The sequence below is a fragment of the Snodgrassella sp. W8124 genome, assembly GCF_016100875.1.
Classification (GTDB): Bacteria; Pseudomonadota; Gammaproteobacteria; order Burkholderiales; family Neisseriaceae; genus Snodgrassella; species Snodgrassella alvi.
In genome coordinates, this window is sequence record NZ_JACFRP010000001.1 from 1705721 (window position 1) to 1763391 (window position 57671).

At 42.1% G+C, this 57671-nt stretch carries 43 protein-coding genes and 1 tRNA gene (1 of these 44 cut by a window edge); 13 read left to right on the forward strand and 31 right to left on the reverse strand.

Features of this window, described 5'->3' with window-relative positions; all coding sequences use genetic code 11:
* The 3 genes from H3U73_RS07640 to H3U73_RS07650 form a co-directional block, all read right to left on the reverse strand.
* Window positions 1-735, reverse strand: the 5' portion of a protein-coding gene (locus tag H3U73_RS07640) for a carboxylesterase (protein WP_096766277.1). It extends 87 nt beyond the left edge of the window; only the first 735 of its 822 coding nucleotides appear in the window; the start codon lies at window positions 733-735; its stop codon lies off the left edge, out of view.
* 24 nt (window positions 736-759) lie between these two features.
* Window positions 760-1506, reverse strand: coding sequence for an MtnX-like HAD-IB family phosphatase (locus H3U73_RS07645; protein WP_198190305.1), 747 nt, complete (start codon window positions 1504-1506; stop codon window positions 760-762).
* A gap of 806 nt (window positions 1507-2312) precedes the next feature.
* Complete coding sequence (locus H3U73_RS07650) at window positions 2313-3530, reverse strand: LysM peptidoglycan-binding domain-containing protein (protein WP_084550149.1); 1218 nt, start codon at window positions 3528-3530, stop codon at window positions 2313-2315.
* Between the two features lie 161 nt (window positions 3531-3691).
* On the opposite strand from H3U73_RS07650, the gene def reads away from it, so the two are divergent.
* The 7 genes from def to metF all read left to right on the forward strand — a co-directional run bounded on the left by def (window position 3692) and on the right by metF (window position 11383).
* On the forward strand, window positions 3692-4195 hold the full coding sequence (def, locus tag H3U73_RS07655) for a peptide deformylase (protein WP_025329805.1): 504 nt from the start codon (window positions 3692-3694) through the stop codon (window positions 4193-4195).
* Window positions 4196-4265: 70 nt separating this feature from the next.
* Complete coding sequence (gene fmt / locus H3U73_RS07660) at window positions 4266-5207, forward strand: methionyl-tRNA formyltransferase (RefSeq protein WP_198190306.1); 942 nt, start codon at window positions 4266-4268, stop codon at window positions 5205-5207.
* Window positions 5204-6457 (forward strand): 16S rRNA (cytosine(967)-C(5))-methyltransferase RsmB, encoded by a 1254-nt coding sequence (gene rsmB / locus H3U73_RS07665; protein WP_198190307.1) that lies wholly within the window; start codon window positions 5204-5206, stop codon window positions 6455-6457. Before fmt ends, rsmB begins: the two co-directional genes overlap by 4 nt.
* Window positions 6423-7019: a DUF4390 domain-containing protein gene (locus tag H3U73_RS07670; RefSeq protein ID WP_025329802.1), complete on the forward strand. Its 597-nt coding sequence runs from the start codon at window positions 6423-6425 to the stop codon at window positions 7017-7019. The genes rsmB and H3U73_RS07670 overlap by 35 nt, the downstream gene beginning before the upstream one ends.
* 5 nt (window positions 7020-7024) lie before the next feature.
* A complete protein-coding gene (locus H3U73_RS07675) occupies window positions 7025-9127 on the forward strand; it encodes a PAS domain-containing sensor histidine kinase (RefSeq protein ID WP_084550136.1) in 2103 nt (700 codons plus the stop codon).
* Window positions 9114-10385: a sigma-54 dependent transcriptional regulator gene (locus H3U73_RS07680; RefSeq protein ID WP_025329800.1), complete on the forward strand. Its 1272-nt coding sequence runs from the start codon at window positions 9114-9116 to the stop codon at window positions 10383-10385. Before H3U73_RS07675 ends, H3U73_RS07680 begins: the two co-directional genes overlap by 14 nt.
* A 164-nt stretch (window positions 10386-10549) precedes the next feature.
* Complete coding sequence (gene metF, locus H3U73_RS07685; RefSeq protein ID WP_025329799.1) at window positions 10550-11383, forward strand: methylenetetrahydrofolate reductase [NAD(P)H]; 834 nt, start codon at window positions 10550-10552, stop codon at window positions 11381-11383.
* A gap of 163 nt (window positions 11384-11546) precedes the next feature.
* Here metF and H3U73_RS07690 read toward each other — a convergent pair whose 3' ends face one another.
* From H3U73_RS07690 to H3U73_RS07700, 3 genes are all read right to left on the reverse strand, one after another.
* Window positions 11547-12275: an amino acid ABC transporter ATP-binding protein gene (locus H3U73_RS07690; protein ID WP_025329798.1), complete on the reverse strand. Its 729-nt coding sequence runs from the start codon at window positions 12273-12275 to the stop codon at window positions 11547-11549.
* A gap of 37 nt (window positions 12276-12312) precedes the next feature.
* A complete protein-coding gene (gene rsmA / locus H3U73_RS07695) occupies window positions 12313-13098 on the reverse strand; it encodes a 16S rRNA (adenine(1518)-N(6)/adenine(1519)-N(6))-dimethyltransferase RsmA (protein ID WP_084550134.1) in 786 nt (261 codons plus the stop codon).
* Between the two features lie 107 nt (window positions 13099-13205).
* Entirely contained in the window at window positions 13206-13943 is a 738-nt protein-coding gene (locus H3U73_RS07700) for a peptidoglycan DD-metalloendopeptidase family protein (protein ID WP_084550132.1), read from the reverse strand.
* 207 nt (window positions 13944-14150) lie between these two features.
* Here H3U73_RS07700 and H3U73_RS07705 point away from each other — a divergent pair, with 207 nt between their 5' ends.
* Window positions 14151-14609 (forward strand): FxsA family protein, encoded by a 459-nt coding sequence (locus H3U73_RS07705; protein WP_025329795.1) that lies wholly within the window; start codon window positions 14151-14153, stop codon window positions 14607-14609.
* Between the two features lie 70 nt (window positions 14610-14679).
* On the opposite strand, the gene lysS is transcribed toward H3U73_RS07705, so the two are convergent.
* Window positions 14680-16203 (reverse strand): lysine--tRNA ligase, encoded by a 1524-nt coding sequence (gene lysS, locus H3U73_RS07710; protein WP_084550130.1) that lies wholly within the window; start codon window positions 16201-16203, stop codon window positions 14680-14682.
* Between the two features lie 636 nt (window positions 16204-16839).
* On the opposite strand from lysS, the gene pgl reads away from it, so the two are divergent.
* The gene (gene pgl, locus H3U73_RS07715) at window positions 16840-17538 is read left to right on the forward strand and encodes a 6-phosphogluconolactonase (protein ID WP_051506363.1); all 699 of its coding nucleotides are present in this window, start codon (window positions 16840-16842) and stop codon (window positions 17536-17538) included.
* A gap of 45 nt (window positions 17539-17583) precedes the next feature.
* Here pgl and H3U73_RS07720 read toward each other — a convergent pair whose 3' ends face one another.
* The 7 genes from H3U73_RS07720 to phoB form a co-directional block, all read right to left on the reverse strand.
* A complete protein-coding gene (locus tag H3U73_RS07720; protein WP_084550128.1) occupies window positions 17584-20064 on the reverse strand; it encodes an autotransporter outer membrane beta-barrel domain-containing protein in 2481 nt (826 codons plus the stop codon).
* A gap of 486 nt (window positions 20065-20550) precedes the next feature.
* On the reverse strand, window positions 20551-24279 hold the full coding sequence (locus H3U73_RS07725) for an autotransporter outer membrane beta-barrel domain-containing protein (protein WP_198190308.1): 3729 nt from the start codon (window positions 24277-24279) through the stop codon (window positions 20551-20553).
* A 138-nt stretch (window positions 24280-24417) separates the two neighbouring features.
* A complete protein-coding gene (locus H3U73_RS07730; RefSeq protein ID WP_084550124.1) occupies window positions 24418-24594 on the reverse strand; it encodes an ESPR domain-containing protein in 177 nt (58 codons plus the stop codon).
* A gap of 1756 nt (window positions 24595-26350) precedes the next feature.
* A complete protein-coding gene (locus tag H3U73_RS07735; protein ID WP_084549691.1) occupies window positions 26351-26629 on the reverse strand; it encodes a DUF3761 domain-containing protein in 279 nt (92 codons plus the stop codon).
* Window positions 26630-27773: 1144 nt separating this feature from the next.
* Window positions 27774-27849, reverse strand: a tRNA-Lys gene (locus H3U73_RS07740).
* A gap of 13 nt (window positions 27850-27862) precedes the next feature.
* On the reverse strand, window positions 27863-29221 hold the full coding sequence (gene phoR / locus H3U73_RS07745) for a phosphate regulon sensor histidine kinase PhoR (RefSeq protein WP_084550452.1): 1359 nt from the start codon (window positions 29219-29221) through the stop codon (window positions 27863-27865).
* A 38-nt stretch (window positions 29222-29259) separates the two neighbouring features.
* The gene (phoB, locus tag H3U73_RS07750; protein ID WP_084550449.1) at window positions 29260-29946 is read right to left on the reverse strand and encodes a phosphate regulon transcriptional regulator PhoB; all 687 of its coding nucleotides are present in this window, start codon (window positions 29944-29946) and stop codon (window positions 29260-29262) included.
* Between the two features lie 821 nt (window positions 29947-30767).
* On the opposite strand from phoB, the gene H3U73_RS07755 reads away from it, so the two are divergent.
* Window positions 30768-34358, forward strand: coding sequence for an autotransporter outer membrane beta-barrel domain-containing protein (locus tag H3U73_RS07755; RefSeq protein ID WP_198190309.1), 3591 nt, complete (start codon window positions 30768-30770; stop codon window positions 34356-34358).
* A 1125-nt stretch (window positions 34359-35483) separates the two neighbouring features.
* Here the strand turns inward: H3U73_RS07755 and proB are convergent.
* The 15 genes from proB to H3U73_RS07830 form a co-directional block, all read right to left on the reverse strand.
* Window positions 35484-36617, reverse strand: coding sequence for a glutamate 5-kinase (proB, locus tag H3U73_RS07760; RefSeq protein WP_084550439.1), 1134 nt, complete (start codon window positions 36615-36617; stop codon window positions 35484-35486).
* A gap of 129 nt (window positions 36618-36746) precedes the next feature.
* Entirely contained in the window at window positions 36747-38189 is a 1443-nt protein-coding gene (gene nuoN / locus H3U73_RS07765) for an NADH-quinone oxidoreductase subunit NuoN (RefSeq protein WP_198190310.1), read from the reverse strand.
* A gap of 10 nt (window positions 38190-38199) precedes the next feature.
* Window positions 38200-39693, reverse strand: a complete 1494-nt coding sequence (locus H3U73_RS07770) for an NADH-quinone oxidoreductase subunit M (protein ID WP_084550434.1) — start codon at window positions 39691-39693, stop codon at window positions 38200-38202.
* Window positions 39694-39730: 37 nt separating this feature from the next.
* Window positions 39731-41755 (reverse strand): NADH-quinone oxidoreductase subunit L, encoded by a 2025-nt coding sequence (gene nuoL, locus H3U73_RS07775; RefSeq protein WP_078474498.1) that lies wholly within the window; start codon window positions 41753-41755, stop codon window positions 39731-39733.
* A gap of 26 nt (window positions 41756-41781) precedes the next feature.
* Window positions 41782-42087: an NADH-quinone oxidoreductase subunit NuoK gene (nuoK, locus tag H3U73_RS07780; protein ID WP_025329732.1), complete on the reverse strand. Its 306-nt coding sequence runs from the start codon at window positions 42085-42087 to the stop codon at window positions 41782-41784.
* Window positions 42084-42740: an NADH-quinone oxidoreductase subunit J gene (locus H3U73_RS07785; protein ID WP_084564427.1), complete on the reverse strand. Its 657-nt coding sequence runs from the start codon at window positions 42738-42740 to the stop codon at window positions 42084-42086. Before H3U73_RS07785 ends, nuoK begins: the two co-directional genes overlap by 4 nt.
* Before the next feature lie 9 nt (window positions 42741-42749).
* Entirely contained in the window at window positions 42750-43229 is a 480-nt protein-coding gene (gene nuoI, locus H3U73_RS07790) for an NADH-quinone oxidoreductase subunit NuoI (protein ID WP_025329730.1), read from the reverse strand.
* An 18-nt stretch (window positions 43230-43247) separates the two neighbouring features.
* Window positions 43248-44297 carry an NADH-quinone oxidoreductase subunit NuoH gene (nuoH, locus tag H3U73_RS07795; protein ID WP_025329729.1) on the reverse strand — a complete coding sequence of 350 codons (1050 nt, stop codon included), beginning with the start codon at window positions 44295-44297 and terminating at the stop codon, window positions 43248-43250.
* Window positions 44298-44299: 2 nt separating this feature from the next.
* Complete coding sequence (gene nuoG / locus H3U73_RS07800; RefSeq protein ID WP_198190311.1) at window positions 44300-46552, reverse strand: NADH-quinone oxidoreductase subunit NuoG; 2253 nt, start codon at window positions 46550-46552, stop codon at window positions 44300-44302.
* Between the two features lie 32 nt (window positions 46553-46584).
* On the reverse strand, window positions 46585-47880 hold the full coding sequence (gene nuoF, locus H3U73_RS07805; RefSeq protein ID WP_078474500.1) for an NADH-quinone oxidoreductase subunit NuoF: 1296 nt from the start codon (window positions 47878-47880) through the stop codon (window positions 46585-46587).
* Window positions 47880-48353: an NADH-quinone oxidoreductase subunit NuoE gene (gene nuoE, locus H3U73_RS07810; RefSeq protein ID WP_025329726.1), complete on the reverse strand. Its 474-nt coding sequence runs from the start codon at window positions 48351-48353 to the stop codon at window positions 47880-47882. The genes nuoF and nuoE overlap by 1 nt, the downstream gene beginning before the upstream one ends.
* On the reverse strand, window positions 48353-49606 hold the full coding sequence (locus H3U73_RS07815) for an NADH-quinone oxidoreductase subunit D (RefSeq protein WP_025329725.1): 1254 nt from the start codon (window positions 49604-49606) through the stop codon (window positions 48353-48355). The genes nuoE and H3U73_RS07815 overlap by 1 nt, the downstream gene beginning before the upstream one ends.
* The gene (locus tag H3U73_RS07820) at window positions 49599-50186 is read right to left on the reverse strand and encodes an NADH-quinone oxidoreductase subunit C (protein WP_084550458.1); all 588 of its coding nucleotides are present in this window, start codon (window positions 50184-50186) and stop codon (window positions 49599-49601) included. The genes H3U73_RS07815 and H3U73_RS07820 overlap by 8 nt, the downstream gene beginning before the upstream one ends.
* Window positions 50187-50199: 13 nt before the next feature.
* A complete protein-coding gene (locus H3U73_RS07825) occupies window positions 50200-50679 on the reverse strand; it encodes an NADH-quinone oxidoreductase subunit B family protein (RefSeq protein WP_025329723.1) in 480 nt (159 codons plus the stop codon).
* Complete coding sequence (locus tag H3U73_RS07830; RefSeq protein WP_025329722.1) at window positions 50670-51026, reverse strand: NADH-quinone oxidoreductase subunit A; 357 nt, start codon at window positions 51024-51026, stop codon at window positions 50670-50672. Before H3U73_RS07830 ends, H3U73_RS07825 begins: the two co-directional genes overlap by 10 nt.
* Before the next feature lie 431 nt (window positions 51027-51457).
* Between H3U73_RS07830 and H3U73_RS07835 the strand changes: the two genes are divergently transcribed.
* Complete coding sequence (locus tag H3U73_RS07835) at window positions 51458-51766, forward strand: chorismate mutase (protein ID WP_084550422.1); 309 nt, start codon at window positions 51458-51460, stop codon at window positions 51764-51766.
* A gap of 45 nt (window positions 51767-51811) precedes the next feature.
* Here the strand turns inward: H3U73_RS07835 and murJ are convergent, their stop codons facing one another.
* Window positions 51812-53350 carry a murein biosynthesis integral membrane protein MurJ gene (gene murJ / locus H3U73_RS07840; protein WP_084561948.1) on the reverse strand — a complete coding sequence of 513 codons (1539 nt, stop codon included), beginning with the start codon at window positions 53348-53350 and terminating at the stop codon, window positions 51812-51814.
* Window positions 53351-53597: 247 nt separating this feature from the next.
* On the opposite strand from murJ, the gene asd reads away from it, so the two are divergent.
* On the forward strand, window positions 53598-54713 hold the full coding sequence (gene asd / locus H3U73_RS07845) for an aspartate-semialdehyde dehydrogenase (RefSeq protein ID WP_198190312.1): 1116 nt from the start codon (window positions 53598-53600) through the stop codon (window positions 54711-54713).
* Window positions 54714-54943: 230 nt separating this feature from the next.
* Here the strand turns inward: asd and H3U73_RS07850 are convergent, their stop codons facing one another.
* Window positions 54944-56332 (reverse strand): L-cystine transporter, encoded by a 1389-nt coding sequence (locus tag H3U73_RS07850; protein ID WP_198190313.1) that lies wholly within the window; start codon window positions 56330-56332, stop codon window positions 54944-54946.
* A 395-nt stretch (window positions 56333-56727) separates the two neighbouring features.
* Between H3U73_RS07850 and thrB the strand changes: the two genes are divergently transcribed.
* Window positions 56728-57648: a homoserine kinase gene (thrB, locus tag H3U73_RS07855; RefSeq protein ID WP_084564419.1), complete on the forward strand. Its 921-nt coding sequence runs from the start codon at window positions 56728-56730 to the stop codon at window positions 57646-57648.
* Window positions 57649-57671 lie beyond the last annotated feature (23 nt).

Consider the following 57671-nt stretch of genomic DNA (forward strand, 5'->3'; position numbering starts at 1 on the left):
GCTGTCATCCAGAACGATAAATTTTGTTACTCCGCTGACATATTTTTCTACCAGACGTGCATTAGTTTTGATATTGGCAATATCATCATGACCGGAATGCATAATCAGACAGGGAGCTGTAATCTGCGGCAATTGTCGCCGCACTATTTTGGCCAGTGCCTGCATTTCTGCCAGTGCCGGAAACGGATTACCGGCCAGACCGGCACTGGCACTATCGCCACTGAACATACTGGCAGCAACAGTTGCACGAATACGTTCATCTTTCAGCCCGTACGGTGGTTTCTCTATAAATGAGGTTTTCTGAAATAAATGAAATTTTTTAAAAAACGGTAATAGTACAAAAGATTGTTTTGCCCAGAATGGAATAGACCAGCCATCATAGCTGAATGTTACACCATAGACACCCACACCCTTTACAAGCTCAGGCTGATCGGCCGCCAGTTTCAATGCCAGCAGCGCACCCATCGATAATCCTGCTACAAACAGACAATCGACTTTTTGCTTTAGAAATTGCGCAGCCTCCTGCACACTGGCATACCAATCATGCCAAGTAGTCTGACATAAATCAGCTTCATCACCGCAATGGCCGGCCAACTGCATGGCATAGACAGTAAAACCTGCCTGATGCAGCCCTTTGGCCAGAATACGCATTTCATTGGGTGTACCGGTAAGACCATGTACCAGCAGAACACCGTTGCGATTACCGGGTAAAAAATAGGAAGAGTCTTGAATCATAATTATAAATCAGGTATTAATGCCTTATGCTGGAATCAGGCAGCTATTCTCGGTCGGAGCTTTCAGCAACTCAGGCAAAATGGCAGTAACATCGCTAAAATTCTTGATTGGATAATACGCAATCCGCTGTTGCTGACAAAAATCAATTAATTTATCTTTGGCAAATACCATATCTACTTTATCTGCCACACAAAAATCCGATGTACCATCACCAACATAAAAAATCTTTTGAAAACCAGTCAGTTTCCGGCGGTGCTGACATTTACAATTACCACTGGCTTTAAGGCAGTGATCATTGGCATAAGGAAAATCCAGTGCCCAGTCTTGCTGTTGATTATGCAATAAGCGATTGGCAAAAACCGGTAAAAAGTTCAGATTATACCGCTTAAGGATGGACTGAATGGCATAGTCCAGTCCATCACTGACAATATGTACATTTAAATTTCTGCTTTGTGCAAAGCTGATAAACTCACTAAAAGCAGGATCAATTTTAATTTGTGCCAGCACACTGTCCAACTCAGCCTTACTGGCCTGCATATTAGCAATCTGCTGATGCATGCATTCCCGCGAACCAATAATACCTTCCTGCCACTGCTGCTCAAATAAGGCACATTTCTCATTACCAAAATGATTCAGTAAGGTATCAGTAACATCTTTTTCACTGATGGTTCCGTCAAAGTCACACAATACTGTATACTGACTCAAATCGTTAGCATAAAAAAGTGACTGATGATTTTGCGGGCTTTCCGCAACGGGGAAGAAACAACTCATATTGTTCCATATAAAAAATTACAAATGAAAACAGGCTGGCATTGTAACAAGGAAAATGAAAGATAACGCAAGATGTTTGAATATCTTAGTGTGTAAAGGCTAAACGTAAATAATTTCACTAAATTTTAGCCAATTACCCTAACATGATAATTGGCTAAATATGGCTGATAGATCGGAGATTAAGGGGACTAAATATATATTCTATCAATAGAATAATACCCGTTCACTTTGAACACTAATTTCAGTTTAATATAAAATAAACGAAAATACATGTCAGAAATGTATTTTATACTTTGCTGAAACTCAGATTACCTGTCTGCTACACCAAGCCGCCAAATCTGTCCACAACAGAACTAATCTATACAGATAGCTGATATGTCTAGATATTTTAACCGAATAATTAGTCTATTTTAAAACATTTCTGCCAGAAATTAAACTGACTGGATTTAAGTATCCTTAATGCAATATCAATATCGGAAAGAAGTAAGCTAATAATTGTTATTTTTTCACAATAATTTAAATTATACAGATAATTTATTTAATTCAAATGGCATAGAAGAATCAGATCGGATTCTCAGCAAAGACGATTCAGAAACACATAATTGTTTATCCGATATTTATTATTCTGATAAATATCGGATAATAAGCATAACTGCTATTTTTAGCAGCAGAGAATTTTGATGTCTATGCTTATAGAGAGCAATAGATAAAACTATATAAAATAAAAGTGCGGATATATCCGCACTTTTATTCGATTCATTTCATCAGCAATACATTTTTTACCAATATATTATTCGCTGTTTCAATTAGTGAATTTCTTTGAATGAATTGATCAGGTAAGTTGAGTCCTGTGTAACATCATCCAGATCATGACCCGGGTTCATGACTAAATCTCCTATCTGCACAGCTTGAGATGCGTTAATAATAAGAGCTGAAGACAAATTATCACTTACCCGATAAATCAGTGCCAGACCAACTTCCTCTGCCGGAATACTCAGATATTTAACCACACTGCGTGATTTCTTAGGCTCATTAGATAAATCAGCCTTAAGCTGGCGACTTTTTTTATACAGGCTAACTACGGTACCTTTATCAACTCCGTCATTAGTACCTAAATTCAAAGTAATTGTCTGGTAAGGACCTGCTTCCTGAATACCGTCCATTACAGAAACAATTTTACCTTTAATCTGAGTAGTGGGCGCATGAGGCATCATTTGGAACGGATCATGCTCATCTGTAATTTTTAACAGATAATCACCCTTATTAATTTCTGACGCTGAATTGGTAATAACCATTGGCTGAGCTGTACGCGTAGGAACCTTAATCAGTGATGTCTTACGGGTATAATACTCATCTTCGGGCAAGCTGGCTGCATCCTTTGGACTGCGTTCAGCCAGAGCAGTGTTCTGTCCGGCCAGCGTTGCTGCTTCACCACTAAAACGTACCAGCTGTCCCAGATATTTATGGGTATCAGGATCAGTAATATTCTGTTCTATACGGTAAATCAGATAGCGACCAGGCTCTAACTGACGATCCGCATAGATACGGTCACCTGTAGAATAAATAACCCGGTTATCCGGTCCGGCAATCAGACGTGGTGCCTCTCTGGTTTGTTCTTTACTAATTACTTGCGGATGCTGCATAAACATACGGAAAAAATCGACATCTATGGTACTGATGCCATAACCAGAAGACAGATTACGTATTTGTGGCTGCAGTTTAATGGTTGGAATACCTCCGCTGTTATCAAAACCCAGACGCGGCTGCCCGTTAACATAGCGCAGACTTAAAACCTGTCCCGGATAAATTTTTTGCGGATTCCGAATCTGATCCCGGTTAGAACCCCACAGTTGCGGCCATTGCCAAGGGCTGTAAAGATACTTACCGGATATGCTCCACAAAGTATCACCACTTTTCACTACATATTGTGCCGGTGCATCCGGACGTAATTTTAATTTGGCCATTACCGGTGCAGATATTGCCATACTTAGTGCACACAGCAGAGTTATAATATGTTTATGCATGTAAGGTATCCTTAGGGAGTTTGCTATTTTAAATGATTGTGATATGACATAGTATGGATATTAGTATCAGTTTACCTGAATCCATATCAACAATCTTTAAAAAATCCATATTGCCATCATGTACTCAGGTCAGATTGATTGAACAAGGAATTAAACACATAATGGCCCTCTTAAACATTTTACAATATCCTGATGAGCGTTTACATACTGTTGCGCAACCTGTTACAAAATTTGATGACAGAATTCGCACTCTGGTACAGGATATGGCGGAAACTATGTATCAGGCACGCGGTATCGGACTGGCGGCAACTCAGGTTGATGTGCATGAACGTGTAGTAGTAATGGATCTGTCTGAAGAACGTAATCAGCTGCGTGTATTTATTAATCCGGTTATTACTTACAGAGAAGGTGATACCGAGTACGAAGAAGGCTGTTTATCTGTTCCCGGTATTTACGAGATGGTACACCGCTCTGAGCGCATTACCGTTGAAGCTTATGATGAACATGGTGAAAAATTTACACTGGAAGCAGACGGATTACTGGCCATCTGTATTCAGCATGAACTGGATCACCTAGCCGGCAAGGTATTTGTCGAATATCTGTCGCCACTGAAACAAAACCGTATCAAAACTAAGCTTAAAAAACGCGCACGCGAAAGAATGTAACAAAACCTCCTGTTGTCAGAATTTTTTATTGGCATAGCGATAGCTGTTATGCCTGTTGTGGATTTATTGCATGAAGCCTTCTGTTATTTTCGCCGGAACCCCTGATTTTGCTGCGGCTGCACTCAATGCTATTGTTGCAGCCGGTTTTAACGTACCTCTGGTACTAACCCAGCCAGACCGCCCTAGCGGCCGCGGGTTAAAGTTACAACCCAGCGCAGTCAAAAAAGCAGCACTGACACACGGTCTTACCGTAATGCAGCCAACTACATTAAAAACGGCCGAAATTCAGGCAATATTGGAAAATCAGCAGGCTGATGTCATGGTTGTAGCTGCTTACGGGCTATTACTACCACAGGCAGTGCTTAACATTCCCAGATATGGCTGTCTCAATATTCATGCGTCTCTGTTGCCGCGCTGGCGTGGTGCCGCGCCGATTCAGCGTGCAATTGAAGCCGGCGATCACGAAACCGGGGTATGTATCATGCAAATGGATGCCGGTCTGGATACCGGTTCAGTAATCAGTCGTCATAAATATACGATTAAAACAGACGATACAGCGAGTGAAGTACATGATGCATTAATGCAGCTGGGTGCTGATGCAATTGTTGCTGATTTACAACAAATTAACCAGCTACAGCCAATTCCACAAAGTGAAACAGGCGTTACTTATGCTCATAAATTAAGCAAAGCTGAAGCGCAAATTGACTGGACCCGGCCTGCTGCAGAAATTGTACGAAAAATTCGTGCTTTTAATCCGGTACCCGGAGCATGGACTGTCTGGCAGGATAAACCGCTTAAAATCCGGCGCGCTAAAATAGTTTCATACACAGGCATACCGGGAATGGTTTTACACAGTAATGAACATGAACTGATTGTAGCCTGTGGCAAAGACTCCATCAGTATTGAAGAAATTCAGAAAGCGGGTAGCAAAGCCATGTCTGTAACCGCATTCCAAGCCGGTAATATCTTGCAACAGGGTACATTACTCGCTTCAGCGGAGACTGATGCATGAGTATGGCTCGCGCCCAGCAATTAGCAGCAAATATCATCGGCGAAGTCCTAAACGGATGTAATCTCAATGAAATTCTGATTCAAGTAATACAGCAACATCCTGAACTGTCAGCCTCTGACAGAGCTGCCTTGCAAGATCTTACTCATGGTAGCCTGCGTTATTTAGGTCTGTTGCAACAACTTGTACAGCAAATGACCACAGCTTCACCACCGGCAGATATTCGCCATCTTCTTATCATTGCTTTATACCAATTACATTTTACTCGCAATGCACATCATGCCGTTGTGAATGAAGCTGTGAATCATGCACGCCGATTGCACGGTGGTCGTTACCAGAAACTGGTTAATGCTCTGTTACGGCGCTTTCTACGCGAGCATGAGGACTTATTAGCCAATGCACTTAAACAGGATACAGCCCGTTTCAATCTGCCTGCATGGTGGTTAAACTATCTTAAAAAGCATTATCCTCAGCATTGGCATAATATGGTTACAGCAATGGCTCAGCATCCGCCTATGACATTGCGAGTTAATCGTCGCTATACTGATGCTGAGCAATATCAAACCAAACTGGCCGCAGCCGGTATACCAGCCAGAATTCTCGATACACACAGCATTATGCTGCAACAGGCAGTAGCCGTATCAAAGCTACCGGATTTCGCTTCAGGACATGTGTCTGTACAGGATTTTGGGGCTCAGCAAGCCATTCCTTTGCTCAATCCGCAATCCGGTGAGCGCATTCTGGATGCATGTGCTGCACCGGGTGGTAAAACAGGACATATGCTTGAATGGGCAGACTGCGATGTAACCGCACTGGATATAGATTCGCAGCGTTTTGAGCGCGTACAGGAGAATCTGCAACGCTTGCATCAGCAGGCTCATTTGCATTGTGCCGACGCAAAAGATCTGCACTCATGGTATGATGGCAACACTTTTGATGCCATTCTTGCTGATGTACCCTGTACAGCTTCAGGTGTAGTAAAACGTCATCCTGACATCAAATGGTTACGTCAGTCTCAGGACGGACAAAAAACTGCACTACAGCAGGAAGCTTTACTGGATAATCTGTGGCTTACTTTAAAATCAGGTGGGCGCCTGCTTCTGGCCACCTGTTCGATTTTTACAGAAGAAAACCAGCAACAAGTAACCCGTTTTTTAACCCGACATGCGGATGCCCGCGAGCGTCTCTCACGTATTTTATTACCGAACAGCAGACAAGATGGCTTTTTTTACGCGCTTATCGATAAAATCTAGTCTACTTTTTGCCTGTCTCCTCTGCCTGAGCATTACTGCAGCACTGGCCGAAGGCATAAGCACCACCCGTGCTCAGGCTAATATTACCAGTAATGGTCAGCTTTCCATCAATACACGTTTTAATACCCAGCTGCCCGACCAACTGAAACAGGCTCTGACTCAAGGCGTACCATTAAATTTTGATCTGAACTATCAGTTAACAGCCCCCACGCTCGCTTCTTACCGTAATCGGATTAATAACCTGATTGGCGGTGATAACCTTATACAGTACAAACTCGCTTATCACCCGCTGACTAACCGCTACCGTGTCAGCATGGGTTCCACGTTCTCTACCGAATACAACAGCCTTGATACCGCACTTAGAGCCGTTGGTGCTGTAGCCAACTGGCGCGTCCTGAGCAATGGCACACTCAGTGGTGTCTCTGCGAATGAAGTGCGTGCTGATGTTCGCCTTAGTCTGAGTATCAGCCAGTTACCCAAGCCATTTCAGATTAATGCTCTCACTTCCCATAGCTGGCAATTGGATTCCGGCTGGCATCGTCTAGTCATTAACGCGGACTGACCACAATGAGACGGCTGATTCTGGTCATGGCAGTACTCTGTGTAGTGACCCTGTATGTTCTGGCTGTCGCTACCGGCAACACTAATGTTTTCTCAAAATATTTCTGGTTTGCTTTTGGATTTGCCTCACTACTGGTACTGGCACTGATGCTGATGGCCGGTTCTTATTGGTGGAAATTGCTGCAAAGCCGGCACAGACAGGAGTTCGGTTCCAAAATTGCATTGCGTCTGGCTTCCATGTTTACCCTGGTAGCTGTATTACCCGGTTTATTTCTGTTCGGAGTATCTGCACAGTTTATCTCGCACAGTATTCATTCGTGGTTTGGTAACGATACAGAAGAAGCACTAAACCGCAGTATCAGCCTGAGTAAATCGGCTCTGGATTATGAGCTGGACAACACAGTTCGCCGGGCGGCCAATATTCAGATCGCCCTGATTGCAGCCAATGGTCTGGAACAACCACTAGTACCCGTTCTAGAGAAAAATGGCAAAAGCAGACAGTTCAGTCAGTTAGATATTTATAATTTAAACAATAAACGGCTTGAAGCCGAATATAATCCTCAGCACCTGTCCACTCCTGAACTTAACCCGAATCTGATTCAGCAGTTGCATAATTCAGGCTCTGTCCGTGAGATTGAAAGTATCAATAATATTCTTTATGCACAGGGCTGGCTGCTTTTACCCGGACACAACAGCGATAAAGCCCTGTTTTTCCGCCAGCCAATTCCGGCCAAAGTAGCACGGGATGCAACTCTGATTGAAGCGGCACGGGCAAAATATGGGGAGCTGAGCTTTACTAAACAAAGTCTGCAAACCTTTTTTCTGGCTACATTACTAATGGCTACCCTGCTGTCCATTATTCTGGCTCTGCTGGTGGCGTTATATTTTGCCCGGCAATTTGTTGCCCCTATTCTGTCACTTGCCGATGGTGCCCGTGCAGTGGCCAAAGGTGATCTGGACGTACAACAAACCATTTATCGCAATGATGAGCTGGGAAAATTAACCGGTCTGTTTAATCACATGACAATACAGCTACGGCATTCACGTGAACAACAGGAAGCGGCCAGACATTATCTGGAATATATACTTAATAGCCTGACCACTGGTGTAGTTACCCTCAATCCAGAAGGATGCCTGATTACCTTTAATCAAATGGCGGAGAACATCCTTGGCCAGAATCTGAATCCGATACTCGGGCAAAATATCAGCCAACTTACAGAACAAAGCCCGCAAACAGCAATGCTGGCTGATGTATTTCAACAGATACTGACTACAGAATATCAGAACAAACCGGCGCAAATTACCTATAATCACAAAGATGAGGCTCTGATATTACTAGGGAAGGCCACACCTCTGCCCGAAGACAGCGGTGGCGGTACTGTACTGGTGTTTGATGATGTTACAGCTCTGGTAAGTGCTCAGAAAGAAGCAGCATGGGGTGAGGTTGCCCAGCGGCTGGCACATGAAATCCGTAACCCGCTGACACCAATTCAACTATCTGCCGAACGGCTGGCGTGGAAGCTCAGTGATAAATTAAACGAAGCGGACAGACAAATTTTAAGCCGTGCTACTAATACCATTATCCGTCAGGTAGCAGCAATGAAAGATATGGTTGAAGCATTCCGCAATTATGCCCGTTCACCGGCATTAAAATTCACAAACCTTGATTTAAATGAACTAATACGCGAGGTTTTGGTACTTTATGAAGGTAGTAATTGTACATTTACAGTTAATTTGAGTAAGATAGTAATGAATGTTAACGCTGACAGCGGAGCTTTACGTCAGGTTATTCATAATCTGCTGAAAAATGCAGTAGAGGCAGCTGCAGCATCTGACTCTCCTGAAGTAAGCATACAAACTGAATTAAATAGCGAACATATTCTTTTCTACGTAAGTAATAATGGTAAAACATTTAGTCAGGAGATGTTATTACATGCATTTGACCCTTATGTAACAGACAAACCCGGTGGTACCGGACTGGGATTGCCGGTAGTAAAAAAAATCATTGAAGAACACGGCGGGCGGATCCAAATCAGTAATCAGAAAAACGGACTGGCTTGTGTCAAAATAACCTTACCATTACAGGTGAATAGAAATGCGAAGCAGTGATATTTTAATTGTTGATGATGAAATAGGTATCCGCGATTTATTATCGGAAATCTTGCAGGACGAAGGTTATACCGTCACCACAGCCGAAAATGCCGATACTGCCCGCCAACTACGCCAGCAAACACGCCCTGCGATGGTATTACTGGATATCTGGATGCCTGACTGCGATGGGATTACCTTACTTAAAGAATGGGCAAAATCCGGACAGTTAACTATGCCGGTAGTGATGATGAGCGGCCATGCCAGCATTGACACTGCCATAGAAGCCACAAAAATTGGCGCACTGGATTTTCTGGAAAAACCTATTTCCCTGCAAAAATTACTCAGTACCGTAGACCGTGCTTTAAAATACGGGCAAATGCAGGCTGCTTCCAATCTGACACTGGATAAGCTCGGTCACAGCCCTGCAATTAAAGAATTAAATCAGCAACTGGAACGTATAGCTAAATTCAGTACTCCGGTATTACTAACAGGTGAACTGGGCTCTCCTTTTGAACTGGTAGCACGCTCATTTCATAAAAGCTCAACACCCTGGGTAGAACCGTCCAAAGTAGAACAAATCGTTGATGCTCCTATTGAATTATTACAGAAAGCCACCGGTGGCATACTTTATCTGGGCGATATAGCCCAGTATGGTAAAAGTACCCAGCAAAGTATCGGTTTCATTCTGACTAAAGCAGACCGCTACAACGCTCGCATTATCTGCGTTTGCAGCAGGTCAATTAAAGAAATGATTACTGATCCGTTACAGGATAACAAGCTGCTTAATACCTTGTCATCACTAATTGTTGCTATTCCTCCGTTGCGTTCGCAGCTGGATGATATGGTATTTCTGGTGGAACAAATAACGACCGAACTGGCAGAAAGCCAGAAAATTCCGCCAGTAAAATTCACTACTGCTGCCTTGAATGAATTGCGTCAGTACGACTGGCCGGGTAATCTGGAACAGCTGCGCAGTGTTGTTAAAAGCCTGATGCTCACAGCAGAAAATAACGAAATTGACGTTAATGTTGTCAGTACTATTCTGAATCAGTTCAAACATAACCAGCCTCATGAAACCATGAACGGCTTTAATTTTGATCTGCCTCTGCGTGAACTGAGAGAGGATCTGGAACGACGCTATTTCGAATACCACATAGCTCAGGAAGGACATAATATGAGTAAAGTGGCTCAGAAAGTAGGGCTGGAACGAACTCATCTTTATCGCAAACTTAAACAGCTTGGTATTCAGTTTTCGCGCCGGCAAGCTGAAAAATAAATCAGATAAACAGGATAATAAATTCTCTGCAAATTTTATTATGAATTTTATTCATATTATTTAGCGGATTTTTCAAAGAAAATCTGCAATAAAACATTGATTGAGCATGTCTGAAACGTTATGGTTAGATATCTAACCATAACCTACGGAGAAACTGTTTAATCATGAGTTTTACCCAGTTGAGCTTTGAATTTTTTCCGCCGCGTACTGAAGAGGGACGGCGCAAACTGGCCATCACCCGCAAACAGTTAAGCCAATATCAACCTGAATATTTTTCATGTACTTATGGTGCAGGCGGAACTACACGAGCTGGTACATTGCAAACAATTACCGATATTATGAATGATGGAGTAGCAGCCGCTCCTCATCTGGCCTGTATTGGCGCCAGCCGTGAAGAAATGATCAGCCTGCTCCAAACCTACAAAGACATGGGCATCCGTCATATTGTAGCCTTACGTGGTGACGTTCCGTCAGGCGTGGGCTTCGGACATCAGGGACTGCGCTATGCAAATGAGCTGGTTGCTCTTATCCGCCAGGAGTTTGGTGACTGGTTTCATATTGAAATTGCTGCCTATCCGGAGTTTCACCCTCAATCACGCAGCGCTGAAGATGATATCAATCATTTTGTACGTAAATGTCAGGCTGGTGCCGACTCAGCAATTACCCAATATTTTTTCAATGCAGACAGTTATTTCTGGTTTGTGGACGAAGTACAGGGCAGAGGAATAGATATTCCCATTATTCCCGGCATCATGCCTATTGCCAGCTTTTCCAAATTGGCACGCTTTTCAGAAACCTGTGGCGCAGAGATTCCGCGCTGGTTACGCCTAAAACTTCAGTCTTATGCAGATGATACAGCATCAATTAAAGCACTTGGGCTGGATGTAGTAACTGAAATGTGCGACCATTTGCTTCAGCAGGGAGCACCCAGCCTGCATTTTTATACCCTGAATCAGGCCGGACTTGTATCAACTATCTGTCAGCGATTAGGTTACTAAAACTGAATAATAAATAAAATTAAAATATAAATTTTTTAATACAGTAAAAATGAAATAAGCCCTTATCGTCTTAATGATAAGGGCTGTAAAATCTGATTACTTTTTTATCAGCGAAATTATATGACTGTCTAATTTAAATTAATCACAGCAAAATAATTAATAGCTAATGAGTTAACAACTGATTAAGAAACTGCTGAGCTCTTTCATGTTGCGGACGCTGGAAAAATTCTTCCGGAGTAGCCTCTTCAACAATTTCACCATGATCAATAAATACTACCCGATCAGCTACTTCACGGGCAAAACCCATCTCATGCGTGACCACCATCATTGTCATACCACTAAGCGCCAGATCTTTCATAACTTTCAGCACTTCACCTATCATTTCCGGATCCAGGGCAGAAGTCGGCTCATCAAACAGCATTACTCTTGGTTCCATAGCCAGACCGCGGGCAATCGCAACCCGCTGTTGCTGACCGCCCGACAACTGCTGCGGAAAAGCATCGCACTTATGCGCCAGCCCTACTTTAGCCAGCAGTTCCTTAGCTTTGGCTTCAGCCTGCGCGCGACTTTCTTTTTTCACCTTCATCGGTGACAAAATAATATTTTCCAGAACTGTAAGATGCGGATATAAATTAAAATGCTGAAATACAAAACCAACCTCAGTTCGTACTCGATTTAAATCAGCTTTCGGATCAGCAACATTAATTCCGTCAACCCAGATTTCACCCTGCTGGATTTTTTCCAGCTGATTTACAGTACGAATCAGCGTAGATTTACCGCTGCCAGAAGGACCGCATACCACTACCACCTCCCCCTGACTAACAGTCAGATTCACACCATTAATAACATGCAAATCTTTAAACCATTTATGGACATTCTTAAATTCAATCATGTATTCCCCACATCCTGTAACTGTCTGCATTAATCATTCAGACAGAAGCGCCATTGTGCAACAAATGATTACTTAATGCCACATAAAGCTCTGGCGTAACCCGTTCTGGCCGGCTGCCGGGATCAATACCTACAGCCATCAATGCTGCATCATCTACTGATTCTTTCAGATTATTATGAATAGTTTTACGTCTCTGTTTAAAAGCCTGTTTGACCAATGCAGCAAAATGATTAAAATCCTCAGCAATACCAATGCGACCACACTGCGGAATCATTCGTACCACAGCTGAATCTACCTTTGGTGCAGGTATAAAGGCCTGAGGCGGCACATCAAGTAAATTTTCCATCTCAAAAAAATACTGCAACATGACACTTAAACGCCCGTAATCATTACTGCCTGCTACTGCCACCATACGTTCAACCACTTCTTTTTGCAGCATAAAGTGCATATCTATAATATCATCAGCATACTGACCAAAACGAAATAACAACGGCGTGGAAATATTATACGGCAAGTTACCAACAATCTTTTTTTTGCCGGGTACAGTATTAAAATCAAATTGCAGGACATCGCCCTCATGAATTAATAGCTTTGATGCAAATGGCAGCGTACGTAATCGGGCTACAATATCACGATCAATCTCAATCACATGCAATTTATTGACAGCCATAGCAAGAGGTTCCGTAATTGCGGCCAGACCCGGACCAATTTCAATTACCGTATCCTCAGGCTGAGGGCGAACCGCACGCACAATATCCTGAATAATACTTTTATCCTGCAGGAAATTCTGACCAAAACGTTTGCGGGCACGATGTTCTTTCATAATACTTCCTTCAATTTTGCCCAATTATAAAATAAAACCACCATTCTCAACTTACCAGACCAATCAGTACAACGTACCTGTTAACATCTGCTTTCAGTAGTCTGACGCTAATTTGACAGATAACGTAAAGGATTAACCGCCTTACTATTCACCCGAACCTCAAAATGCAGTTTTACACCAGTGGTTCCGCTATCTCCCATTGTTGCGATTGTCTGTCCGGCCTGAACTTTCTGCCCATTAACAACTTTCAGGGAATCATTGTACGCATAGGCCGTTATCGTACTGTTACTATGCTTAATCAGTACCAGTTTGCCATATCCACGCAGTTCCTCTCCGGCATACTCTACGATACCCGCTGCAGCTGCTTTAACCGGCGTACCACGGCTACCGGCAATATCAATACCCTTTTGCGTCTGACCATTAAATGTACTGATTACTTTGCCCTTCACCGGCCATCGCAAACGAATATCAGGAGCAGCTGTTGTAGTCGTTCCGGTATCCGGTTTAGGTGTAACACGACCAGGCTGTCGTTTTACTCCCGCAGAACCGCCTGATACAGAATTTGGTTTACGTACCCGAATCAACTGCCCCACTTCAATAGCATGAGGATTAGCCAGATGATTCCAGCGAACTAAAGTATTCACATCCTGATTAAATCGCAAACCAATGCGATATAACGTATCTCCGCGCTGTACTCGGTAATAACCATTTTGCGCTCTACCATTCATTACCGGCGCTTTAGCCGGATTATTATTGGCACAGCCGCCCAGCAACAAACAGCCGCCCAGCAACACACTTAAACCGGAACGCCATAATATTCCGCTCAATTTCCATATCTGTATCATTGATTTACCAAAATCTTAACAAGAATCTGTATAGCATAACTTGTTTAGCTAATCTTAGCTTGATATTAACATAGCTTTTCCCGCCTCATTGACTAGTAAGCCCCTCTTTTCAGACAGGCAGAGAAATCCATTTCACAACTGCTATATTGAATTCTTCGATCCTGCAACCATCTGTTAAAAATGTTATAGCTTAAAAGGGTAACTTACATGCGTTACATAGGTTGGGCATTACCGATACTGGCAGTACTGGAAGTCCTTTCCATTATTCTGGTTAGCAATCTGATTGGTGGCGGCTGGACACTGCTTATCATCTTACTGTCAATTGTCTGCGGTATTTTCATGCTGCGTAATATTGGCGTGTCTGGCTTATTTCTTGCAATGGCTACCATTCGTACTGGCAACAATGTATCGCTTTACCAGCTATTATGGCCAGTGCGCTACATATTCGCCTCCATCATGCTTATTAGCCCCGGATTTGTCTCAGATATATTTGCTGCCTTGTTATTACTACCTATTAGCGGCAAGCCTCTGACCGGCACAACCCAATCCTTCTCCCGTTCAACACAACCGGAACAGGGGGACATTATCGAGGGTGAGTACACTGTAGAAACCGATAACGAACAAACAGCTCACTCCGGCACACAATCAAATCTTCCGCATAAATAACCGAATAACAAAACCAAAAGCCGCACAGAATTAATCTGGCGGCTTTTAAATTACAGAAAGACGATTCTCACTACTCTAAACGCATTTGCGGAAACAGAATAACATCACGTATTGTTTGAGCATCTGTCAGCAGCATAATCAGACGATCCATGCCAATACCGCAGCCGCCGGTTGGCGGTAAACCATATTCCATAGCACGAATATAATCTGCATCGTAATGCATTGCTTCATCATCACCAGCATCCAGCTGTGCTACCTGAGCTTTGAAACGCGCAGCCTGATCTTCAGGATCATTTAATTCCGAATAGCCGTTAGCCAGTTCGCGTCCGACCACAAACAACTCGAAACGCTCAGTTAAACCCGGTTTAGTATCCGATGCACGTGCCAGTGGTGATACTTCTACCGGATAATCCACAATAAATGTAGGCTGCCATAATTGCGCTTCCGCGCACTCCTCAAATAAAGCCAGCTGCAAACTGCCCAGACCCTGAGCCATAGGTAAAGCTCCGCCCAGTTTTTTAATTTCAGCCTTCAGCCAGGCCTCATCCGTCAGCTGTTCATCCGTATACTGCGGATTAAAATGTTTAATTGCTTCTACAATAGTCATACGAGCAAACGGCTGGCTTAAATCTACCTCCTTACCGTTATAACTCACCACAGCACTGCCTGTTGCCTCAATAGCAGCAGCACGGATTACCTTTTCTGTCATGTCCATCATGCGCTGGTAATCACCATAAGCCTCATAGAATTCCATCATCGTGAATTCCGGATTATGGCGTGTACTCATGCCCTCATTGCGGAAATTACGGTTAATTTCAAACACACGCTCCAGACCACCCACAACCAGCCGTTTCAGATAAAGCTCAGGTGCCACACGTAAAAATAAATCCATATCCAGAGCATTATGATGCGTAACAAACGGCTTTGCTGTAGCTCCGCCCGGAATCGGATGCATCATCGGTGTTTCCACCTCCAGATAGCGCTCACCTACCATCACATTCCGTATCGCCTGAATAATCCGACTCCGTTTCACAAAAGTGTCACGCGTTTGCTCATTGGTAATTAAATCTACATAGCGCTGGCGATATTTCTGCTCCTGATCAGCTAAACCGTGAAACTTATCAGGTAATGGTCGCAAAGACTTAGTCAGCAACCGCAGACCAGACACCCGTACCGTAAGCTCACCGTGATTGGTTTTCATCAGTTCACCTTCAGCACCCACAATATCACCCAGATCCCAGTGCTTGAATGTATCATGAACTTGCTCACCAACACCCTGATTGTTGATATACAGCTGAATACGGCCGGTCATATCCTGAATGGTCGCGAAGCTGGCTTTACCCATATGACGTTTCAGCATAATACGTCCGGCTACCTTTACTGGAATTGCCTTTTCTGCCAGCGCATCCTTATCAAACTCATCATAAAGCTGATGCAAATCTCCGGCAAAAGCATCCCGCTTAAAATCATTTGGAAAAGCAATTCCCTCAGCACGAATCGCCGTCAGCTTCTCACGGCGGTGTGCCATAATCTGGTTTTCATCCAGTTGTTCTTCTTGCGCGGCAGCTACCGGCGCATTCTGCTGTTCACTCATATGCATCCTCATACTATATGCAATTGTTATCAACTAACAACTGCCCGCCTGACACCATTGAGCATAGTATTAAATTCAGGCAATAAAAAATTAAAAATAACCGCCTATTTTAAGTCAAAACAGCCAGTTTGACATCTAAAACACCTGATTCAGTTACAGCAATCCCATATTGCCATAACAAATTTCTTCAACCAGCAGCAATAACTTAACACCATCCGGCAGCAAAAACTTTAAACATCATCCCAAAGAAATAAATTATTACCAAACTGTAACCAAAGCACATAAACCTGCCCGGGTAAATTAATGATAGCAACATCTCTGATATCAGCTAAACAGAAGAGCAGACTTGAGCATAAATTTATCCGTAGCAATCTATAAACAGCCAATATTGAATATATATTTCTTGATTATTTATTAAAATAGCATAAAAATAACAATAAAATATTAACCGTCAACCTGTGCCATATCCGTTAGCGCATACGAAAATACCAACAGTCTATTATTTGTTTTAACAACAATTACATTGAAATACAACTCATTAACCCATTACCAGCGAATAATAATTTTAATATTAAATTTAACAACCTTATCGCTGTATCACCAATAAAACCCAGATATATCTTTCAGGAGATGAACATGTATCAGTTACATCTTTATGACACACCTATTGCGATGAATACAGCTCTGGCTACAGCTATTATTGCCAACCTGCAAAATGCAATTAATCTGCGCGATTGCGCTTCTCTTGCCGTTTCAGGCGGTCCGAATCCGGTAGAGCTGTTTCAGATACTAAGCAAAGCGCAACTGGCATGGGAGAAAGTTTATATTACTCTCGTGGACGAGCGCTGGGTTGATAAACACCACGAAGACAGCAACGAACGGCTGATTCATACCCATTTACTACAAAATAAAGCTAAAGCAGCACACTTTATCAGCCTAAAAACCGTAGCTGAAAATCCATATGATGGTGTGGATGAAATTCAGGCACGTCTGGAGCAACTATTACCCTTACCCATAGATGTACTGGTATTAGGTATGGGAGACGACGGGCATACTGCATCGCTTTTTCCTCATGCTGAAAATTTATCCAAAGGCCTGGATATGCACTCCGAGAGAATGGTAATAGACATGAAACCCCTGACTGCACCGCATGATCGTATTTCCCTGACTTTACCGGTAATATTAAACAGTAAACATTTATATCTGCAACTTTCCGGCAAAAAACAACAACAGGTACTACAACAGGCACTGGCCGGAATCAATAGTAACGATATGCCAATCAGAGCTGTTCTGCATCAACAGAAACTGCCATTACAGATTTATCTGGCTCAATAAAAAATGCGCCGGGTAAAACCGGCGCATTGACAAAATTCAGCATAATTACCAGGAATAGCGATAATTAAAATTAATGCCAAATTTCTGCTCTGTATGCTGCCCGCTCGCATAATCAAGCTTGAAATCAGCGTGATTATTTGAATTAAAATCCACACCCAGCCCTGCTTCATACAGACCACTGTTACCAGCTCCGGTAATACGCATATTGCTATCATCAACAATAGCATGTCCCAGACTGTTTTTATCATGTAACCAGTAAGCACCTGCATACGGATGCAGATTCACCTTATTCAGTGCCAGAGTAGTTTTAACTGCCGCACCTAACTGACTACGATAAAAAGTCGTACTCTTCGTATAATCATCACCGGATAAACGACCGGCAGTTATACCAGCTTTAGGTGTGATTACCCATTTATCAGAAAGGCTGAAATCTTTACCCGCATCAACACTCAGACTATTACTATGCCATGTAGCCTTATCCATTTTGTTGGCATTAGCTTTCAGATGGCTGTAACGATAAGCCGCATCGGCAAACCAGCCTGCTGTATTATACCAGCCGACATAAACACCAGTAGTAAGTGCTTTCAGATTACCGTCCTTATAATTACCATTAAAATCTACACTAGAATGCCCCTGTCCCACAAAAGCACCCAAATAAGTCTGATTACTGTCATTACCCAGCGGTAACAAATGATCATAACCTAATTGCAAACTATATGATTTTTGCTTAAAACCAGAGGTAGTCAACCCATAGCTTGAGCCAGTACTGTCAAAATGATTATTGGTATAATTACTGTCCAACCACATATTATTAACATGTGACTCATTTTTCAGACTGTTGAAGCGTGCATTTAAAGGTTTTTGCATCTGATATACAAACTGGCTGGCCGCCTGACGCATACTGATAAGTGAATTGGAAAAATCACTGATTTCATGCCGAGGGCCATAATGACCGCCTCCTGCTGATGCGGCACCATTATCATTACTTAGAATCCAGTCATTTCCGTTCTGATGGAAGAAATAGCGATATCTGCCAACATCAACATAATTCTGAACCATAGAGAATGATCCGTCACCACCTTCAGACTCAACCAAAGTTATCTGAATATTCGGTTTTTTGGGCTGTTTACGACTATCTGCCACACTGATTTTATGTTCACCATGAACCTGACCATGAATTTTAATCTTATCAGATTGTCCATCGGCCAGACTGGTATTCATATTAAACAGACTATTGCTACCATTTAAATCGCCATTTATTGTCAGAGTTTTAAATTTACCACCCTGACTGAAAGAAACAACTGAATCATGAATATTCAGCTCATCCAGTACACTATCACCATTGATTGTCCATGAAGAACCATTATTCAGATTAAAAGTTATTTTAGGCGCCCGCTTCGGATCCTGATCAATATAAATACGTCCTGCCAATTGAGAATGATCCGCAGTTAAAGTAAATGGCTGTAATGCAGCAACCTGCTCATCTCCTATAGCATCATCATCCTCAGCATCTTCAACATAATAACGATGATCATTGACACCCAGTAAAGCATTCTGCCCGATTAACTTGCTGTCTTTAATTGTAAATTTATGTTTATCCGCTTCCGTCTGAGTAGTTGCCAGCATAATGCCAATACCTGACTTTATAGTACTATTTTTAACATTTACTTCACTTCCGTTATTCAGATAAAAACCTAAACTGAGCGGATTAGTAAGATTTATTTCTGTGTTGCTAACATTGGCAACAGCATGATTCTCTGAACTCTGATTCACTATATCTATGCCAAAATTAATATATCCATCACCTTGTATTTTCATATTATTGACATTGACGAGTGCATTATTATTATCCGAAACTTCTATAGAAATTGCAGCTGAATAATCACTATCTTTACCTAACTTTATTTCTGAATCATGAATATTCGCTGTGCTGGCAGCTGTACCAGCCCCAGTAGCCGCTATATAATATGCATCAGAATGAGGAGCAGTGATTGTAAAATCAGCCTGTGAATCCAAATTTCCTCCGCTAAGTTCAATTCCTTTAATACCTTCGTCAAATTCTTTTGGCTGCCCCTGCAAGCTAAAATGAACACCCTTAGGCATCACAAACCGTGCATTGCCCGTTTCTGATTCAAAACTGACACCTGTATGGTCTATATCCTCCCGATGATCTCCGTACTTTTTATTATTTAAATACGAGGTATCTATTGTAATTTCAGTATTTGGAGAAAATTCTGCCGTTAATGAATGTGCAGTATTATTTGATTCATGAATCCGGAACATCGACAAGTTATGACCATCTTCTCCGGGAGCTCCGGTAAACAACTCTTTAAATTCACTCTCAGTAGGAATGCCATTATAATATTGATCAGCTGTAATAATAATTTTATTATTTTCCGGATCTGGCACCTTACATCCGTCTATAGCATGACAAGTATTAGCAGCTACACTATAAGCTGACAATGATCCCAGAACAACTAGCAGAATAGTTTTTAACTTTAATGGCGGGTGTATTGATTTCATCATATAAATTAATCTTTTAACACAAATAAAAAATAATATCACAATATTTATAAATTAAGTTAATATTTGTTTATTACAATTAAATTATTTTTTATCATATAATAAATTTAATTACACTCTTGCCTTAAAATTCCATTGTATTAATTTATTCATTTAAATTAATTACATTATCTTATAATTTTATTCAAATAAATCCTGTTTATCTTTTACTTTATTGTTGATAGCAATATACCCCTCATGTTGTGGGTAAATAATCTATTAAATCATACCTTAATAACATTTGATCTAATAATATTTTGCATCGTTTGGCGGTAGTACAGAATCCTTAGTAATCAGCTTATTCAGGTAAAGCCTGTTCATCATAATTATTCAGAGAGTATAGAAGTAATAATTTTTATAAAAAAAAGTCTTTAATTTAAAGTATTAATAAAAAAACAGGATTGAATCATAAACGATCAACCCTGTTTTGATTAAATTATCACAACTTTATTACCAGTTAACCTTTAATCCTACAGAACCATTTACAGGTGATTTCACATGTGAATCTCCGCCATTAGACCATGTATGGCCAATTTCACCATAAGCTTTCACCTTGTCGGTAATATCATAGCTACCACCAATAGCCATTTCAGTATTAGCATGCGAAGCACCGGCATTCAATGTAGTTGATGCTGCCTTTGTTTTAAAGGTAGTGTGATTTGCACCATTTGGTGAGTAGAAGAAATTAACCCGGGCATAAGGATGGAGCACACCTTTATTTACCTGATAATTACCTTCCAGACGACCGCCCAGACGGAATAACCACGCATTATCATGATCCTGTTTAACCGTGGTATTACCACTGATATCAGTATCATTTAAATCCAGCCATTGATGAATAATCTGTGCCTGAGGTTCAAATTTCCAGCTGCTGCTACCAATAGCAAATGGCTGACCGACCTCAATAGAAGCAGTAACACCATGACCTTTTTGCTTACTATTTGAGGTGCCATCAGGTTTGATATCTACATTATGGCGTGCACCCTGTAATACAACATCCATATAGGCACCATTATCTCGGGTGTAATTACCATAAGCACCCAGGAAATAAGATTTAGTACTATTTTTACCAACCTTACCATTAATGCCGCTGGCAAAACCATTTACATCAAGATTTCCATGTAAATAACCTAAGTAGCCACCAATACGCAGACCATTATTGCTCCAGATATCGCTACCAACCTGCAAACCGGAATAGTTACCTTTACTACGGGTATTAGCTGTTCCATTCTGACGAATATCGCTACGATTAGCAATTACTCTGCCCCAGCTCATCCGTTCATCAGGAGTAGGAGTAGCACCAATACGCTTATGCATATCACCGAGCATCAGACTGTCTGCCTGATGTAACTGGGCACTAACTGCACTATATAAAGGTACTTCTCTACGATAAGTTGTTTTTGTACCGGTTTCCTGCATTTTTTCAGAGTAAAGATTCCATTTATTATCTTCACTTTTTTGCAGCCTGTACTCATATGCACCGGCGTCAACATGATCGCGCAGTAATGTGAAAATATCGCCATCAGCAGTACCATCAACGGAGACAATTTCAATGCCATTTGTACCGGCTGTACTTGCACCCAAACCACTAACTTCAGTTAGATCAATGGCTGTCTCACCACTCGCATTTCCACCGATATGTAATTTATCAGCATTATTTTGCTCAGGTGTTACTTCCAGAAGCAGTTTACTACCCTTTTCACCATGATAGTCACCCTGAATGGTCAGACGGTCACCAACATTATCGTTAACCAGATTAATATTACCGGCATTGTTTACATTACCTGAAATAGCAACTTCGTTCTTACCGGAAGAATTGTCAATCTTATCAAGTTGTACTTCCGCCCCAGATCCGATATTCAGGTTTTGTGTATTAAGGTCACCGGTTAGAGTTAGTCTGGCTGATTGTCCAAGATGGATATTTTCCCAGTTAACAATACCAGCATCACCTGCACTATTACTGGTAGAAGAACCGCGAAGATTAGTATTAAGGTAGAGTTGGTCATTACTGCTGTCTTTACCATTATCTATATCATTGCCGCCGTCCAGCATAGTAAGACCAGTAATATCAGCACCATTATTGATAGTGAGAATATCACTACCATGACCCAGATTAATATTACCGGTTACTTTTGCTCCGCTATTAATAGTAACTAAGGAGTTGCTATCGCCATCTTCAATTGCAATACCTGATGCAGCAGAAACATCTGCTCCCTTATTAAGGATAATACTACTGTTTGAAGCTGGTAAACCATTGGTAGAGATGCCTGCACCGGTACCACCCGCCACCTTACCTGACGTTTCTATTGACACAGCACCGCCGGTCATATTTATTGCACTGATACCATCAGTACCGCCAGTAATGCTTCCTCCGGTCTGATTTACTGCTATGCTGTTTTTCTCACCAGAATCCGCCCAGTCAATATTAGTTGCCTGTATACCAGCACCACTAGTACCCGTTACATTACCTCCGGTTGTGATTTTGGTATCACCTTTACCTAAATTTGTCGCAACAATTCCGGTTTCTTTACCTTCAATACTACCTGTTGTCTGAGTAATATTGATTGCATTCGCTGTTTCACCATTGTAAGCAGAAATGCCGGTACCATTTATTCCCGGTCCGTCTGCAATCACTGTACCTGCTGTGTTAATAGTTGTAGATCCGGTACCGGAATTTACAGTACTGATGCCTGCTGCGCCTCCCCGAATTTCACTGCTGTCTTTTTGATTAATATTGATATCAGTTGTATTAGCACCATTTGAAACAATAATTCCGTTACTAGTATTGTATTTGCTACTATTTAAATCGTTAGAATCTTCTAATACTGTTTCAGTACTGGTTGCCTTTACCTTTCCGTTAATTTCAATATTAGTAGCACCTGATCCATAATTATTAACTTCAATACCACTATTAAAACCAGTTATATCTCCATCTTTATCTTTCTGGATAACATTAATCCCCTCAGATGAAGCCAGACTACTATCTGCAATGTTTTTGCCAGCTAATTTCTGACTATTGTACCAATCATCTATGCTTACATTATCTGCGTTTTCATCAACCTCTGAAACAGGAGCTATACCTGAAACCGCCAGAATACCTGCACCGGCATTACCTGTTACCTGACCGGATGTTTCCACTGATACTGCTCCGCCGGTCGTATTTATTGCACTGATACCATCAGTACCGCCAGTAATGCTTCCTCTGGTCTGATTTACTGCTATACCTCTTTTCTCACCAGAATCCGCCCAGTCAATATTAGTTGCCTGTATACCAGCACCACTAGTACCTGTTACATCACCTCCGGTTGTGATTTCGGTATCACCTTTACCTAAATTTGTCGCAGCAATTCCGGTTTCTTTACCTTCAATACTACCTTTTGTCTGAGTAATATTGATTGCATTCGCTGTTTCACCATTGAAAACAGAAATGCCTGTACCATTCTTCTCCGGTCCATCTGCAATCACCGTACCCACTGTGCTAATAGTTGTAGATCCGGTACTAGAATTTACCGCACTGATGCCTGTTGCTGTACCCTGAATTTTACTGCTTTCTTTTAATTGATAAATATTGATATCAGTCGCATTTTCTTGATTTTCAGCAATAATTCCACTACCAGTATTAAATATGTCACCATTCGGATTCATCGGATCTATGGTATCATCAGTATCCACAGGTACTGATCCGGTTCCCGTTCCTTTACCTGTAACATTTCCGCTAATATTGATATTGATAGCATCAATACCCTGATTATTCACCACGATTCCATTAACTGAACCTTCAATATTGCCTGTTTCAGCCTGAGTAATATTAATTGCTTTTGAGTTTTGCCCATTATCTGCATAAATACCCGCCTTAGCTTGTACCGTACCAGCAACATTTATATTGGTAGATCCTTTACCGCTATTAGAAGTTGTAATACCAATATTTTCACCCTTAATAGTACTGCTGCTTGCAGTCTGGTTTACAGTCAAATTGGTAGCATCTTCAGAATTGGTTATTGAAACAGCATCGTCAAATTTTGGCGTATCTGTATCACCTGGTATCATTTCATTACCTGATGAAATGACATCTCCGGAAATATCAACTGTTGTTTCGCCTGTTCCGGAGTTTATTCCCCAAAGACTACCTTTCTGGCCGGTACGCTCGCTTTCAACTCTTATATTTTGACCATCTGCCAAACCAAGAACGTCAAAAACCCCTTCCTGTGAAGTAATTGGATCATCGGAAGGAATACCAATGAATGCAATATCCTTGCCATCAGGTCTGTCCCGATCTGAAATGACAACTTTCTCTGCTGCATTAGTACATATTTGATTTTACTCCGAAGTAGAAACACACTGAGCCTGAGCTACATTTGCAGTTAAAGCCAGTGCACCAATCACTGTTGTGACAACCTTGGCTCCCACTACTTTCCCGCTTTTGCGAGCCAACTCAGAAGTCACAACATAAGCCTGTTCTCTGGCATTCCAAATCAGTTTGTATATTTTATTCATTTGGCAATCAATCTTTAATAAATTAAGTTAAGTTAACGAAACTCAAATATAATGCATTTTAAATTTAACACTTTATTACTTTAGTAATTAATTGTCCTATATAGACAAAATTAGGTATTTTTTTGGTCATAGGTAAAATTATATTGTTTTAAAATATTTATATTTATTAAGTTGTATTTTTATGACAAATGACATTATATTTATCTCATTAAAAATAATTTCACCGAATAAAGAATAAAATAGTGGAAAAATAGAGAGTAAAATGTAATTTACATCATTAATTTATTGAATTCAATAAATTTAATTATAAATTTTGATAAATGAAATTATTTTATTGCTTAGTAGTGTATAACTTTATAAATACTCTTTATTCTTTAATAAAAAAATTTTGAGATTTAATGAGCAGAAAAATAAAATATTGTGTTGAAATAGTTAGAAACGATTTTAATAAATCTAAATATTCTATAATATATAGAATCAACTTAATAATGATTACAAATACTATAATTAAGTATATAAATTTTGACAAAAAAGGACTAATCATCAAACTGACAATTCAAAAATAAATAGTCATTGATAAATTAAGAAAATTATAATAATGAATTTATATTATAAAATATTTAGTTAAATCTTTAATATAATAGATAATTGATGGGTGATAAGCAATTCGAACGCTCGACCAACGAATTAAAAGGTATACATGATCAACTCAATTGATCCAGCCGGAACGATGAAGCAGACGTGGAAAATCAGAATGAAGAGAAAATTCAAGATAAAAGAAATACGTCACCAGATAGATAATTTATTATAGGAAGCAACCTAAAAGACCGAGCTCAGCAAAAAGCGTGAAGTACTTAATATTGTACTCTCTATATCCGCCAGAGCACTGCCAAATACCATCAAGAATGGCATTAAAATAATTTTACAGTTAAAGATCATCAGTATTTATTTGCCTTACATATATAGGAATATCAAACAGATGAACTGCCATTTCACATATACATCATTGTAATTTTATGGTATATGAATTTTATTTATAGGTTTAATCTACATAAAAATGATTTATATGTATAGCATTTTCACTTTGCAGAAAAATGCGTGAATAAGTTATACCCTGTGCGACTACGCACTGCCAGCATAGAGAAGTAATCATTAAAGAAAAGAATCTATATCATATTCCATACATAAATATGGATACGTAAGCAATGCTCCTAAATAAATAGTAAAATAGCCTATTGAGGCGATACAACGCAATGGGAGACCAGCTCACACTTTCTAAAGGAAGCTGTTACAATTCAAACTTAAATCGTCAGCAACGATCTGCCCAAATAGCCAGAAAATTGTATAAGAATTAATATAGAACAGATCCAGAATTATCAGTAAATTAACATCTAAAATCTCTAATATTGAATTTACTATACAGGCGCAAGCAATTTTTGATAAATTTGTGCAATGATTTAATTCAACATCAATCACACAATAATATTGTTTATGATATTGAAGGCTAAAAATTAACAATGATATTTATTTACCAGGTAATCAATGGTAAAAATGAATCCACATTAAATCAGCTTTAGATGTACTTTTAATTAAACTTATCAGGATTTAAATTTCTTTATACTTTTACTAATTACTTAGGTTGCACAGGCAACCTAAGTAATTGTATAAAAGCGGCAGTAGCCTTTCTTAAAATTAAATATTTTTAAGTGCAGAATACTACTTTAAAAATATTATTCTCACACTATTGCTTAAATTTCTATCGTGCTATTCCACCGTGTCGCGAACAAGCCCCTTTTCCTGCTTTAGTTGAAGTTCCATCATTACATTTAATAGTATTTTTAGGTTGTTCAGTTTTTGGTTTTTTATTTGATTTTCTTCTTGTTGGCAAATCATCATAAACAACCCCGCCATGATGAGAACATGTACCCCTTCCGGTTGAAGTTGAATATGTGCCATCTGCACATTTTGACTTCACTTCCGGATCATTTGCATTAGTTGTGATTCTTGCAAATCCTGATTGTGAGAAAAAAAGCATAAGAAAAGCATGGCAAATCTGCTACTGATTTTTAGCATAATTTCTCCGCAATTTACATAATTAAAATATAAATAATTTTTAACATATGTTTATTATAAAAATCAAATTTTCAACCAAATTATTTATATAATTTTAAATTTTAATTATTAAGAAATTATTTATACAACATTCAGTCTATACTTGGTATATTTAATATTATTCTTATTAATAAATTTTACGGTTCTACTGCTCTGTAACAAAGGTTCCAATTTTCTAGTCAAAGTAGTAGCTGATAAAATTAATCATTCTTAATCATTCCAACTACTGTATTAATCAAATCAGAACCATATTCCAGCAGAAATCTTCAAATAATAAAAAACCAGTAATTTAGCCTTCTCCGGCTCTTCAGCATAAGCAGTATCTGGCAAATAGCCCTGCTTTACTGGCTGTTGCCCATCCGGAGCGGGAGCGGATTTAGTTTAAAAGTCCTTATTCTTAATTTGTTTTTTAATCATTTTTCAAAATACTCAGGAAATAAAGACTTAAATCAGCAAATTTTTTGAGTTCAAATCAATTTAATTATCTTATCTATTTTAACGATATATTTTTTAAATTTTTATAACTGAGAATTAGGTTATGGGTATTTCAGTTGAAGAATTTATAAAATTAATATGAAAAAATCTTTTAAATTTTAGAGATTTAAAGGTGACATTCTTAAATTGATACAGGCTAAAGTATCTAATGTAGACATACCTGTAGTTAAACGGCATACAAACAAGTGTAGCGAATTTTGATTATTACTTAAAAAATACAATATGAGCTTAAACAGCTCGGATCTAGAAATACTATTACTGGTAGCACTGAAATCAGGAATACATGACCAGCAGAAGCTTTGAGTGAGAATTCAGCCAGCATGATTCATGACATACATGGGCTACCAGGCTAGTTGAAGATGGTGTTTCAATGCATGGCATTAGATATGAGTGGCTAGAAATCTCTAGAGATAGGTGCAAAAATATGCTCATTTAGTACTGAAGCATTTAATCCAGCCTACATTAAAGATTAACAATATCATGACATCAAAATGTTACAGTTTTGTCACAACAAATAATACAAGGGAAGAAACGATAAAATGCGTAGAGTATTAGAATATATGGAGGAAAAATGGTGGGTCGTGAGCGATTCGAACGCTCGACCAACGGATTAAAAGTCCGCTGCTCTACCGACTGAGCTAACGACCCAAGAGCGCGCATTTTAGGCAGGAGTGCGGCTGCTGTCAAGTACTTTGCTATTATTCATTTGCGGTAATATGGCACTAAAAGAGCTGCCTTTCCCAGTAATACTTTCAATCTGTAATTTGCCGCCATGTTCTGCCAGAGCGTGTTTGGCAATGGCCAGCCCAAGACCTGTACCCCCGCTTTCGCGTGAGCGGCCTGAATCTACACGATAAAAGCGTTCGGTAAGATGAGGAATATGCTCCGCAGCGATACCGGGACCCGTATCGCTCACTTGAAATACAGTCTGCTGATAGTTGTTTTCGTCTTGTTCACTATAGAGCCGGATAGTTATAGTTCCACATTGCGGAGTATAGCGTACAGCATTAAACAGAAGATTACTGAATGCATTATATAAATCCTGCTGAATCCCCTCTATCCAGATATCTGCAGCTATTTCACAAATAAAATGATGTTTATTTTCAGACAAAATTTCAGCTTCATATACTACCTGCTCAACCAGAGTACTCAGGCACAATGATTGTTTACGTAAAGATGCAGTAATCTGATTTTCCAGTCGTGATAAGGTTAATAAATCTGCCAGAAGGTGATTCATGCGGATTCCTTCTTTACTCATCAGTGCAATAAATGATTGACGCTGCTCCTGCGGCAAATCCGGCATATCCGTTAAGGTTTCCAGAAAGCCGTTGATTACAGTTAAAGGAGTACGCAGCTCATGCGAAACATTGGCCACAAATGCCGTTCTGGTGGCATTTAATTGTTCGGCAGCAGTAATATCCTGAGTAATAATCAGTGTTGCCTGTTCGTCAAACGGAGTACGGATAATATTCAATACTCGTGGTAATCCGCTATTTATATGTTCAAGTGTAAGCTTTATATTCACTGACTCTGTTGCCGGCTCATCCAGAAATCGCCGGAAATCACTATTTTCAATCAGATCAGCTAGCATACTGTTATTGTCTTGTTCAGCAACCAGATTCAGATGGATTGCAGCCAGATGGTTCAGCCACTGAACATGTCCATCCTGCCCGAGGATTAATACGCCCTCTGGTATAGTTTCGGCAATGCGGTTAAAGCGTAACAAGGCGACACCCAGTTTCTGCTTGCGCTTTTTACGGCTACGTGCCTGTAGCATCAAAGTATTGAAAATATTGTTCCAGATCCCGATCCCCTGTGGCACATTACGTAATTTCGGTCTTTCCAGCCACCGGACCAGTTTAAATAAATGATACCAGTAACCCGCCAACCATAAAAAAAACAGGCAGCACAAGCTAATCAGCATGAATTGCAGGCCGCCAGCCAGCAATGACGCTACAACAACCACTATCACGGTTGCCAGTATTAAATATAAATGATGGCGCAGTTCAGACAGAAGCATGTCATTTCACAGAAGATAAATTTAAGAAGTAATTCCGGCTATGGTGAAAAGCGATAACCGCTGCCACGCACTGTTTGTATAAGGTGGTCATGCCCCACTGTTTCAAGTCCCCGTCTTAACCGGCGGATATGAACATCTACCGTACGCTCCTCAACAAACACATGATCACCCCATACAAGATCAAGAAGCTGGCTGCGGGTGTATATACGATCCGGATGTGTCATAAAGAAATGTAATAACTTAAATTCACTGGGTCCGAAAGAAATGGTTTGTCCGTTTACTTGTACACGCTGCTGCTGCGGATCGAGTTCCAGACCATAAATACGCAGTGGTACGCTGGTTTTTTGCGGTGCACGCCGGCGCAAAAGTGCATTAATTCGCGCAATCAGTTCTCGTGGTGAGAAAGGTTTAGTAATATAGTCATCTGCACCCAGATTCAGCCCCTGCTCTTTATCTGTTTCTTCACCGCGTGCTGTTAATAGAATAATAGGTAAATCACGACTGCGAATATCATTTCTCAGCTGCCGGATAAAATCAAGACCGGAAAGTCCGGGTAACATCCAGTCCACTAGCAGCATGTCAGCCAGCCTGGATTGCAATAACGGCTGTGCTGCTTCTACACTAGGTACACATTGAACAACAAAGCCGGCCTGCTCGAGAGTAAATTGAATCAGGGTAGAAATTGCAGCTTCATCTTCTACAACCAATACCATAACTTCTGCCATATATATTTCCTGACCAGATTAATTATCTATTGTGACAGATTAAGAAAATATAAAGCCAGCAACTCAGCCAAAACCTGTGCCACAACATTCTGTTGCCTACATTGAGTGCCGGACTGACTATTGCAAGGCTAGCAATACAATATAAGCTTACAATACATTAAGAAGCAATATACACAGCCATCCCATATTAATTGTATTGAGCAAACTCCACCATTTAATTTCTTATTATGAACATCAGTAATTAATAAATTTTGATTTATCGTGATTAATAGTATGATTTTCTCAATCAGTTTACTATAAATCTTCAGCCGTCTGCATTTACTAAATAATATGTAACCGGTTACGTTGTTCTACGGGTATAATGATAACGTTATTAAAAATACTGCAGATACTTTTGAAACCAATTTACAACAAATCAAAGATTTAAATTATCTGATTATTATTTTAATCTAATTCCATATTCATAAAATATAACTGTTTACTCCCAAATCCGCTTACTAAAACATACATTTCAACAAATATATTAATATAGATAAATATACCATAAACATAAAATATCAGGCTAAGGCTTCAGTTATTTGCCATACCTCATAGAAATCCTAATTTTTTTATTTTATTTAATCATTATTATTATTTATATAACTAACAAATAATAACATTTTTTTATTAATTATCAAATAGTTAAATTTTTGACTTAATTGATTTTTTATTGTCGAATTAATACTGGATATGTCTTATTTCTTAATGTCCGATTAAATGATTGTGTAACTAATTGCTGTAACTAAAGCATCATTATTTTTTAACCTGACTATTTTATCAATATGAATAAAATCTACAAACTTATCTGGAATGCACAAGTACAAGCATACGTTGTTACCTCAGAACTAGCCCGTAAAGTGGGTAAAGCAGCACAGCTCAGGCTGGTAAGCATTATAGGTATCGGCATAGCAACCTCTGGTCTGACTTATGCACAATGTCCGCTTTCGTTTCAAAACAGCAAATTTTGTACAACATTCAGGTTAAATACACCTGGTATCAGTACATATGCTGATACCACTATCAGCAATAACCGTATTGAAAACCGGGATCCTTCCAGTCAGACTATCAATACATCTACCGATGAATTAAATCAGACACTTACCATCGTTAATCAAAATGGCGCAGGAAATTTAACCGTAAACGCAAACAATAAAAACATCACCAACATTGATGCAACAAATAATAGCCAGACAGGTGCGATTATCATTAATGCCACCCAAGATATGTTATCTGACTCTGTCAGTGGTATTTATATTAATAATGCAGGCACCGATGCTAAACTTTCAACAGCCTCTATTCATAGCAAACAGCGCAAAGGTATTAGCATTTATAACGGAGGCAGCGGTTCCACACAAATAACAGCTAATGGCACCATTATATCTGATAATGATGATGCCATTTATGCTATGAATAATACTGCAGCAAAAGATTTATTTATTACTACCGGAGCTATTATTGGTAAAGCACATGGCATTTACGCATACAACAATGGTATAGGATCAGCGACACTTATCGTTAACCAAGTTATTGAATCAGGCACTACCGATGCTATCTGGGTTAATAATGCGAATGTATCAGCCAAAAACATAGCTATTACAACCAAAGATACCGTAAAAGGCAATACCAACGGTATTTATGCATACAATAGTGGTAAAGGTTCTACAACCATTACCACTAACGGCGATGTATATGCAAATAATGGTAATGGTATTTATACAGAAAATCATGGTGAGAAATTAACTGTTACCAGTAAAAGTGTTCAAGGTACAAATACCGGTATTTTCGCTATCAATTCTGGTACAGATTCTACTGAAATTACGTCTGAAGGTAATATTTCCGCTACATCCGGTAACGGAATCTTTGTTAATAATGGCAATAATACAAAGGGTCTGACTATAAATACTAACGTTATATCCGGTACAGATAACGGTATATATGCAACCAATAATGGAACAGGCGAAACCAGAATTGTCAATCAGGCATCAGTAACAGCAGATAAAAATACCGGTATCAGCGTAACCAATACAAATCAGGCTAACGGGCTGAACATCAAATCACTTATTATCAATGCCGGTACTAATGGTATCGTTGCAAATAATCATGCTCTCGGTGACACAGAAATTACTTCTAACGGGCCAATTACAGCCATAAGGGGATACGGAATCTGGGCTGAAAACGGGGAACAGGCTGGAGGTATCATCATTCGATCGGGAGGTGCAATTAGCGGAGGAACCAGCGGCATTAAGGTACACAATTCTGGTTCAGGTAGTACTACACTTACCCTGGTCAATCCAATAACTGGGGGTACGGAAGCAGGTATTTTTGTTGATGATAAACCAAACAGTAAAACAACTATTACCCTTAAGACCGGTACCAAAGTTTCAGCAGCTTCTGGTCTGGCTATTCGTGATGGTGATGGTAATGCCAATGTTACGCTGAATAGCGGTTCAAACGTCATCGGACGAATTGAGCTGGGTAACGGTAGTGATACTCTTTTCATCAATCGCGGAGCCAATATCAGTAATATTACTGTAGTCGATGGTGGGGACGATACCAGCAGTAATGACGGAATGACTGATACACTGAATATTAATCAGTCATTAACCGGTTCAACCACCGGAAATAATAATGGTACTGCCGGAAATATTGCCATTCTTAACTGGGAAAAAATCAATCTTGCTCAAAACAGTACCCTCACCCTGAGCGGAGATTTGAATACTAATCAGCTTAATATCGGGAATGGTACCACAGTCAATCTTATCGACTCTCTAAGACAGGCACAGATTAATGGCGATGTGTTTAACTCAGGCAATATTAATCTCCATAGTAATTTCACCGGAGACAATTTAACGATTAACGGAAATTATCAGGGTAATGGCGGTAAACTGACTCTGGATCTGAAACTTAATTCTGCTTTAAAAGATAATGACAGCATTGCTGACAATACTGCCGATAAACTGACTGTTCAGGGTAATGTGACAGGTAAAACCACCATCAGGTTTGCCAGCATTGATGGTCTTGGCGGCGATACCGGAAATACTAATGGCATTGAATTAGTCCAAGTTAACGGTAACAGTACTGGGGATGCTTTTGCACTGGAAGGCGATCATTTAGACAGAGGTGCATATGAATACCATTTGTTTAAAGGTGATTTGCAGCAAAACGGGAATAACTGGTATTTACGCTCTCAAAAGCAAACAAACCCGGGTGATGATAACTCCGGTGGCGATAATTCTGGTGGCAATAATTCCGGTGGCAATAATTCCGGTGGCAATAATTCCGGCGGCAATAATTCCGGCGGCAATAACTCTGGTGGTAACAACTCTGGTGGTAACAACTCCGGTGGCAATAACGCCGGTGGCAATAACGCCGGTAACGGCAGCTCTGGCGATAGTGGTACGACAACTAAACCATCAAAACTCAGACCGCTATACCGTAAAGAAGTACCATTATTTGCCGCAGTTGCCTCTCAGTTACGACAGGCCGACAGCCTTATGCTCGCTAATATGCATCAGCGTATCGGTTCTACTCCTCTGCCTGATGAACGTATGAGCTGGGGCAGAGTGATTGCCAGCCGTACAGATATTCAGCAAAATGGGCCGGCCAATGCCCGTACTACCGGTAATTATGCCGGTTTACAACTGGGCAGTGATATCTGGAGCAACAATGGCTGGCGTGCCGGTGGATATGTCGGCTATCTGCACGGCAATCTCGATGTCGACGGCTTTACCAGCGGTATTGATACCAGAGCAGGTAAAAACACAACCAAATCTTACTTTATCGGCGCATATGGTAATTACACCCGTGAAAATGGTGCTTATGCAGATTTTGTAATACAGGGTGCCCGCCATCATGTTGATATTAAACCGGATAACAATCCGACCGGCAAACAAAAAGGTCATGGCGTTACGGCTTCAGTAGAAATAGGTCAGCCGTTTACTCTGGGCAGCAGCAACTGGAAGCTTGAACCGCAGGCTCAGATTATTCATCAGTGGCTAGATTTAAATGATTCTGATATCAGCGGACGTACTACAGTCAGTCACGGACACAATAATGCCTGGCTCTTCCGCCTTGGCGGAAGACTCGAAGGCAGCTATCAACTGAATAAAGGAAGTCTGCGACCCTATGCCCGGGTAAATTTCTTTTACTCACCTGATGGTGCCGACCATACCAGTTACGTTACTAATGTAGCCACAACCAGATTAAATGCCGGTGCCTCTCATGCCAGCACTGAGCTGGCAATTGGCGGTACTTACGATATTACAAACAAAGTAAAAGCTTATGGTGAAATCGGCCATACATGGTCTAATGGTGGTAATGCACATACCAAAGCGCCGGTAAATGGTTCTGTTGGATTAAAGATTAACTGGTAAGGCGCAATAAATAAAGAAACTGGTAATTATTTCCAAACTGAATCTTTTTCTTTGTAAAAAACAATACAATCATATTGGTTATTCTGAAATATGCAGAATAACCAATATGCAGGAATACCATCTTTTTCATTTTATATTACTTAAAACAATTCAATATTATGCATTATTCCGGATTTAATATTAATTCCTAGCTCATAATTTCAGCATCCGCTGATTTTCTTTTAGTGTAGAAAGAAAAAATTAATTGGTTAGTATGAATTTATTCTAAATAATTTATTTATAGCACTAATAAAATCAGCACCGGTTTAGTTGATCAGGCGCAACACTACATTAATTTTGATGGTAGTTATGACTAATAATTTTTTATTAATGATATATTATCTATTTGACAATAACTTACTAATCTAGATGAATAAGCAAAAATCTAACAGAAAAAAGTATATTATAAATAAGTTACTTTATATTCTGCTTATGGCTTTTATTTTATTTCTTCCTTTGACATGTGCCTGGAAATTTGCCAAACATTATTTGTATGATACAACTTATCAGAATATATTAGTGAAGTTTGCCTGGCGACCCGATAGGTGTGAGTCACATTCTGGAGAACCGAAATTAAAATGTTCCTGCAAATACGGTATCATTGGACTTGACGATAAGAATTATAAAATTACTAAAGATGGATATTTATATTGGAGACATCAGCTCGAGGGTAAAGTGGTGTTAATAAGCAAACCTAGTTTTTTCACAGAAGGAGAAATACTTACAGGTGGTTACATGAAAATTATTGATTCAAAAACTGGAGACATTTGTTATTATGATTCTGTCATGTAATAATCGCACCATAGCGATAAACTCAGCATCCATAGCCTGAGAAGATATTTACTACCTTTATAGTGGCAATCTGTCTACATGGCAGATTATGCTCAGATATCTATAAATTTACCTGATACTGAAAACGGCACTTTTTGATAACACAGACAAATTTAATGATGGTATATATATTTATCAGGCTACTTTAATCTGCTTTATTAAAAACAAATCTTAGATTGGTTGCTGTTTAAGCTTACAGCCTGCTGGTAAATATTATCTCTTTATCGGATTTGGCAGAATTTTTCAATATCCGCTTCAATCACGACGTAATACCATATTATCCCGATGGATCAGTTCCTGTTCTGCCACATAGCCCAATAATTCTTCTATAGCCTGAGACGGCTGCCGCAATAAACGCCCAATTTCATGATCATTATAATTAACCAGTCCGCGGGCAATTTCTTTACCGGCCTGATTACATACTGCCACTAATGCGCCACGATCAAAATGACCACTGACAGCAACACAACCGATAGCCAGCAGACTGGAGTGCTGTGTTTTCAGTGCCTGTTCCGCACCCTCATCAACGGTTAACTTACCAGCCAGTTGTACCTGCCCAAGTAACCATTGCTGGCGTGCGCTCAACCGGCTACCGGCCGGGGTAAATAAAGTACCCGTTTGTGCGCCTTCAAGTAACCGGACTAATACATTTTCAGCATGCCCGTTGGCGATACAGGTTGCAGCACCGCTTAAAGCAGCCCGTCTTGCAGCCAGTACTTTGGTATACATACCTCCGGTGCCCACGCTGCTGCCTGCTCCGCCGGCCATACTTTCCAGGTCTGGATGATTGGCAGCAATTTTATGAATCAATCTAGCTTCAGTATGCTTACGCGGATCTCTGTCATACAGACCATTCTGATCTGTCAGAATAATCAGTACATCAGCTTCAATCAGGTTAGTTACCAGAGCACCAAGGGTATCATTATCGCCAAGTTTGATTTCATCAATGGTAACTGTATCATTTTCATTAATAATCGGTACTACTCCCTGCTCCAGCAGAGTGCGGATAGTACTACGAGCATTTAAATAGCGGGTACGGTGACTCAAGTCATCATGTGTCAGCAAAATCTGTGCTGTCCGGATATGCAGTGATTCAAACGCAATCTCGTATGCCTGAGCCAGTCCCATTTGCCCCACTGCGGCGGCAGCCTGTAATTCATTAATTGCTTTGGGACGTACCTGCCAGCCCAGCCGTTTCATACCTTCTGCAATAGCACCACTAGATACCAGTACTACCTGAATACCATGTGCACGTAATTGCGCAATCTGCTGTGCCCAGTTATTCAGAATATTCTGATCTACCCCATGTCCGCCATTGGTCACCAGACTGGAACCTACTTTTACTACCACACATTCAGTCTGGCAGATATCAAATTCTGAGTTATTCATGCTTATTATGCAGTTGTTATGTCAACGGTTGAACAGTTATTTTACCTGTGCGCATTTGTTTTGATAAGTGTGTACGGCTGTTATAAAAACAGCAGCCGTAGTGGCTGCTGTTGAAAGAATAAATTCAGATTAACTATGCAGTAATGCCTGTACACACCAGTTCATTACTCCATCAGGCAAAATACCCCATAACAGCAATAATAAACCGTTAACAGATAAAACGATTTTACCAAGAAAAGTCATATTGAATGCCGGTTCAGCAACAGAATCCGGACTATCGAAATAGATGGTTTTAACCACACGCAGATAATAGAAAGCACCAATCAGCGACATTATTACTGCATACACAGAAACCCACAGATAGCCGCTGGCCAATAACGCTTTAATAACGGCCAGCTTGGCATAAAAGCCCATCAATGGCGGAATACCGGCCATTGAAAACATCGCCAGCAGCATTAAAAATGCATACCATGCATTTTTCTGATTCAGACCGGCAAGATCACTGATATTCTGGCATTCAACATCCTTGCCGGAGAGCAGAACCAGAATAGCAAACGCTACAGAGGCCATTAAAGCATAGGTTATTGCATAATACATAGCTGCAGCACAGCCAGACTGACCGGACAGAAGAGCCAGCATAATGAAACCCATATGGGCTACTGTTGAAAAACCAAGCATACGTTTAATGTTGGTTTGCATGATAGCAGCCAGATTACCCATAAACAGTGAGGCAATACCCAGCAGCAACAGTAATTCACGCCAGCTTTCCCACTGAGTCAGCAGACCGTAAACCAGGATACGGAAAGCGAAGACTGTAGCCGCAATTTTCGGTGCTGTACCCACCAGTGCAGCGACTGCAGTCGGCGCACCCTGATACACATCCGGCACCCACATATGAAATGGTACACCACCCAGTTTAAATACAATACCGGCAACAATAAATACCAGCCCGAGTTTCAATAACCACGGATTGGTTGTTTCCTGGCTGGCAGCAAGCACCTGCTGCAGCTGTAATGTACCTGTTGCACCGTATATCAGTGAAATACCGTATAACAGTAAACCTGAGGCCAGTGCACCAAGCACAAAATACTTCAATGCAGCTTCAGCAGCACGGCCACTATCGCGCTGCAAGGCAATTAAAGCATAAAGCGCCAGCGAAAGCAGCTCCAGCCCGACATATAAAGTCAGGAAGTGGCTGGCTGAAACCATAATATTCATGCCCAGCAGTGCAAACAGGGTTAGCGTATAGAATTCACCCTGATAAATATGTTTAGCACGCAGATAAGTCTGGCTGTAAATAAACAAGGCAATAACCAGTACATACATGCATAACTTGGCCAGTTGAGCCATGCCGTCCAGTACAAACATATCATGGAAGGCATATTGCGGCTGTTCTTTCCATACCAGACACTGTACCGCGGCGGTCAGTATCAGACCGATAACTGACAGGGTACAGGTTATCCAGCGTTGTCGGTCATTAAGCCATAAGTCCACCAGCAATACTGTAAACAGTACTACAGTCAGCACCATATCCGGTGCAGCGGGAAATATTGTTAAATCTGTCCAGTTCATTCACATTTCCTTACAGTTTGCTTTGTGCCGCTTGGACTATCAAATCATTTGCTGCCTGATGCACGACAGCGATAAACGGTTCCGGATACAAACCAAATCCCAGTACCGCTACAGCCAGAATCACCAGAATTAGCAGTTCGCGTTTGTTTACATCTTTTAATTGCGCAACTTCCGGATTTTTGATGGCACCAAAAACAACCCGTTTAAACATCCACAAGGTATATGCTGCACCATAAATCAGGGTTAACGCCGCCAGTGCACCAACCCAGAAATTGGTTTTCACGGCACCGACAATGACCATAAATTCGCCTACAAATCCTGATGTACCGGGCAAACCGGCATTAGCCATAGCAAAGAACAGCATGAAAGAAGCAAATACCGGCATACTGTTTACAACACCGCCGTAAGCTGAAATATCGCGGGTGTGCATCCGGTCATACATCACACCGATACTCATAAACATAGCGGCTGAAACAAAACCGTGCGAAATCATCTGCATAATGGCACCTTTAAAGGCCCAGTCATTCAGATAGCCGCCGGTAAACAGGAAAAAGCCTAAAGTGACAAATCCCATATGGCTGATGGAAGAGTACGCCACCAGTTTTTTCATATCAGTTTGTACCAGTGCCACCATACCGATGTAAATTACCGCCACCAGACTGAGCACGATGATTACCGGCGCAATATAACGTGCTGCATCCGGCAAAATAGGCAGAATAAAGCGCAGGAATCCGTAACCACCTATTTTCAGAGTAATTGCCGCCAGTACCATTGAACCACCGGTCGGCGCTTCTACGTGAGCATCCGGCAACCATGTATGCACCGGCCACATCGGCACTTTAACCGCAAAAGACAGGAAAAAAGCGATAAACAGCAGAATTTGCGCCGTCATCGCAAGGTGCTTGATATTGTGCCATGCTTCAATAGAAAAACTGCCGGTCTGATTAGACAGATAGACAAAACCAACCAGCATCAGTAATGAACCCATTAAGGTATACAGAAAGAATTTGATTGATGCATATACCCGTCTCGGACCACCCCAGATACCGATAATCAGATACATCGGAATCAGCATGCCTTCGAAGAATACATAGAATACGATGGCATCCATTGCTGCAAATGCGCCATTAATCAGTCCTGACATAATCAGGAAAGCGGCCATATACTGCGCAGGCCGTTTCTGGATTACCTGCCAGCCGGCCAGAACAACCAGTAAAGTAGTAAAACTGTTCAGAATCACAAACAGAACTGACAATCCATCCACACCTAATGCATAGTTGATGTTGAGACTCTCAATCCAGACATGAAATTCTTTAAACTGAAATCCGCCATTTAAACGGTCGAATTTAAAAAACAGCGGTAAGGTTATGAGAAAAGAAACCAGCGCCCCGATTAAGGCCAGCACTCTGGCTATACCTGCGTGCTTGTCTGAGCCGGTAGCCAGCACTGCGACGCCAGCCACTACAGGCAGCCAAATCGCCAAACTGAGTAAGTTATCGTACATATTTATAGCCTAAAGATACCAAGTTGAATGCCCGCAATTAACCGCCAAACATTGTTTTAAGCAACGGCCAGAAAGTCCATGCCACCAGTACAAATACACCCACAACCATTGCTGTAGCATAGGTATAGATGTATCCGGTCTGAATACGCCGTATCAGCGCTGCTACAGCAGCGACAACGCGTGCAGCACCATTAACAATTAATTTATCAATAATGAAAACGTCGCCAACTTTCCAGAACAACGTTCCCAGCAGACGGCTGCCTTTGGCAAACACGTTATAGTAAATAGTATCCAGATAGTATTTATTATCCAGCAGGGTATAAACCGGACGTATAGATGCAGCAATTCTGGCCGGAATCTGTGGTTTTTTCATATAGAAGAACCACGCCAGTACAACACCGGCAATCACCAGCCATAACACAGGAGTTGTCAGACTGTGCAGAGCCATGGCAAATATGCCGTGGTACTCTTCTTCTACGGATGCCAGTGCAGGATGTGCAGCACTATTAATAAAAATCACATGCTGATAAAAATCACTGAACAGCATCGGCTTCATTGCCCACATACCTACAAATACTGAAGGGATGGCCAGCAGAATCAGCGGAATGGTTACCACCAGCGGGCTCTCATGCGGATTATCCTGTGGTTTCAGTCCATGATGTTCTTCTGAATGATGATGTTCGCTATGTTCGGCTTTGCGCCATTTTTCTTCACCATGAAATACCAGGAAATACAATCGGAATGAGTAGAATGCGGTGACAAACACACTGGCTACCAGAGCTACATAGGCCACACTACTGAATGGCAACGTTGACGCTTTTACTGCCTCAATAATTGAATCCTTGGAATAGAAACCGGAGAAAAATGGTGTGCCAATCAGCGATAATGAACCAATTAGCATACAAATCCATGTTACCGGCATGTATTTACGCAATCCGCCCATATGACGCATATCCTGATCATGGTGCATACCCATAATCACACTACCGGCGGCCAGAAATAACAGTGCTTTGAAGAAAGCATGGGTCATGACATGGAAAACAGCAATATTATAGGCAGAGGCACCTAAGGCTACCGTCATATAACCTAACTGTGACAAGGTTGAATAAGCAATTACCCGTTTAATGTCATTCTGAATCATACCCAGAAAGCCCATAAACAGCGCAGTAATGGTACCGGATACCATAATCACACCCAGAGCAGTATCAGACAACTCATACAGGGGTGACATACGGGATACCATGAATATACCGGCTGTTACCATGGTTGCCGCATGAATCAGAGCTGAAATCGGTGTCGGACCTTCCATTGAATCCGGTAACCAGACATGCAACGGAAACTGTGCCGATTTACCCATTGCGCCCACAAACAGCAAAATGCAGGTAACGGTAATCAAAGACCACGGATGACCGGGAATCAGTTCGATAGTGGCATTTTTAACCTGATCAATATGCTGAAAAACATCAGCATAGCGAAGGCTGCCGCCGAAATAAGCCAGTACCAGACCAATACCCAGTACAAAACCGAAGTCGCCGACACGATTAACCAGAAATGCTTTCAGATTGGCAAAAATAGCACTGTCACGTTTAAAGTAAAAACCAATCAGCAGGTAAGACACCAGCCCTACAGCCTCCCAGCCGAAGAACAACTGAATGAAGTTATTACTCATTACCAGCATCAGCATGGAGAAAGTAAACAGTGAGATATAGCTGAAAAAGCGCTGATAGCCGTCATCATCACTCATATAGCCGATAGTATAGATATGCACCATCAGCGATACACTGGTCACAATCACCAGCATAGTGGCAGTAAGGGTATCAATCAGAAACCCTACTGAGAAGTCCAGACCGCCCATAGTCAGCCATGTATACACATTTTCATCAAAGGGCTGACGGGTTCCGGTCATAAAACCATAGAGTACCCAGGCAGACAGTACTGCCGAAACGGCTACGCCTGCTATGGTAACGCTATGCGCACCTTTACGGCCGATCAGCTTACCGCATAAACCGGCCAGTAATGAACCGATGAGCGGAGCCAAAGCAATAATCAGATAAACACTCATAATTTTTCTCTCGTTCCTCTCACCTGTTAGCCTTTGAGGCTATCCAGATCCTGTACATTAATGCTCTGACGGTTACGGAAAATCAGAACCATAATTGCCAGACCAATAGCAGATTCGGCCGCAGCAACCGTCAGAATAAAAAAGACAAAAATCTGTCCGGCGGTGTCGCCGAGATAACGGGAAAAAGCCACAAAGTTAAAATTTACCGCTAATAGCATTAACTCGATTGACATCAGTAATACGAGTACGTTTTTGCGGTTCATAAATATACCCATGGCAGAAATAGCAAACAGTATTGCGCTGAGCACCAGATAATGGGTTAAGGTAATCATGCTTTCTGCTCCCCTTCAGTTGCTTCTTTACTTGCTTCTTCAGTTACCGGTGTAGCGATTTCAGGCTGCATTTTCACCATACGGAAACGATCTTTTGCCTGTACTTTAACCTGTTCGGCCGGATTGGTACGACGAGGATTGTATGTCTGCCGGTGAACCAGAGCTATTGCGGCCACCATCCCCAGCACCAGCAATACAGCCGCCAGTTCAAACGGTAACAGATAGGTTGTGTAAATCTGCATCCCCAGATCATGCACATTGCTGTAGTCTGCGGGCAGCGGAGAATCCTTACCCAGACTCGCCAGATTGAGCTGCGGATTTACCAGAATAACAATCAGTAAGGCAGCAGTCAGGATACCCACTAGTGCTGCAACAGGTGCATGCCGCCAGAAGCCGGCGCGCATCTGCTCAACATCAATATTAAGCATCATGATGACAAACAGGAACAGTACCATTACCGCACCCACATACACCACTACCAGTACAATGCCGAGAAATTCAGCCTGCATCAGAATCCACATCATGGCACTGGCACAGAATGTCAGAACCAGAAACAAAACCGCATGTACCGGATTTTTGGCAATAACTGTATTTATCGCGCCAAACAAAATCACGGCGGCAAATACATAAAACAGAATTAATGGTAAATTCATGACCACCTCTTAACGATATGGTGCATCTGCGGCTTTGCATTTAGCGATATCTTCTTCATAGCGATCGCCAATAGCCAGCAACATGGGTTTAGTGAAATATAAATCACCGCGTTTTTCACCGTGATATTCGAAAATCCGGGTTTCAACAATAGCATCAACTGGGCAAGCTTCTTCACAGAAACCACAGAAAATACATTTAGTCAGATCAATATCGTAGCGTGTGGTTCTGCGTGTACCATCCTCACGTTTTTCAGATTCTATATTGATTGCCATGGCCGGACAGACAGCTTCACACAGTTTGCAGGCAATACAGCGTTCTTCACCATTGGGATAACGTCGTTGTGCATGCAAACCACGAAAGCGAACTGATTGCGGGGTTTTTTCTTCAGGAAAATATATGGTTTCCTTGCGCGCAAAGAAGTTTTTCAGAGTTACTTTCATACCCGAAAGCAACTCGGTCATCAGAAAGGTTTTAATTATATTTGCCATATCAGAGCCTTTCCCTGCTTAATGCCATAAATTCAGGGGTGAAATCATCCACAAACCCAATACAATTACTGCCACAATGGTTACCGGAATCAATACTTTCCAGCCAAGACGCATAATCTGGTCATAACGGTAACGCGGGAATGTTGCACGTATCCACAGATAAAAGTACAACACCAGTGCCATTTTCAGAAACATCCACAATACACTCGGGGTACCAATAAAGCCCCAGCTTTGCGGAAAGGGAGATAACCAGCCGCCAAAGAACAGCAGAGCCGTCAGAGCAGCCACCAGAATCATGAAAATGTATTCGGCCAGAAAGAATAACGCGAAAGCAAAACCGGAATACTCTACATGGAAACCGGCAACAATTTCCGATTCACCTTCGGCTACGTCAAATGGCGCACGGTTGGTTTCGGCCACAGCGGAAATCAGATACACCACAAACAGCGGAAATAAAGGCAGCCAGTTCCATGAGAAAATGGAACCACCGGCATAACCTTTTGCCTGAGACATAACAATGTCATGAAAATCCATACTTCCGGAAACCATAATCACACCAATCAGCGCAAATCCCATGGCAATCTCATAGGAAATAGTTTGCGCAGAAGCTCGCATAGCACCGAGAAAAGCATATTTAGAATTGGAAGCCCAGCCAGCAATGATGACACCATAAACAGACAGTGAAGTAATCATCAGAATATAAAGTAAACCGGCATTAATTCGGGTAAGAAACCATGTTTCACTGAACGGGATAACTGCCCAGGCAGCAAAAGCCGGCATCAGTGACATCATCGGTCCGATATAGAACAGTGCCTTATTAGCCTGTGACGGACGGGTAACTTCCTTGAACAGCAGTTTTAATACATCGGCAAACGGCTGGATTAAGCCATACGGTCCGGTAACGTTCGGACCAACCCGCAGCTGCATATAACCGATAACTTTACGTTCGAAATAAGTCAGATAGGCTACGGTAATAATCAGCGGCAGCATGATGATGACAATCTTGACGATGACAGACACCAGTAAACCGAAGTCGTTGCCCAGTAATTGTTGAAACCACGCTTGCATGATTATCCTTTACTCAATTCAACAGTGGTCAATAAAGCACCTAATTGCCAGTTACTCTGATGTAATGGCAAAAACAGTACATTTTCCGGCAAGGTATCATCCGTAGTGATGGTAATCGATACGGTACTATTACCTTGTTTAGCCTGTGCGGTATCACCATTACTCAAACCAAACCGGGCCAGTGTCACACTGTTGGTACGTGCAACCGGTACTGCGGCATGAACTGTACTCTGTAAGGGTTCGGAACGGCGCACAATCGCATCAGTTGCATACAGACTAACGCCGCCAACACGTACCAGACTGATATCGGGATCACTGGTAGCAACCGGTTGTATACGATTGCTCAGCAAAGCCGGTATCTGATCTTTGGTAACCGCATCAGCCAGAATCTGCTGGGTATTTTCATATTCAAAGCCCGGCAATTCCAGTACATTACCCAGTACGCGTAATACCTTCCATAAAGGTCTGGCTTCTCTGTAAGCCTGTACAACACCATGAAAAGACTGTAATCTCCCTTCCATGCTGATAAAACTGCCTGAGGTTTCTGTGAATGGCGTAATTGGCAATAATACGTCTGCAACTTCACGCAATACTTCACTGTCGTAAGCAGTGAATGCCATTACTGTCTGTGCCTGTTTCAGGGCTGCAATGGCCGCAGCTCCGTTGGCTACATCCATATCCGGTTCAACATTGAGCAGCATTACTGCCTGTTTAGGCTGCTTAATTTGTGCGGCAATGGTATTTTCTGCTTTACTGGCCGCCACGCCTACGATTTCACCACCAATACTGTTGGCCGCCTGCGGCAATACGCCCACTATACTGTCGGTAGCTTCAGCCAGATCCTGTGCAGCTGCATAAACTGCCGCTGCATCCGGATGGTTCAAAACATCCGCACCAAGAATAATGCTGGCTTTTTCAGCTTTTAATAAGGCCTGACCTACTTCGCTGTTAAGCGCATCACTAAGCCAGTCAATCCATTGATAAGGATGCAGGCTAAGCTGCGCCAGTAACGGCATAAACAGCTCTTCATCAGCAGCAGCCACCACTGCTACTTTAGTTCCGTTTTTAGCTGCCTGACGGATGCGTGCTGTTAATAAGGGCTGTTCCTGCCGTAAGCGTGTGCCTACCAGCAAAATCACCTCATTCTCTGCCAGCTGTTCAATACTCTGTCCCAGCCACTGAGCGCCTTCAGCAGCTGCACCAAAACGCTCATCAAGCTGACGCAGGCGACTGTCAACAGCATTCACGCCCAGCGCATTAGCCAGTTTACGGGTCAGGTACATTTCTTCAACAGTATTGGCCGGATTGACCCACATACCAATTGCATCGGTACCGAAATCATGGCTGACACCGTGCAAACCTTTAGCCACATAATCCAGCGCAGTTTGCCAGTCAACTGTATGCCACTGGTTGTCCTGTTTAATTTGCGGCTGAGTTAAACGCTGCTGATACAAACCTGCATAGGCAAAACGGTCACGGTCACTGAGCCAGCACTCATTGATGGCTTCGTTTTCCAGTGGCAGTACCCGGCGCACGGTATGGTCTTTAGTTTGCACTATCAGATTACTGCCCAGTGCATCGTGAGCAGACACAGATTTACGCCGGCTTAATTCCCATGAACGGCTGTCATAACGAAATGGTTTGCTGGTTAGTGCGCCCACCGGGCACAAATCAATCACGTTACCAGACAATTCGGTTTCCAGTGTTTTACCGTTAAACGGTGTAATTTCAGAGCATTCACCACGATTCATCATGGCCAACTCCTGCTTACCGGCAATTTCTTCAGTAAAGCGGATACAGCGGGTACAGTGAATACAGCGGCTCATTTCAGCAGCAGAAACCAGTGGCCCCATTTCTTTACCGGCCACAGCATGTTTAGCCTCAGTATAACGGCTGGCACCTTTACCATAGCCCATTGACAAGTCCTGCAACAGGCATTCACCACCCTGATCACAAATAGGACAGTCCAGCGGATGGTTAATCAGCAGGAATTCCATTACCCCTTTCTGGGCATCTTTAGTCATGGGCGAATTGGTTTTAACAACCATACCATCGGTGACCGGCGTAGCACAGGCAGGTAATGGCTTGCGCGATTTTTCTACCTCAACCAGACACATACGACAGTTGGCGGCGATGGACAATTTTTTGTGATAGCAAAAGTGCGGAATGAATGTACCGGCCTTATGGGCGGCTTCTATCACCGTACTGCCCTGCTCGACAGAAAGTTGTTTACCGTCAATTTGAATTTGTAACATAGGTTCGCAATCCTAACTAAGCAGATAGTGCCTTAGCACCAGCGATGTTCTTTCATGGGTTTGCCGTGTTCGATGTAGTGCTCAAATTCGGGGCGGAAATGTTTCATAAAGCCCTGTATCGGCATAACAGCCGCATCTGCCAGTGCACAGATGGTACGTCCCGAAATATTGCTACCCAGTGATTCCAGCAAATCCAGATCCTCCGGCCGGCCTTTGCCGGAGGTAATACGGTGAATAATGCGATACAGCCAGCCGGTTCCTTCACGGCACGGCGTACATTGCCCGCATGATTCTTCAAAATAGAAATAGCTCAGTCGTTCCAGTGCTCTGACCATGCATACATCTTCATCCATGACAATGACCGCACCGGAACCCAGCATAGAACCTGCCTTGGCTATGGCATCATAATCCATGGTTAGTTCCATCATGATGTCTGCCGGTAATACCGGTGCAGAAGAACCTCCGGGAATAACCGCCTTAAGTTTTTTGCCATTTCGCATACCACCACACATTTCCAGCAAATCCTTAAACGGCGTCCCCAGCGGAATTTCATAGTTACCCGGGCGTTCTACGTGACCGGATACTGAAAAGAGCTTGGTACCACCATTATTAGGAATACCTTTATCAGCAAACAGCTGACCGCCGTCGCGGATAATGAACGGTACAGAAGAAAAAGTTTCAGTATTGTTAACTGTTGTCGGCTTACCATATAAGCCATATGAAGCCGGAAACGGCGGTTTGAAACGCGGTTGTCCTTTTTTACCTTCCAGAGACTCTAACAGAGCAGTTTCTTCACCACAGATATAGGCACCATAACCATGATGAGCATGCAACTCAAAGCTGAAATTACTGCCCAGAATATTTTGTCCGAGTAATCCTGCTTCGCGCGCCTGCTGTAAAGCCGTTTCAAAACGCAGATAGCTCTCGAAGATTTCGCCGTGTATATAGTTATAGCCTACAGCAGCGCCCATAGCGTAGCCGCCGATAATCATGCCTTCAATCAGGGCATGCGGATTGTAGTCGATTATATCGCGGTCTTTGAATGTACCCGGTTCACCCTCATCCGTATTGCACACGATATATTTGGTACCCGGAAAAGAACGTGGCATAAAGCTCCATTTCAGCCCGGTAGGAAAACCGGCACCGCCACGACCGCGCAGACCGGAAGTTTTAAGCTCGGCAATTACATCATCCTGCGATACATTTTCGCTGATAATTTTTTTCAATGCCTGATATCCGCCGCGAGCAATATAAGCTTCCAGTGTCCAGCAATTAGAGTCTGAAGTATCAACCTGATCAAAAATCACGCCATTCTGGTACATTGCCATTAGTTCAACTCCGCCAGTTTTGCTTCAATGGCTTCTTCGCTCATAAAGCTACACATTTTATGATTATTGACTAATATTACCGGCGCATCGCCACAGGCACCCATACATTCGCCTTCAACCAGAGTATATTTACCATCGGCTGTGGTTTCACCATAGCGGATACCCAGACGTTTTTGCAGATACTCACCTGCATTTACTCCGCCACGCAGGGCACAGGGCAGATTTGTACACACAGTAAGTTTATATTTACCTACCGGTTTAAGGTTATACATATTATAAAAAGTAGCAACTTCTAACGCCTGCGCCGGCGGAATACCAATGTAATCAGCCACTTCTTCAATAGTTTCCGGCTGAAGCCAGCCCAGCTCGGTCTGCGCAATACGTAAGGCAGACATAATGGCACTACGGCGCTGATCGGCCGGATATTTTGCCAGTTCTATATCAATTTGTTTTAAGCTGTTAGGGGACAACATTATCTATCCACCTCCCCGAATACGATATCCTGTGTACCAATAATAGCCACCACATCAGCCAGCATGTGACCACGTGCCATTTCGTCCATCCCTTGCAAATGAGCAAACCCCGGAGCACGAATCTTCATCCGGTAAGGTTTATTGGCACCATCAGAAATCAGATATACCCCGAACTCGCCTTTAGGATGCTCGGTGGGCACATAAACTTCACCCTCAGGTACATGCATACCTTCGGTAAACAGCTTAAAGTGATGGATTAATTCTTCCATACCGTCTTTCATGGCGGTACGGTGCGGCGGGGCCACAGTATGGTCATCAATAATTACCGGACCGGGATTGGCTTTAAGCCAGTCAACACACTGACGGATAATACGGTTGGCCTGACGCATTTCATGAATACGGCACAGATAACGGTCATAGCAGTCACCATTAATCCCTACCGGAATATCAAAATCTACCTGAGCATAAGCATCATAAGGCTGTTTCTTACGCACATCCCACTCAATACCGGAACCGCGCAGCATCACACCGGTAAATCCTTTTTGCAGAGCACGCTCCGGGGATACTACACCGATACCGACTGTACGCTGCTTCCAGATACGGTTATCCGTGAGCAGATTTTCATATTCATCCACACAGGCGGGAAAGCGGTTGGTAAAGTCTTCAATGAAGTCCAGCAAGGTACCTTCACGACTGGCATTCAGTTTTTGCAAAACTTTGGCATTACGGTATTTACTGGATTCGTATTTAGGCATGAAATCCGGTAAATCCCGGTATACACCACCCGGGCGGAAATAAGCTGCATGCATGCGCGCACCTGATACCGCCTCATAGATATCCATCAGGTCTTCCCGCTCGCGGAAAGCATAGAGAAATACCGTCATGGCACCAATATCCAGCGCATGAGAACCGACACCCATCAGATGATTAAGAATACGGGTAATTTCAGCAAACATCACACGGATATACTGAGCGCGAACCGGCACTTCGATATTCAGCAGACGCTCCACTGACAGGCAGTATGCCTGCTCATTACACATCATGGATACGTAGTCCAGACGATCCATATATGGCAATGCCTGCAAATAGGTGCGTGATTCAGCCAGTTTTTCTGTGCCGCGGTGCAACAGACCGATATGCGGATCGGCACGAACGATATTTTCACCGTCCATTTCCAGAATCAGGCGCAATACGCCGTGTGCTGCCGGATGCTGCGGCCCGAAGTTAATGGTGTAATTGCGTAACTTAGACACCGTACTGCTCCTCTCTCACCACGCGCGGTGTAATTTCACGCGGTTCAATCGTTACCGGCTGATAAATTACGCGGCCTTCGGCCTCGTCATAACGCATTTCAACATAGCCGGAAACAGGGAAATCTTTGCGAAACGGATGACCGACAAAGCCGTAATCAGTCAGAATACGGCGCAAATCAGGATGGTTGTTAAACAGGATGCCAAACATATCGAATGCTTCACGCTCATACCAGTTGGCACCGTTATAGATATCAACGACAGAATCTACTGTAGGAAAATCTTCAGCATCAGCCCAGACACGCACACGCACACGCCAGTTATTGGCTACCGACAGCAGATGACTGACTACAGCAAAACGCTTGCCTTCCCATGGCTCATTTTTATAGCTCTGGTAATCGACTCCGCACAGATCAATCAATGTTTCAAATTTCAGTTCATTGTGGTCACGCAGCGTTTGCATAAGCTGATGATAATCAGCTGCTGCACAATCCAGTGTCAGCTCACCACGGTCAAGACAGTAACGTACCTTATCGCCGAAAGTGGCTTCGCACACGGCTTTCAGTATTGCCAAATCTGCCATATTTCCCTCACTTTCATACACGCGCGATAGTGGCGGTACGTTTAATTTTCAGCTGCAACTGCAATAGTCCGTATACCAGCGCTTCAGCAGTTGGCGGACAGCCCGGTACATATACGTCAACCGGTACAATCCGGTCACAGCCCCGAACCACAGAATAAGAGTAATGATAATAACCGCCGCCATTGGCACAGGAACCCATAGACAGTACCCAGCGCGGTTCGGCCATCTGATCATAAACACGCCGCAAGGCGGGAGCCATTTTATTGCACAGCGTACCGGCGACAATCATCAGATCGGCCTGACGCGGCGACGGGCGGAAAATAATACCAAAGCGGTCAAGGTCATAACGGGCAGCACCAGCTTGCATCATCTCTACGGCACAACAGGCCAGACCAAAAGTAGCCGGCCACAACGAACCGGTACGCACATAATTGAGTACGGTATCGGCAGTGGTTGTGACAAATCCTTTTTTTAAAACGCCTTCTATTCCCATTCCAGAGCGCCTTTTTTCCATTCATAAATAAAGCCGATAACCAGAATCAGCAAAAACACCATCATTGACCAGAATCCGTATGCGCCCAGCTCTTTAAACACAACTGCCCAGGGCACCATAAAGGCAACTTCAAGGTCAAACAGGATGAATAAAATGGCTACCAGATAGTAACGCACGTCGAATTTCATTCGTGCATTTTCAAAAGCTTCGAAACCGCACTCAAACGGTTCCTGTTTCATTTTGTATGGCCGGTTCGGTCCTAGCAGTAAACCGAGAGAGATAAACAGAACACCAGCGGCAAAGCCAACCAGAACAAATATTAATATGGGGAAATAATTCGCCAACATAACTGCGCTGACCTTATGCAAATATTGGTAAAATTGATGTATTGTAACTAATTTCGAACGTTATTAAAAGCGCGTATTACATTAAAAGAAAATAAAAAAATAATGTTTTCAATAGGATATTGAGAATTATTCTCATTAGCATTTATTCAGTATTACGTTTGGTTTCTCATATTTTTTGTAACCAGAAAACAGCAAAAGTCAATCATGGATTTTTTCATTTATTTCGGTCAGTTATACTCATTAAAGCAATTTATGCTTTTGGGTTAAAATAATTAGCATAATAAAATATTACATTTCATATATTTAAATAATTTAATTTATCATATATTTAATAATAATATTAATTTGTAAAATTATCATTTTTTAACTGTACTGCCACTTATATCAGTTTTACAATACAGATATCATGGAAATAAAAATTAATAAATACAATGACATATAATCAAATATATAAACCTGAGGACTGCCACGGCATAAATGACATTCGTACAGAAATAGATCATATTGATTATGCGGTGATCCAGTTACTTTCCGCCCGCTTTGAATATGTCAAAGCAGCCAGTAAATTTAAAATGAATGCTAAAGACGTACAAGCGAATGAGCGTTTTAACAGCATGCTTGAAAAACGAAAACAATGGGCACAAGAACAGGGACTGAACGGAGACGTAATCAAGTCCCTATTTTGCGAACTGGTGAAATATTTTATTGCAGAAGAATTAAAAGAATTTGAACACAAATAAATTTGCATGAATTTTTTTCATTCTCTGTATGAAGCTGAAATACCACTATTCTGCTTCAGCCCGCCGGAAATCGCGTACGCGGAAACCCAAAGCAAATAGTGATCCGAAATATAAAATAATACCGGTAACAATCAAAATACTTAATTGCCCTACTTTTGCCAACCCGCTACTGTGCCAGTTAAACGGCAGCCAATGCTGTAATAACCATAACCCCAGACCCATAACAACAAGAGCCACCGTCAGACGCAATAGAAAACGCAGCCAGCCGGGGCTGGGGGTATACAATTTCTGTCGCCGTAACAGAGTAAACAGTAATCCCGCATTAATACAGGCGCCAAGACTGATAGCCAGAGCCAGCCCGACATGATGCAGCTTCCAGACAAACAGCAAATTCATCAGCTGAGTCATACATAAAGTAAAAATAGCAATTTTTACCGGCGTTTTAATGTTCTGGCGCGCATAAAATCCCGGTGCAAGTACTTTAATCAGAATCAGACCAATCAGACCAACAGCATAAGCAATAAGCGCACCCTGAGTCATTATTGCATCATACTCATTAAACTGCCGGTACATAAATAAAGTTGCCACCAGAGGAAATGACAGCACAGCCATACCCACTGCTGCCGGTAAAGTTAACAGCATACACAGGCGTAATCCCCAGTCCAGCAATGCAGAAAAACTGGCTATATCATTAGTAGCTGAGTGTTTAGACAAAGTAGGCAAAAGAATGGTTCCCAGTGCCACACCAAGCACACCAGTCGGTAATTCCATCAGACGGTCAGCATAATACATCCAGGATACTGAACCGGATTGCAAATAAGAAGCAAAAATCGTGTTTATCACCAGCGATATTTGCGCTACCGATACCCCCAGAATAGCCGGTGCCATTTGTCTGAGTACCCGGTTAACTGCTTTATCCTTAAAATTGAGTCTGGGCATAGTCAGAAAACCCAGTTTAAATAAATAAGGCAGCTGATACAGCAACTGTAATAATCCACCTACAAATACTGCCCATGCCAGCGCCAGAACTGGAGGATGAAAATAAGGTGCCAGCCACAGAGCAAATACGATAAAGGAGATATTCAGAAAAGTCGGCGTAAAGGCTGGAACAATAAACTGATGATAAGTATTCAGAATACTGCCAACCAGTGAAGACAGCGATATCAGAAAAATATATGGAAAAGTAATCCGCAGTAGTTGTACCGACAGAGCAAATTTATCGGCATCCTGCTGAAACCCGGGAGCAGAAATATAAATCACGACAGGTGCGGCCAGAATTCCGATCGCCGTTACAATAATCAGAACAAATGAAAGCAGCCCGGCCACATGCTGCACAAAAGCCCGGGTAGCTTCGGGTGATCGTGTTTCCCTGTACTCAGCCAGTATCGGTACAAAAGCCTGTGAAAATGCGCCTTCTGCAAAAATACGCCGTAACAGATTAGGCAGTTTAAATGCCACAAAAAAAGCATCAGTAGCCATCCCCGCACCAAAACTGCGGGCAATAATGGTATCACGGATGAAACCAAGAACACGCGACAGCATAGTCATGCTGCTGACTTTAGCCAGAGTACGCAGTAAATTCATCAGAAATGCCAATTAAAAAACAAAGGCGAAAGTGTACACCGGAATGTCAGCCGATTCTATATAATGGGATAACAGTATTGAATTGACGCTATAAATCCGGCAAAAGATAAGCTGTACAGCCTGAAATTTACCAGAATAGTAATTATCTGTTTACAAACAGTCGTGATTATGGTTAAAAGACCGGATAGTATTCTGGTATCTGGCAACAGAAATTTTGATTAAATTGAATTGTTTTAAGGAGCACTCGGTGAAAGTAGGTTTTGTTGGCTGGCGCGGTATGGTAGGTTCAGTATTAATGCAGCGCATGCAGGAAGAAAATGATTTTCAAACTATTGCAGATGCGTATTTTTTCACGACATCAGCAGCCGGTGCAGCCGCACCTGATTTTGGCCAGACAGCAAAAACACTGCTGGATGCCCGTAATCTGGATGCTCTGGCTCAAATGGATATTATCGTTACCTGTCAGGGTGGCGACTATACCAAAGCAATCCACCAGCCGCTGCGTGATCAGGGCTGGCAGGGATATTGGATTGATGCTGCATCCACTCTGCGCATGAGCGATAAAGCAGTTATCGTACTTGATCCGGTGAACCGCGCAGTGATTGATAGCGCCCTGTCAAACGGCATCAAAGATTTTGTCGGCGGTAATTGTACAGTGTCACTGATGCTGATGGCTCTGGGCGGCCTGTTTGAACAGGATTTAGTGGAATGGGCTACCAGCATGACCTATCAGGCAGCATCCGGTGCCGGCGCCCAGAATATGCGTGAACTGATTAGTGCAATGGGTGCCATTGAAAATCAGGTTAGTTCAGAGCTGGCCGATCCGGCTAGTGCTATTTTAGCCATAGACCGAAAAGTTGCCGATTTTTTACGCAGCGAAGCATACCCACAGACCCAGTTCGGCGTTCCTCTTGCCGGCAGTCTGATTCCATGGATTGATGCTGATCTGGGTAACGGTCAGTCTAAAGAAGAATGGAAAGGTGCTGTAGAAACCAATAAAATTTTAGGTCGCAGTGCCCAGCCAATCGTTATCGACGGCTTGTGTGTCCGTGTTGGCGCAATGCGCTGCCACAGTCAGGCACTCACCTTAAAACTGAAACAGGATTTACCCGTAGCAGAAATTGAGAAAATTCTTGCCGCTGCCAATGACTGGGTAAAAGTTGTACCTAATGAAAAAACCGCATCTATGCATGAGCTGACACCCGCAGCAGTAACTGGCACATTAACTGTACCAGTAGGGCGCATCCGCAAAATGGGCATGGGTGGAGAATATATCAGTGCCTTTACCGTAGGTGACCAGCTTTTATGGGGTGCCGCAGAACCTATCCGGCGTATGCTACAAATCGTTTTACAAAACAGATAAATCTTCAGCAAAAACCTGACAGGCAGCCTCTACAGCCTGATTACTTGCGACATCATCATAGTATTATCCGAACAGGACAGTTAAATGATTAACTGCCCTGTTTAATTACCTGTCTGAAAACCTTAATCCGCTCATGCCCCATATTAAGAATTTAAACGAAAAAAATCAGCCGCTCTGCTGACACAGACCGGCTGCTAATCATGACAAAATAGTTTTAAGTACCTACTGCATTAATGTACCAGTTTGCCGTGCTCCGTATTATTTAATATTTTTTTATTAGTCTGATGCAGCCACTGGCTGGTTAACGTACCTGCTGTCATCGCACCGCTGACATTCAATGCTGTACGCCCCATATCAATCAATGGCTCTACAGAAATCAGTAAGGCTACCAGCGTAATCGGCAAACCCATTGCCGGCAGCACAATCAGTGCCGCAAATGTAGCTCCGCCGCCCACACCGGCCACACCTGCGGAACTGATAGTCACCATCCCGACCAGTGTTGCAATCCACCATGGATCCAGAGTATTGATACCTACAGTTGGCGCAATCATGGTGGCGAGCATCGCCGGATACAAACCGGCACAACCATTCTGTCCGATAGTTGCACCAAAAGAAGCAGCAAAACCGGCAATAGTTTTCGGCACACCAAGACGCTGCGTCTGAGCCTCGATATTAAGCGGAATAGAAGCAGCACTGGAGCGGCTGGTAAATGCAAAAGTCAGTACCGGCCATATTTTCTGAAAATATTTACCCGGATTGATCCCAAATATGCCCAGTAACAGACCATGTACCCCGAACATCAGAGCCAGTGCCAGATACGAAACCAGTACAAAGCCTCCCAGCTTAATAATCTCCTGTATATTTGAAGAAGCCACTACTTTAGTCATCAGTGCCAGGACACCATAGGGAGTTAACAGCATTACTATCCGTACCAATTTCATTACCCAGCTTTGTAAGGTATCAATTGCCCGTAACACCCGCCCACCCTTAGCAGCATCATCTTTTAATAGCTTCAATGCGGCCATACCGAGAAATACAGCAAAAATAACCACACTGATAATAGAGGTCGGATTGGCTCCGGTTAAATCAGCAAACGGATTTTTCGGAATAAAAGACAGTAATAGCTGCGGTACATTTAAATCTGCTACCTTACCAACATAATTAGCCTGAATTGCATTAAAGCGCGCAGTTTCAGCTTCTCCCTGAATCAGACCGTTGGCAGTCAGACCAAACAGACTGGTCAGCAAAGTACCGATCAATGCAGCCATCGCCGTCGTAAACAGTAATACGCCGATAGTCATCAGACTGATTTTGCCTAGCTGAGCAGCATTATGTAATCGCGCCACAGCACTCAGAATTGAGGCAAACACCAGCGGCATGACGACCATCTGCAATAACTGTACATAGCCGTTGCCGATTACATCAAACCACTGTACAGAGGCACGGATTACCGGGCTGGATGCCCCATAAATCAGTTGCAGCCCTAAACCCAGCCCAATACCAAGAATCATACCCAATAATACTTTTCTGGATAAACTCCATTGGGTTGAATGCGTACGGCTCAGTATCCATAATAACAATGCGAACATCATAATGTTCGCGAGCAAAGATAAATTCATTTTATACTCCTGCGCTGGCAAGCTTTCTGCCCGCGTTTGATACCTAGTGCCAGCTAAGAATACGCAAAAGTAAATAAGTTGTGAAATAGCCCTTATGCATTCACTTATTCTATTTTATTATATGCAATAAAGATAAAATACTTTCCAGTATAGTTGTATCGTCCGGAATATTGGCTTACGAATTACCCAATTCCTATTTCAGCCCCTTATATGACATACCCATCATTCAATTTAAACATCATCAGATAACAAGTTTTCTACAAACTACCGTTCATAAGCAATCATTTGAATAAATACTTGACATCAGCCCTTTATTGCCATCATGCTTGCAATTTGTTTAAACATCCTGTCTCAGGTTTAAACTTTTCGTTTAATTCTGTTTATTGGTTACATTTATGTCGGTTTACACCAGCGTTAGCGACGATGAAATGCGCAGCTTTCTGCGTGATTATCACTTAGGTCGGTTTATTGGTTTACAAGGTATCGCTCAGGGCGTTACTAACAGCAATTATTTTGTAACCACCACACAAGGGCGCTTTGTACTGACTGTTTTTGAGGCCATGACACAGGATGAGCTGCCCTTCTTTTTAGATTTAACCCGGCATCTGAGTGCTCACGGCGTAGCCTGTCCTGCTCCTGTTGCCCGAACTGACGGTCGTCTGGATAGCACTTTGGCTGGCAAACCAGCCTGTCTGGTAACCTGCCTGACCGGCAGCGATACCAGCAGCCCATCCGTACAGCAATGTTTCAATACTGGAGCGATGCTGGCTAAAATGCATCTGGCAGGTAGCGAATTCACGCAGAAAATGCACAATCCGCGTTACACTGGCTGGTGGCATGAGGCCAGTACCCGCTTATTACCCTTTCTGGATCCGGAAGATCAGCAGTTATTACAAGCAGAAATTGCTTTCTTTGATGCACATGAACGTACAAATCTGCCTGCGGGTATCATCCATGCCGATTTATTCCGCGATAATGTTTTGCTGGATGGTGAACAGGTAGCCGGATTTATTGATTTCTATTATGCATGTAACGGTAACTTCATGTATGACCTTGCCATTGCCGTTAACGACTGGGCACGTCGTGCAGACCATCATATCGACCAGAATCTGCAACAGGCATTTATACACGGCTATGAAAGCATACGCCCGCTGACTTCCGCTGAACAAGATTACTTTCCGGTTGCACAGCGAGCTGCATGTATTCGCTTCTGGGTTTCCCGCCTGCTTGATTACCATTTTCCGCAGGCAGGAGAAATTACCTTTATTAAAGATCCGAACGTCTTTAGAGATTTACTACTGAATTTACGCAAATAACATCATTATTTTTTATCAAAAAA

What these genes read in the sequence shown, in the direction of transcription:
- H3U73_RS07645 (WP_198190305.1), bottom strand. Translation starts at nt 1,506, where the DNA reads ATGAGTTGTTTCTTCCCCGTTGCGGAAAGCCCGCAAAATCATCAGTCA.
- H3U73_RS07650 (WP_084550149.1), bottom strand. Translation starts at nt 3,530, where the DNA reads ATGCATAAACATATTATAACTCTGCTGTGTGCACTAAGTATGGCAATA.
- def (WP_025329805.1), top strand. Translation starts at nt 3,692, where the DNA reads ATGGCCCTCTTAAACATTTTACAATATCCTGATGAGCGTTTACATACT.
- fmt (WP_198190306.1), top strand. Translation starts at nt 4,266, where the DNA reads ATGAAGCCTTCTGTTATTTTCGCCGGAACCCCTGATTTTGCTGCGGCT.
- rsmB (WP_198190307.1), top strand. Translation starts at nt 5,204, where the DNA reads ATGAGTATGGCTCGCGCCCAGCAATTAGCAGCAAATATCATCGGCGAA.
- H3U73_RS07670 (WP_025329802.1), top strand. Translation starts at nt 6,423, where the DNA reads ATGGCTTTTTTTACGCGCTTATCGATAAAATCTAGTCTACTTTTTGCC.
- H3U73_RS07675 (WP_084550136.1), top strand. Translation starts at nt 7,025, where the DNA reads ATGAGACGGCTGATTCTGGTCATGGCAGTACTCTGTGTAGTGACCCTG.
- H3U73_RS07680 (WP_025329800.1), top strand. Translation starts at nt 9,114, where the DNA reads ATGCGAAGCAGTGATATTTTAATTGTTGATGATGAAATAGGTATCCGC.
- metF (WP_025329799.1), top strand. Translation starts at nt 10,550, where the DNA reads ATGAGTTTTACCCAGTTGAGCTTTGAATTTTTTCCGCCGCGTACTGAA.
- H3U73_RS07690 (WP_025329798.1), bottom strand. Translation starts at nt 12,275, where the DNA reads ATGATTGAATTTAAGAATGTCCATAAATGGTTTAAAGATTTGCATGTT.
- rsmA (WP_084550134.1), bottom strand. Translation starts at nt 13,098, where the DNA reads ATGAAAGAACATCGTGCCCGCAAACGTTTTGGTCAGAATTTCCTGCAG.
- H3U73_RS07700 (WP_084550132.1), bottom strand. Translation starts at nt 13,943, where the DNA reads ATGATACAGATATGGAAATTGAGCGGAATATTATGGCGTTCCGGTTTA.
- H3U73_RS07705 (WP_025329795.1), top strand. Translation starts at nt 14,151, where the DNA reads ATGCGTTACATAGGTTGGGCATTACCGATACTGGCAGTACTGGAAGTC.
- lysS (WP_084550130.1), bottom strand. Translation starts at nt 16,203, where the DNA reads ATGAGTGAACAGCAGAATGCGCCGGTAGCTGCCGCGCAAGAAGAACAA.
- pgl (WP_051506363.1), top strand. Translation starts at nt 16,840, where the DNA reads ATGTATCAGTTACATCTTTATGACACACCTATTGCGATGAATACAGCT.
- H3U73_RS07720 (WP_084550128.1), bottom strand. Translation starts at nt 20,064, where the DNA reads ATGATGAAATCAATACACCCGCCATTAAAGTTAAAAACTATTCTGCTA.
- H3U73_RS07730 (WP_084550124.1), bottom strand. Translation starts at nt 24,594, where the DNA reads ATGAATAAAATATACAAACTGATTTGGAATGCCAGAGAACAGGCTTAT.
- H3U73_RS07735 (WP_084549691.1), bottom strand. Translation starts at nt 26,629, where the DNA reads ATGCTTTTTTTCTCACAATCAGGATTTGCAAGAATCACAACTAATGCA.
- phoR (WP_084550452.1), bottom strand. Translation starts at nt 29,221, where the DNA reads ATGCTTCTGTCTGAACTGCGCCATCATTTATATTTAATACTGGCAACC.
- phoB (WP_084550449.1), bottom strand. Translation starts at nt 29,946, where the DNA reads ATGGCAGAAGTTATGGTATTGGTTGTAGAAGATGAAGCTGCAATTTCT.
- H3U73_RS07755 (WP_198190309.1), top strand. Translation starts at nt 30,768, where the DNA reads ATGAATAAAATCTACAAACTTATCTGGAATGCACAAGTACAAGCATAC.
- proB (WP_084550439.1), bottom strand. Translation starts at nt 36,617, where the DNA reads ATGAATAACTCAGAATTTGATATCTGCCAGACTGAATGTGTGGTAGTA.
- nuoN (WP_198190310.1), bottom strand. Translation starts at nt 38,189, where the DNA reads ATGAACTGGACAGATTTAACAATATTTCCCGCTGCACCGGATATGGTG.
- H3U73_RS07770 (WP_084550434.1), bottom strand. Translation starts at nt 39,693, where the DNA reads ATGTACGATAACTTACTCAGTTTGGCGATTTGGCTGCCTGTAGTGGCT.
- nuoL (WP_078474498.1), bottom strand. Translation starts at nt 41,755, where the DNA reads ATGAGTGTTTATCTGATTATTGCTTTGGCTCCGCTCATCGGTTCATTA.
- nuoK (WP_025329732.1), bottom strand. Translation starts at nt 42,087, where the DNA reads ATGATTACCTTAACCCATTATCTGGTGCTCAGCGCAATACTGTTTGCT.
- H3U73_RS07785 (WP_084564427.1), bottom strand. Translation starts at nt 42,740, where the DNA reads ATGAATTTACCATTAATTCTGTTTTATGTATTTGCCGCCGTGATTTTG.
- nuoI (WP_025329730.1), bottom strand. Translation starts at nt 43,229, where the DNA reads ATGGCAAATATAATTAAAACCTTTCTGATGACCGAGTTGCTTTCGGGT.
- nuoH (WP_025329729.1), bottom strand. Translation starts at nt 44,297, where the DNA reads ATGCAAGCGTGGTTTCAACAATTACTGGGCAACGACTTCGGTTTACTG.
- nuoG (WP_198190311.1), bottom strand. Translation starts at nt 46,552, where the DNA reads ATGTTACAAATTCAAATTGACGGTAAACAACTTTCTGTCGAGCAGGGC.
- nuoF (WP_078474500.1), bottom strand. Translation starts at nt 47,880, where the DNA reads ATGGCAATGTACCAGAATGGCGTGATTTTTGATCAGGTTGATACTTCA.
- nuoE (WP_025329726.1), bottom strand. Translation starts at nt 48,353, where the DNA reads ATGTTGTCCCCTAACAGCTTAAAACAAATTGATATAGAACTGGCAAAA.
- H3U73_RS07820 (WP_084550458.1), bottom strand. Translation starts at nt 50,186, where the DNA reads ATGGCAGATTTGGCAATACTGAAAGCCGTGTGCGAAGCCACTTTCGGC.
- H3U73_RS07825 (WP_025329723.1), bottom strand. Translation starts at nt 50,679, where the DNA reads ATGGGAATAGAAGGCGTTTTAAAAAAAGGATTTGTCACAACCACTGCC.
- H3U73_RS07830 (WP_025329722.1), bottom strand. Translation starts at nt 51,026, where the DNA reads ATGTTGGCGAATTATTTCCCCATATTAATATTTGTTCTGGTTGGCTTT.
- H3U73_RS07835 (WP_084550422.1), top strand. Translation starts at nt 51,458, where the DNA reads ATGACATATAATCAAATATATAAACCTGAGGACTGCCACGGCATAAAT.
- murJ (WP_084561948.1), bottom strand. Translation starts at nt 53,350, where the DNA reads ATGAATTTACTGCGTACTCTGGCTAAAGTCAGCAGCATGACTATGCTG.
- H3U73_RS07850 (WP_198190313.1), bottom strand. Translation starts at nt 56,332, where the DNA reads ATGAATTTATCTTTGCTCGCGAACATTATGATGTTCGCATTGTTATTA.
- thrB (WP_084564419.1), top strand. Translation starts at nt 56,728, where the DNA reads ATGTCGGTTTACACCAGCGTTAGCGACGATGAAATGCGCAGCTTTCTG.